The organism is Saccharothrix luteola, from assembly GCF_020859565.1.
Taxonomy (GTDB): domain Bacteria; phylum Actinomycetota; class Actinomycetes; order Mycobacteriales; family Pseudonocardiaceae; genus Actinosynnema; species Actinosynnema luteola.
Genome location: NZ_JAJHUO010000006.1, coordinates 225763 through 281512 on the forward strand (window position 1 = coordinate 225763; position 55750 = coordinate 281512).

The window sequence follows — 55750 nt, forward strand, 5'->3', positions numbered from 1 at the left end:
ACCAGGCGGTCGGCCAGGTCGTCCCAGCGCCAGTTCCCGGTGACCCACTCCCGGCCCGCCGCGCCCATCTTCGCGGCCGTCCCCGGATCGGCCAGCAGCGCGGCGACGGCGTTGGCCACCTCCGCCACCTCACGCCCGTCGACCACCCGCCCCGTCACGCCGTCGCGCACGGTCTCCGGCGCACCGCCCGAACGCCCCGCCACGACCGGCAGGCCGGTGGCCGACGCCTCCAGGTACACGATCCCCAGGCCCTCGACGTCCAGCCCACGCCCACGCGTACGGCACGGCATCGCGAACACGTCACCGGCGTTGTAGTGCGCGGGCAGCTCCTCCCACGGCACCGACCCGGTCAGCACCACGTGCTCCGACACGCCGACCGACGCCGCCAGCCGCTCCAACGCCCCCCGGTACGGCCCACCGCCCACCAGCAGCAACGCCGCGCCCGGCACCTGCCGCCGGATCTCCGGCAACGCCCGCACCAGCACGTCCTGCCCCTTGCGCGGCACGAGCCGCGACACGCACACCACCACCGGCCGGTCGCCCAACCCGTACCGGGCGCGCATCTCCGCCCGCGCCGCCGCCGAAGGCGCGAACACCGACGTGTCCACCCCCGACGGCAGGTGCTCCAACGCCGCCATCGGACCGAATGCCGCCGCGAACCGCGAACGCGTGTACCTGCTCACGAACGTCACCACGTCCGCGTCCGACCCGATCCGCCGCAACGCCTGCCGCGCGCCCGGCAGCATGGACCACCCGACCTCGTGCCCGTGCGTCGACGCCAACACCCGAGAAGCGCCGGCGGCACGCAGCCGTGACGTCATCAGCGCCAACGGCGCAGCCGCCCCGAACCACACGGCGTCACAGCGCGCTCCGCGCAGGATGTCCGACGCCCGCCGCACGACGTCCGGCGTGGGCAGCATCAACGTCCCCGGATGCCGCACCACCTCGAACGGCTGCGCCGCGTCGAACTCCGGGTGCGAGCCGGACGACGACTCCCACGACGGCGCGTACACCACCAGCTCGGGCAGCCGCACGGCCAGCGCGTGCAGGTAGGCCTGGATTCCGCCGGGCCGTGGCGGGAAGTCATTGGTCACCAACAGGGTCCGACGCACGCGACCACGTTACGGGAACGACCGCCGCAGGAACTCCTGCCACCCGCGCACCAGCGCCGAGGTGTCCCCACCGGTCACCTCCAGCAGCACGCCGTCCACTTCGGACGCCCGAACCCGCGCCAGCCTCCGGTACAGCGCCACCAGCCCCGGCTCGCCGAGCGACGACGCCAGGTACAGGTTCAGCGACCACGCCTCTTGGTAGGCCAGCTCCATCCCGTCACCCCGGAAGTCGGCGTCCGACGGCAGCGAGGAGGGCAACGACTGCCGCACGCGCGCGGCCAGCAGCGGCGCGGCCTTGGCCGGCGGCACGTCGCTGCGCCGGTAGCCGACGTAGTCCGCGAACCCCTCCAGCACCCACATCGGCGCCCCGTCGACGGTCTCGCCGCGCGCGGCGACGTGCGTGATCTCGTGCCGCAGCAGCACCCGCAGCGCCAACGGCGACAACGCGCCCGCGCTGTCCGGGTTCAGCACCACCCGTTGGCCGCGGGCGGTGTGCGTGTCCGGGTCCACCCGGTCCGCCACCGCGACGCCCGCGATAGCGCCGGTGGCGAACCCGGGTCCGACCAGCGCGACCATCTCCGCCGGGCTCGCCGGGATCAGCACGGCCACCTGACGCGCCCAAGCCTGGCCCCAGACCTCGGTCACGGCCGTGACGGCGCCGTCCAGCTCCGCCAGCACCCGTGCGGCGAGCACCTCGCCGCCGGGGTGGCTCAACACTAACCCGCCGGCACCCGCGAGCACGTGGCTCGGCCCGAAGTCCCACGGCCCGCGCCACGTGCGCTTGCCCAGCGGCTCCAGCGCGGTGTCGGAGTTGAGGTACCAGCGGCCGTCGCGCCGGGTGAACAGGTACGCCATGCCCTGGCTGCTCGGCTCCACGTCCACGCCGCGGAGCCGGTACGACAGCCGCACGTCCGGCGCCCACACCTCGTCGGCGGCGGGCAGGTCGAGCGTGGTGACGTCGGTGCCCGTGACATCAGCCTGGCCCTCGGTGTCGGATACCAAGTCGGCAACGTACTCCCACTCCGCCAACGGCACGGAGGAGAGGTTGCGGAACAGGTCGCGCTGCCGTTGCCGGAACCCGGCGTCGGCGAGGGGGTCGAGGTCCGCGGTGAACGCCGTCTCGTCCCGGTCCAGCACGGCCCGCGCGCGCCGTTCGAGCAGCGCCCGCACGGCGTCCGCACGCGAGGTGGCGGCGGACGCGGGCGGGGCGGACGGGGTCGCCGGGAGGACGGCCGTGACCAGTCCGGCGAGGAACGTCACGGCCACCAACGCGGCCAGCACACCCCGAAAACGGCTCACGAGCCTCCAAAGTCAACGGCAGGGCCACCCCCTCGAGGATGGCCCTGCCGGACGACGACTGTCAGCCCGCGATGCGCCGCATCGCGTAGATGCTGCCGGGGTTCTCCAGCGGCACCACCTTGACCGGGACGCCGTCGGTGGACGCGTGCACGACCCGCGCGTTGTCCACCGCCATGCCCACGTGGTTGCCGCCGTTGTAGATGATCAGGTCGCCCGCCTGGACCTCGCTGCGGCTGACGGGTCGCCCGGCGCCCGCCTGGCCACCGGAGGTGCGCGGGATCGTCACGCCGGCGTACGCGTACGCCTTCGAGGTCAGGCCGGAGCAGTCCCAGAGGTCCGGGCCGGTCGCGCCGTACCGGTACATGTCGCCCTGCTGGTCCAGCGCGAACTGCAGCGCCACACCCGCCGCGCCCGCGGGCACGTTGGTCGCGGTGACCCTCGGACCCGTGTTGGTCAGCGTGCTGCGCTCCTGCGAGGTCAGCCGGGCCAACTGGTCCTTGACCACGGTGATCTGGCCCTGCAGGTCGGTCTGCCGCTTCTTGATGTCGTCGGCGATCTTGACCGCCTCGTCGGTCGCGGTCTGCGCGCGGGACTGGGCGTCCGCCGCCTTCTGCCGCGCGTCCTCGGCCGCGTCGACCGCGCCGGAGAGCCGTTCGAGGGACTCGTTGTTGTCCGACGCGAGCACGCCGAGCGCGGACATGCGGTTCAGGAAGTCCTGCTGGGAGTCGGACACCAGCAGCGCCGACAGCTGGTTGAACCGGGCGCCCTCGAACGACGCCTCCGTCAGCTTGTCGACCTGGACCCGGAAGGTCTCCTCGTCCGTCCGCGCCTGCTCGCCCGCCTGGGTCGCCTGCGCCAGGTCGGCGTTGGCCTTGTCCAGCTCGGCCTGGTTGGCGTTGCGCTGCTCTTCGGCGCGCAGGAGCTCTTCGTTGAGCTTGGTGGCCTGCTCGGCCAGCTCGTTGTACTTCTTCAGCGCCTCGGAGGCGTTCGCGGGGGTGTTCGGCTGGGCTCCGGCGGGTACGGGCAGGACGCCCACCGCGGCAGCGGCCACCGCCGTGGCCGCCATCGCCCCGCGCAGGCCGCGCTTGAGTCGTTGCGACGCCACAGTCGCGTGTGTCTCCTTCGTCTGATCCCGCCTGCCGGCCGGGCGCATGGCGCAACCCGACGCACCTCTGGTGAGAGATCTCCGGCTCGGCTCCCCGACAGGCCGATTCGGCGGTGAACCCGCGTCGCGGCCCAGGATGGACCACTGCTCGCCGCGAGATCTCGGCTAGGTTACGAAAAGTGAGGTCCGGCGTCCACTAGCGGGGCAAGGAAATCACGTCGAGTTCACCTTTATTCCCAAACGGCCTAGCTGTGACCTGGTCGTGTGACCGCTGGTGGTGTTAAAAACACGATCTGTGTCACACCCGGCCCAGGCGCGCCAGCAACACGGCGGACGGCACCGGGTGCGCGCCACGCCGCCGGACGGAATCAGCCACCGCCCGGTCGGACGTCACCACGACCACCGGACGGCCCTCGGGCTCGGCGGTCACCAACGCCCGGATCACGTCGTCGGCCAGCACACCGGGATCGCTGAACAGCACCCGCACCCCGCGCGGCGCGGACGTCGGCACGGCCACCACACCCGCGCCGTCGAACACCAACGTCACCTCCGCGCCGGTGCGCGCCGCCAGCACTGCCAGCTGGTGCACCAACCGGTCCCGCTGGTCCGACAGCGACAGCTCCGGGTAGCCCGTCTTGGTCACGTTGTAGCCGTCCACGATCAAGTGCACGGCGGGCAGCGCCAGCAACCGGTCCAGCGCCGCCGGGTCCTCCACCCGGCCGACCGCGCCCTGCGCCGCGCTGGCGCCGCGCACGAGGTCCGCCGGCCGCGGGCCCGCGCCGCCGAGGGCCAGTTCCCGGCGCAGGCCGTTCACCGCGCCGTCGAGCGTCTCGACCAGCAGGGCCAGCCGCACCTCGTCGGCCTGGCGGGCCTCCTTGGCCGACTGGCGCGCCACCTCCGCGTCCGACTCGGCCCGCTGGGCCTTGGCGCGCTCGTGCTCGGCGCGTTCGCGTTCGCGGTCCCGTTCGGCGGTCAACCGGCGCAGCGCGGCCTCGGCCTCCGCGCGCACCCGGTCCGCCTCGGCCGACGACGATTCGGCCCGGTCCTTGGCCTCGCGCAACCGCACGCCCTGCTCGCGCAACCGTTTGCGCAGCCGTTCCAGCTCGGCCTCGGACGCCTCGCGGATCTTGTCGACCGCGCCGCCCGCCTCGGCCCGTTCCGCCTTGAGCCGCTCCAGCTCCACTTCGAGCCGCTCGGCCCGCTGCACGGCCAGGTCGCGCTCGGAGCGCAGCGCCGCGTCCGCCACGCGCCTGCCGACCAGCTCGATGAAGTGGGACGCGACCTCCTCGCCCTGCAGGATCGCCGCCGCGCCGGCCGCCACCGGGTCGGGCGACGTCACCTCCAGCGCCGCCGGCCGGTTGCGCCGCAGCCACTCGACGACGGCGGCCCGGAAGTTCGCCGACGACTTCAGGCCGCCGACGAGCACCGGCGCGCCCAGCCGGGCCCGCTTGGTCGGAGCGAACCGGGCGACCGCGCGCAGGGACTGCGGGATGTCGACCTTCGCCAAGTCCCCCAACGCATCCGCGCTCAGCTCCGCGAGCCGCGCGCGCAGGGGCTCGGGCAGCGCGGACCAGTCCACAGTGGACTCGACGGCCTGGTTCGGTTCCAGGTCGTCCGCGCCTGCCGGCGGCTCGATCGGGTCTTGCACCCGTACAGGCTAGCTGTGTCGTGTTGCGCCGCTGTGCACGATCGCCGCCGCTCCGCGCCCGGTTGTCCGGCGGTGGTCGCCGCGGTGGCCCGTCGGCTGCCGAGCAGCGGCGATCAACACTGTCGGTGGGTACGGCTACGGTGCGCCGCGATGACTACTCAGCTCACGTTCGACGAACTGGGCACACCGCTGCGCGAGACCACGTTCGTCGTGTTCGACCTGGAGACCACCGGCGGCCGTGCGGACGGTGACGCGATCACCGAGATCGGTGCGGTGAAGGTGCGCGGCGGGCGGGTGATCGGCGAGTTCGGCACCCTCGTCGACCCCGAGCGGGGCATTCCGCCGCAGGTCGTGGCCCTGACCGGGATCACGCAGGTGATGGTGACCGGCGCGCCGAAGCTGACCACGGTGCTGCCCGCGTTCCTCGAGTTCGCCGCCGGGGCGGTCCTGGTCGCGCACAACTCCGGCTTCGACGTGGGGTTCATCAAGGCCGCTTGCGCCCGGCACGGGTACACGTGGCCCAAGCCGACCGTCGTGTGCACGGTGAAGCTGGCCCGCCGGGTGCTCAGCCGGGACGAGGCGCCGAGCTGCCGGCTGTCGGCGTTGGCCCAGCTGTTCGGGCTGTCCGTGCAGCCGAACCACCGCGCGCTGGTCGACGCCCGCGCGACCGTCGAGGTGCTGCACCACCTGCTGGAGCGGGTCGGGTCGGTCGGCGTGCACTCGCTGGAGGAGCTGGTCGCCTACCTGCCCGAGGTGACGCCCGCGCAGCGGCGCAAGCGGACGCTCGCGTCCCACCTGCCGTCCACCCCGGGCGTCTACCTGTTCCGCGGGCCGTCGGAGGAGGTGCTGTACGTCGGCACGGCGTCCGACCTGCGGCGGCGGGTGCGGCAGTACTTCACCGCCAGCGAGGGGCGCAAGCGGCTGCGGGAGATGGTGTCGCTGGCCGTGCGGGTGGACGCGGTGGAGTGCGCGCACTCGTTGGAGGCCGAGGTGCGGGAGCTGCGGCTGCTGACCGCGCACAAGCCCGCTTACAACCGGCGTTCCAAGAACCAGGCGCAGGCGTGGTGGCTCGTGCTGACGGACGAGGCTTTTCCGCGCCTCTCCGTGGTCCGCACGCCGCGTGAGGGTGCGCTCGGCCCGTTCCGGTCCCGGCGGCTCGCCGAGACTGCGATGGAGGCGGTGCTGGAGGCCGTGCCGCTGCGGGCGTGCTCGATCCGGATCCCGGCGCGCAACGCGTCCGCCACGCCGTGCGCGCTGTTCGAGCTGGGCCGGTGCAAGGCGCCGTGCGCGGGACGTCAGTCGGTGGACGACTACTCCCCCGCCGCGACGGCGTTCCGCCGGCTGGTCGGCGGGGCGGATGTCACGCCGTTGCGGGAGCTGACCGCGCAGATCGACGCGCTCGCCCATGCGCACCGGTTCGAGGACGCCGCCACCCGCCGTGACCGGATGTCGTCGTTGGTGCGCTCGTTGGACCGGGCGCAGCGGCTCGCGGGGCTGGCGGCGTTGCCGGAGGTGGTCGCCGCGCGGCCCGACGGGTCCGGCGGGTGGGAGTTCGCCGTGGTGCGGCACGGGCGGTTGGCGTCGGCCGGGGTGGCGCGGCGCGGCACGCGGCCGATGCCGGTGGTCGACGCGCTGGTGGCGTCGGCGGAGACGGTGATCCCGGGCGAGGGCCCGCTGTTCGGCGCGCCGGCCGAGGAGGTCGGCGTGGTCCTGCGGTGGATCGACCGGCCGGGGACGCGGCTCGTCTACTGCGAGCGCCCGTGGACGTCGCCCGCGTTCGCAGCCGGCGCGTGGCGGGAGTGGGTGGCACGCGCCGAGGCCGGTCGCGACCAGTACCGGATGGCGGGCCACTAGCATGTGGTCGGTCGATACCCCGACGACTTGTGGAGGACCGCTGTGATCACCGCGATCGTGCTGATCCAGGCCGCCGCCGAGACCATTCCGGACGCGGCGCAGGCGATCGCCGACATCGAGGGCGTCACCGAGGTCTACTCGTGCGCCGGCGACGTCGACCTGATCGCTCTGGTCAAGGTCGCCCGGCACGAGGACCTGGCCGACCTGGTGCCCGGCCACATCTCCAAGGTGCCCGGCGTGCTGAACACGGACACCCACATCTCGTTCCGGTCGTACTCGAAGCGTGACACGGACGCGGCGTTCGCCATCGGTCTCGAAGACGCCTGATCGGCCCGAAGTCCGCAAGCGTCGAAGGCGTTGCGACATCAAGGCGTTGAAGGCTTAAAAGCCTTAAAAGCATGTCCTCGCCGGACGGGCAGATCAGCAGGATGACGGGGAATGCGGTCATGCTCCGGGTCCGTCGTTGGTCCGGGTTCCGTGTCATCCCACCGACCTCCCTCCGGGCTACCACACGTATCAAGGGGGGCGACAACAGTGGACGCCGACAGGCATCGGTGAACAGCGCCCCCCTTGACACGCGCGGTAGGGCAAAGCCAGGTCGGCGGGATGACACGAACCCCTCGTTCGGGAAAGCGAAAGCCGGCACCCAGCCCATAGCCACGCCGCTCCACACCACCCGCGCCGGGCCCGCCGCTCCCGTCCACTGACAGGTTCTTCCCGAAAAGAAGGGCTTCGTGTCATCCCGCCGACCTGGCAAAGCCCTACCGCACGTGTCAAGGGGGCACTTTCCACCCCAACAGGAACGATGGGATGGAATCGCCCCCTTGACGCGTGTGGTAGCCCGGAGGGAGGTCGGTGGGATGACACGAAACCCGGACCAACAACGGACCCGCAGCATCCAGCGGTAGTTGGGGTCATCCTGCTGATCTGCCCGTCCGGCGAGGACATGCTTTTAAGCTCTTAAGTTTTTGAACTACTCCCCAACCACCCACCAAGCACACCGAAATCGGCATCCGTCAGCCCCAGCCGTGGATCGACCCGGTGCAACAGGGCACGACTCGGGTGGTTCACCGCGACCCACGCCCGGTCCACGTCGGTGAGCTCGTCGTCCACCCACGCGAACGGCCGCCCCGCAGCCCAAGAGACGAGCGCACGCGTCTTCCAGTGCAGCCCGGCCCGCTCGTCCAGCTCATCGACCTCGGACGGCTCCGGCCACGCCACCACCGCGAGCCGACCCAAGCCGAGCCGACCCAAGCCGAGCCGAGGCGCGACGGACTCGTTGGCGTCTTCCATCCACGTCGTCGCCCACACCAGCTCGCACGGCAGCGCGGCCAACCGGGGCCCGAGCCCGGGGTCGACCCGGCTCAGCAACGGATTGGCGCCGGCGGCAACCGTCCCGTAGGTCGGGTACCCGCCACCGCCGAACGGGATCAGCGGCCCGTCCACGTCGAGGAAGAGCAAAGGACGCTGGTCAGGACCGGCCACCGGACAACTCCCCGCACGCGAAAGGGTCCCGCACCGGAACAGGTGCGGGACCCTTTCTCCACACGATCAGCCCCTCGGACGAGCGCTCGCGCCGATGCGCGGGCCAGTCCCCGGGTGGATCAGTCCTCCGGCTGGGACGGCTTCCCGGCCAGTTCGCCCGCCGGCTTGTTCTCGGCGGACAGGGCGTCCGCCGAGACACCGCGCTCGGCCCGCGCACGGGCCACGGCGGCGGTCTCCTCCGGCGGGTCCGGGGTCAGGAAGCTGCCCGGCACCGGGTGACCGGCCGAGCCCAGCTTGTTCATCTTCTTCGGCACCGACGCGCCCTGGTAGGCCAGCGGCAGGGGGTGGCCGTGGTCGTCGACCGGGCCGAGCGGCTGGTGGACCTCGATGAACTCGCCGTGCGGCAGGCGCTTGATGATGCCCGTCTCGACACCGTGCTCCAGCACCTCGCGGTCCGCGCGCTGCAAGCCGATGCAGATGCGGTACGTGATGAAGTACGCCAGCGGCGGGACGAGGAGCATGCCGATGCGGCCCATCCACGTCATCGCGTTCAGCGAGATGTCGAACTTCATCGCGATGATGTCGTTGCCGCCCGAGAGCAGCAGCACCATGAAGTACGAGATCGCCATGACGCCGAGCGACGTCCGGACCGGCACGTCACGCGGGCGCTGCAGCAGGTTGTGGTGCGCGTAGTCCTTGGTCATCTTGCGCTCGATCCACGGGTACACCGCCGCGAGACCGGTCAGCAGCGGCAGGCCGAGCATGAACGGCAGGAACGGCGCGGGCACCGTGTAGTTGCCCAGGTACAGCTCCCACGCGGGCCACAGGCGGATCAAGCCGTCGGTCCAGCCCATGTACCAGTCGGGCTGCACGCCCGCCGACACCTGAGCCGCGTTGTACGGGCCGAAGTTCCAGATCGGGTTGATCTGGAAGATGCCGCCCATGATCGCCGTGACGGCCACGACCACGGCGAAGAACCCGCCGCCCTTGGCCGCGAACACCGGCATGATGCGCACGCCGACGACGTTGGTCTCCTTGCGGCCCACGCCCGGGAACTGCGTGTGCTTCTGGTACCAGACCACGCCGAGGTGCACCGCGATCAGCGCCAGGATGATGCCCGGGATGACCAGGATGTGCAGCGTGTAGAGCCGCGGGATGATCTCCGTGCCCGGGAACTCGCCGCCGAACGCCAGCCAGTTGATCCACGTGCCGACCACCGGGAACGAGATCAGCAGCGCCGCCATCACCCGCAGGCCGGTGCCGGAGAGCAGGTCGTCGGGCAGCGAGTAGCCGAGGAAGCCCTCGATCGCGCCCAGCATGAACAGCACGATGCCGATGACCCAGTTGATCTCACGCGGGCGGCGGAACGCGCCGGTGAAGAAGATCCGGAACATGTGCACGACGATCGCGCCCATGAACAGCAGCGCGGCCCAGTGGTGGACCTGGCGGACGAACAGACCGCCGCGCACCTCGAACGAGATGTGCAGGGTCGATTCGAACGCCCGGGACATCTCGATGCCCTGGAGGTTCACGAAGCTGCCGTTGTAGACGACCTCCTCCATGGAGGGGTCGAAGAACAGCGCCAGGTAGGTGCCCGACAGCAGCAGGACGATGAAGCTGTACAGCGCGATCTCGCCGAGCAGGAACGACCAGTGCGTCGGGAAGACCTTGTTCAACTGCTTCCGCATGCCGGAAGCCATGTGGAACCGGTCATCGGCCCACTTGGCGGCGCCACCCGCCACGCGGGCGCCCGCGCCCTGCCGCTTCGTCGGCGTGGTGATGCCACTCATGACTTACGCTCCCAGAACGCCGGACCCACGGCCTCGATGAAGTCGCCGCGGGCAATCAAGTATCCGTCCTCGTCAACCGTGATCGGAAGCTGCGGCAGGGCACGGGTCGCCGGACCGAACCGGGGCTTGGCGTAGTGGAAGACGTCGAACTGCGACTGGTGGCAGGGGCACAGGAGCAGGCCGGTCTGCTGCTCGTACAGCGAAGTGGGGCACCCGAGGTGGGTGCAGATCTTCGAGTACGCGTAGAAGTCGCCGTAGTTGAAGTCCTCCTGGCCCGCGCGCTTGGTCACGGCCTGGCCGGGGCGCAGGCGGATGAGCATGACCGGGCTGTCGGCCCGCTTCAGCGCGTGCACCAGGGCTTCTTCGTCGTCGCGCTCCGACTCGCGGAACGGGAACACCGTTTCGAAACCACCGGCTTCGAGGTCTTCCGGACGCACCAGCGCGACGTCGTGGAAGTTGCCCGTGTGCCGGCGCAGGTAGACCTTCTCGCCGTTCTCGGACTTCCACGCGGTGTGCCAGAGCGAGTCCTTCGAGTCGCTGTGCGCCCACGGGTTCTTGATCAGACCGCCGAGCGGCACGGCCAGCACGCCGAGGCCGAACACCCCGGCGCCGAGGCCCGCGGTGCGCTTGATGAGCGAACGGCGACCGATCGTGGAGCGCTCGCCGGCGTCGGCCAGCTGGGCCACGATCGTGGCCTTGTCCACCTCGGGCGACCCGCCGTCGTGGCGCCGCTGGACGGACAGCTCCTCGGGGATGAACTTCTTCGTGTACAGCAGCGCGCCGACGCCGAGGCCGAGGATCGACAGGCCCAGCGTGAAACCGATGACCGGCGTGTAGAGGCTGTACAGGATGTGGTCGTTCGTGTGCGGAGCCTCGTACTTCCACGGCCACCAGATGAACGCCACGAGGAACGCGATGCCGGCGAGCGCGGCGATGGTGAACCAGAGGGCCACCAGTCGCTCGGCGCGCTTCTCCGCGCGCGTGCCCTTGACCGGCCAGCGGTCCTCGTAGTGGACGATCTCGACACCGTCCATGGCCGCACCGAGCTTGACCAGCTCGTCCCGGCTCATCCCGGCGAGTTCCGCCTCGTCGGGCAGCTCGTTCGGCTTCACGCCGCTCATGCCTTGGCTCCGATCCAGAGGGTCACGCCGATGAGTGCGGCGATACCCACGATGAACGCGATCAGACCCTCCGATACCGGCCCGAGGCCGCCGAGGGGGGCGCCGCCGGGGTTGTTGTTCCCGTCGGTCACCGACTTGATGTAAGCGATGATGTCCTTCTTCTCCTCCGGCGTGAGCTGCCGGTCGGAGAACTTCGGCATGTTCTGCGGGCCCGTGAGCATCGCGGTGTACAGCTGCTCCTCGGTCACGCCGTCGAGCTCGGGCGCGAACTTGCCGGACGACAGCGCCCCGCCGCGGCCGGTGAAGTTGTGGCACGCCGAGCAGTTGAGCCGGAACAGCTCGCCGCCGCGGGCCGGGTCGTCGCCGCGCAGCGCCTCGCCGCGCTCAGCGGGGGTCTGCGGGCCGCCGCCGCGGGACTGGATGAACGCGCCGATGGCGTCCACCTCCTCCGGCGTGAACTTGGCCGGCTTGCGCTGCGCCTGCGCCTCCTGGCGGGCCATCGGCATGCGACCGGAGGACACCTGGAAGTACACGGCCGCCTCGCCCACGCCGATCAGGCTGGGTCCGCGGTCCTCGACGCCGTCGAGGTTGTCGCCGTGGCAGGTGATGCAGGTGTTGTTGTAGAGCTGCTCGCCCAGTCGCACCTGCGCCGGGTCGTCCTGCGCCTGCGCGGTCTGCGGCTGCGGCGCGAGGGCGCTGAACAGGAAGCCCGCGGCCAGCAGCGCGAAGCCCAGCGCGAGCAGGCCCGAGATCCGCCTGCGCAGCTTCGTGCCGCGCTTCCGGGCCCGTGTGGTGTTGGTGGTCATGTGTGCGGCAACCCTTGCTGGTGTGAGTTCGGGGTTCGAGCTGGTCAGGGCACGATGTAGATGATGGCGAACAAGCCGATCCAGACGACGTCGACGAAGTGCCAGTAGTACGACACGACGATCGCGGAGGTCGCCTGCGCGGGCGTGAACTTGCTCAGCTTCGTGCGGACCAGCAGGTAGCCGAACGCGATCAGGCCACCGATCACGTGCAGGCCGTGGAAGCCGGTCGTCAGGTAGAAGACGGTGCCGTAGGCCGAGGCCGGGATCGTCGTGCCCTCGCTCACGAGGGTGACGTACTCACCGGCCTGGCCGGCGACGAAGATCGCGCCCATGATCAGCGTCACGATGTACCAGCGGCGCAGACCGAACACGTCACCCCGCTCGGCGGCGAACACGCCCCACTGGCAGGTGAACGAGGACGCCACCAGGATGATCGTGAAGAACAGTGCGTAAGGCACGTTCAAGTGGGTCGGTGCTGGTGGCCAGTGCCCTTCGTTCTGGGCCTTCACCGTGAAGAACATGGCGAAGAGCCCGGCGAAGAACATGAGCTCACTGGACAGCCAGACGATCGTGCCGACGCTGACCATGTTCGGGCGGTTCAGCGAGTGCACGCGCTGGCCGATTGAGGGCGCTGCCGTTGTCACACGACGCATTATTGCTTGCAGGTTTTCGTCCCGCCCATCGGGTCCGGGGCACGTATGCAGGTCATCTGGGTCACACGCACGGTGAGGACGGTCATGGGGTTGTTGAGCCGGTGGCGTGATCGACGCGCGCGACGGGGTGTACCCCCACTGGAGATCGATTCACCCGGTCTGGCCGTGGTGGTGGAGGCGTTCGACGTCGCGGAGGCCGACTCGGCGGCGCTGGCCAGGTCGCCGCGGTGGCGCGCGGACGAGCCCGCGGTGCTGCGCCACCACCTCGAACTGCCGCCTGACCAGGTAGAACGCGCGCGTGAGCTGCTCACGCCGGACGGGTGGGTGCTCCGCCGCGAAGATCGCTGGCACGCGTTGCGGGTGCAGCGGCTGGACGCGTTGCGCTGCGCGCAGGAGCGGGCCCGGATGGCGAGCCTGGCCCAGCGGCTCGGCGGCGACTGGATCGGGTGGGACGCACTGCAAGTCACGCACCGTCAGCCGGATAACATCTGGGTCACCTCGCACCCCGACCCGCCGGAGGATCGCGCCGATGAGCACGCAGACGACCAGGATCCTGGTGTTCAGCCACCGCCCCGAGGTGCGTGAGACGATCATCACTGCGGTGGGCCGCCGACCGGCGCCCGACCTGGGCCGCGTCGAGTACGTCGAGGTCGGCAAGATCGCCGACGTGCTGTACGAGATGGACAACGGCGGCGTCGACCTGGCGATCCTGGACGGCGAGGCGCAGCCCACCGGCGGCATGGGCCTGTCCCGGCAGCTGAAGAACGAGATCACCGACTGCCCGCCGATCGTGGTCGCGGTGCGCCGCAAGGACGACCGGTGGCTGGCGACGTGGTCGCAGGCGGACGCGGTGCTGGTGCACCCGCTCGACCCGCTGGCCGCCGCCGAGACCGTGGCCGAGGTGCTGCGCTCGACGGCGCTGCCCGTCGTCCGGGGCTGAGGTCGCCGTGGAGCGCACCTGGCCGTTACTGCTGAACCAGCTCGTCGACCGCGTCGACCTGTCCCAGGGCGACACGGCGTGGGCGATGGATCAGGTGATGTCCGGCGCCGCGACGCCCGCGCAGATCGCCGCGTTCGCGGTGGCGCTGCGGGCCAAGGGCGAGACCCCGGAAGAGGTCGACGGCATCGCCACGATGATGCTCCGGCACGCCCGCCGGTTCACCGTGGACGTGCGCGCGGCGGACATCGTGGGCACGGGCGGCGACAACTCCGGGTCGGTGAACATCTCGACCATGGCGGCGATCGTCGCGTCGGCCGCCGGCGTGCCGGTGGTCAAGCACGGCAACCGCGCGGCGTCGTCCAAGTGCGGCACGGCGGACGTGCTCGAAGCGCTCGGCGTGGCCATCGACCTGCCGCCGCTCGGCGTGCAGCAGACGGTGGAGGAGCTGGGCATCGGGTTCTGCTTCGCGCCGGTGTTCCACCCCGGTTTCCGGCACGCGGGCGCGCCGCGGCGCGAGATCGGCATCCCGACGTCGTTCAACCTGCTCGGCCCGCTGACCAACCCGGCGCAGCCGAAGGTCGGCCTGGTGGGGTGCGCCCGGGTGGCCTTCGCGCCGCTCATCGCGGGCGTCTTCGCCCGTCGGGGCAGCACCGTGCTGGTCGTGCGCGGTGACGACGGGATGGACGAGATCACCACGACCACCACGACGTCGGTGTGGGTGGCCGACGGCGGCGAGGTGCGGACCGACCGGATCGACCCGTCGGCGCTGGGCATCGCGCCCGCGCTGCCGGACGACCTCAAGGGCGGCGACGCCTCGGTGAACGCCGAGGTCGTGCGCGACCTGCTGGCCGGGAAGCCGGGTGCGGTGCGGGACGCGGTGCTGCTCAACGCGGCGGGCGCGCTCGCCGCGCACGGCGGGCTCTCGGGCGACCTGCACGCGGACCTCTCCGGCGCGATGGGCCGGGCCGCGGCGGCGATCGACTCCGGCGCGGCGGCGGACCTGCTGCGGCGGTGGGCGGCGCGGTCGTCGGAGCTGAAGACGTCCCTCTCGGACGGATGACCTGAGCTAGCGGGTGGACGCGTTCGAGCCGACGGGTGACCCAACGGTCGGGTGACGCCCGAGCCCTCGTCAGCGGTCCACTTGCGACGCTCGGGCACCGTAAGCGGCCGCGGCGATCCGGGCGAACGAGCGGACGAGCGGGCCTGGTTCGGCGCCCACCCAGGCCACGACGAGGCGGCTCGGCGGCAGGTCGACCAGCGGCACCGTCGTGAGCCCCTCGGGCAGCGCGTGGCCCATCGGCGCCAACCCCACCGAGCCGTTCCACAGCACGGCTTGCAGGCACTCGTGCGCGGTGCGCACGACCGGTCCCTCGCGGTGCTTCCCGCCGCTCCAGTACGCCTGCCAGACCGGGTCGGCGCCCTCCGGCAGGCGGAACCACCGCCGGTCGGCCAACTCGTCGGAGTGCACGCTCCCGCGGCCGGCCAAGGGGTCGTCCACGCGCAGGACCACGCCGATCGGATCGCTGCGCAGCACGTGCGTGACGATGCCCGTGTCGTCGAACGGCGCCCTGGTGAGGGCGACGTCGGCCAAGCCCGCGCGCAGCCCCGTGGTCGGGTCGGCGAAGTCGGCCTCGCGGATCCGGACGCGCACCCCGGGGTGGTGCGCGCGGTAGGTGGCGGCCAGCCGGGCGCCCACCTGCTCGGCGCTGTCGGCGAGGGTGCCGATCGTGATGGTCTCCGCGCCCGCCGCGGCGGCCACCCTCGTGCGGACCTGGTCGGCCCGCGCCAGCAGCGTGCGCGCCTCGTCGTAGAGCGACGCGCCCGCCGGGGTGAGGGCGACCCCTGCCGGTGAGCGGTGCAGCAGCACGTGGCCGAGGTCGGTTTCGAGCCGCTTGATGGCGCGGCTGAGCGGCGGCTGGGTCATGTGCAGCCGGGCGGCGGCCCGTCCGAAGTGGAGTTCTTCGGCGACGGCGACGAAGTAGCGCAGCTCGCGGAGGTCCATCACCGGCGACGATACCCGGGCGGTATCGGGGGTGCGGCATCGGTCTTGGACGCCTCCGCCCGGTCCGGAGTGGACTGGTCTCATGACCGGACCCACCTTCCTGCCCGACCCCGCCGTGCGGGTCGGCGACGCCCGTGAACTCGCCCGTGACCTGCTGGTGGTCCCGGACCGGGGCGTGCCGCTCGTGCCCAACATCGGCGTCATCGGCGGCTCGCACTCCGTGCTCGTGGTCGAGACCGGGTTGGGCGTGCGCAACGCGGAGGCCGTGCTGGAGTTCGCGCTCGAGCACGCCCGCGGGCGCAGGCTGTACCTGACCACGACCCACTTCCACCCTGAGCACGCGTTCGGCGCGCAGGCCTTCGCGGGCGAGGCGACCTTCCTGCTCAACCGCGACCAGGCCGACGACCTGGCGCGGAAGGGCCCCGGCTACCTGGAGATGTTCCGCGGTCTCGGCGAGTCGGTCGCCCGACGGCTCGTCGGCGTCGAACTCGTGCGGCCCGACGTCGTCTACGAGCGGGAGCACGCCCTCGACCTCGGTGGGCGGGTGGTGCAGTTGCGCGCCACGGGCCGTGCGCACAGCCGGGGCGACCAGGTCGTCCGGGTGCCGGACGCGGACGTGCTGTTCACCGGCGACCTGGTGGAAGCGGGGCAGTTCGCGATCTTCCCGTGGTTCCCCCCGCACGACACCGACGTGTCGGGCACCCGCTGGCTCGCGGTGGTGGAACGCCTCGCCGCGACCGGCGCGCGCACCGTCGTGCCCGGTCACGGCGAGGTCGGCGATGCGCGGCTGCTCGCCGACGTCCGCGACTACCTCACGCTGCTGCGCGACGAGACGTGGGCGCGCCGCGGTTCGGCGATGGGCGAAGAGGCGATCGCCGCGGAGGTCGAGGCGCTGATGGTCGAACGGCACCCGGAGTGGGTCGGTCGCGAGTGGATCGGGAAGGGCGTCGGCTGCCTGTGCGCCGAGCACCCCGCGTGAACGGCCGCGCCAGAGATTGCGGCCACCTTTTCACCGCCGCGCAACCGGGGCCGGTCATGCTGTCCACATGCTCTACACGGTGATGAAACGAGTGGTGGCGCCCACGGCGCGGCTGGTCTACCGGCCGAGGGTCGAAGGGCTGGAGAACGTGCCCGCCGACGGTCCGGTGATCCTCGCGCCGAACCACTTGTCGTTCATCGACAGCGTCGTCATCCCGATGGTGGTGCCGCGTCGCGTCTCGTTCCTCGCCAAGGCCGAGTACTTCGAGGGCAAGGGCGTGAAGGGCGCCCTGTCGCGCTACTTCTTCGGCTCCCTCGGCCACGTGCCCGTGCGCCGGGGCGTCGGCCGGGCCGCCAGGGCGTCGCTGGACACCGCCAAGGACATCCTCGACCACGGTGGCGCGTTCGCCATCTACCCCGAGGGCACGCGCTCGCTGGACGGCCGCCTGCACCGCGGTCGCACCGGCGTGGCCCGGATGGCGCTGGAGTCCGGCGCGCCGGTCGTCCCGGTCGGGATCATCGGCACCGACCAGGTGCAGCCGGTCGACCGCAGGCTGCCCCGCGTCCGACCGATCACCGTCCGGTTCGGCGAGCCGCTGCGCTTCGACCGCTACGCGGGCATGCAGGAGTCGCTGCCGGTGCTGCGCTCGATCACCGACGAGATCGTCTACCGCATCCTGGAACTGTCCGAACAGGAGTACGTGGACAGCTACCAGAGCTCGAACGCCGCGGCCTGACGGCCCGGACACGACGAAGGGGCCCACCTCGCGAGGTGGGCCCCTTCGTCGACGTCGGGCTCAGTCGTGGCTGGGACCGGTGTGGTACTCGAACACCAGGCCGCCGACGGCGATCAGCACGAGCACCACGGCGATCACCAGCAGCCAGATGTGCCAGAACGCGAGCGCGACACCCGCCGTCGCGGCAGCCGCCGCGAGGCCGATCGGCCAGTAGCTGCCGGGGCTGAAGAAGCCCAGCTCACCGGCGCCGTCGCTGACCTCGGCGTCCGCGTTGTCCTCGGGCCGCACCTCGATGCGCCGGGCGACGAACCGGAAGTAGGTGCCGACGATCAGCGCCAACCCGCCGGTCAGCGCGAGCGCCACCGTGCCGGTCGGCTCGACGAAACCGGTGTCCGCCCAGGTCCAGTAGCCGTACACGACGGCCATCAGGAACGAGAACGCCATCACCAAGTCAAAAATGCGGGCTTCGACCTTCATCGCAGCGTCCTCCTACTTCCCACCGTCGGACGCCTCGCGGACAGTCCGGTCGGTGTCGAAGGGCTTGGTCGTCACGGCGTACGGCGTGCACAGCTCACCGCAGTTCAGCTCGGTCAGCGCCTCGGCGGCGCCGTACGGCTGCCCGGTGTCCGGGTTCGTCTCCTGCCGCAGCTGCATGTACCGGTCGAAGTCGCCCGGCTCCAGCGCCCTGACCTCGAAGTTCATCACGGCGTGGTAGACGCCGCACAGCTCGGCGCAGCGACCGACGAACGACCCGGTCCGGTCGATCTGGTCGATCTGGAACGCGTTGTCCTGGTTGTTCTTCTCCGGCTCGGGGAAGACGTCCCGCTTGAAGTGGAACTCCGGCACGTAGAACGAGTGGATGACGTCGGTCGACCGCAGGTTGAAGCGGATCGACTTGCCCTGCGGCACCACCAGGAGCGGGATCTCGCCGGACGTGCCGACGGTGCTCACGGGCAGGTCCGCGGACTCGGTCTTGTACTGGGGGTACTGGAACTCCCAGTTCCACTGGAACGCGATCACGTCGACCGTGACGTCGGGCGTCTTGGACTTGTCGGTGACGTAGTTCTGCGTCACCGCCGTGAAGTAGAACAGCACCGCGACGATGATCGTCGGCACGACCAGCAGCACGAGCTCCAGCGGCAGGTTGTAGGCGACCTGGCGGGGCAGCTCCTCGCTCTTCTTGCGGTGGAACGCGACCGACCAGAGGATCAGGCCCCACACGATCACGCCGACCGCGAGAGCCGCGACGACCGACCAGGTCCACAGCTCGCGCATCGCCTCGGCCTGCGGCGTCACGGCCACCGGCCAGCCGAAGCGCAGCACCTCTTCCGTGGAGCAACCCGTGGCCCCGACGCCGACCAGGCCGACCAGCCCGCCGACCTTCGCCAGCCGGGCTGCCCTGGTGCCCTCCTTCAGGCCCACTGCTCGCCGCCTCCTCAGTCGCCCTCAACGTCAACAAGCTCGCAGGCAGGGGCGTGATGACGCCCATGCCGGATCATGCGGGAGCGTAGCTCAGCACCTGGGCCGTCACCCGTCGGGGGCTGCCCCCTTGGAGTGCAGTTTCGGTCACACACCGGCCCCCCGGCATACTGGAGTCTTCTCCACACGACACGAAGGGTGTTTACGGCGTGTGCGGCCTGGTAGGACTGGTTTGCCCTGGCGAGAACGAGGCCGAGCGGGCGCGCTCGGCGGTGGCGGGGGCACTGCGCTGCATGCGCCACCGCGGCCCCGACGAGAGCGCCACCTGGCAGGGCGGTGAGGTCGTCTTCGGCTTCAACCGCCTGTCCATCATCGACATCGAGCACTCGCACCAACCCCTGCACTGGGGTCCGCACGACCAGCAGGGTCGGTACGCGATCCTGTTCAACGGCGAGATCTACAACTACGTGGAGCTGCGCGCGGAGCTGACCAAGCAGTTCGGCGCCGTGTTCGCCACCGACGGCGACACCGAGACGATCGTGGCCGCCTACCACTACTGGGGCCCGGCCGCCGTGGCCAGGCTGCGCGGCATGTTCGCGTTCCTGATCTGGGACAAGGCGCGCCGGGTGGTCTTCGGCGCGCGCGACCCGTTCGGCATCAAGCCGCTGTACTACGCGGCCGGTCCGGGCGGCGTGGCGTTCTCCAGCGAGAAGAAGTCGGTGCTGGAGCTCGCGCCGACGATCGGCATCCGCCCGAAGGTGGACGAGAAGGCGCTGCAGCACTACCTGATCCTGCAGTACGTGCCGGAGCCGGAGTCGCTGCAGAGCGAGGTCCACCGCATCGAGTCCGGCACGTCGTTCACGCTCACGCCGGGCGGCAAGCCCGTGGTCGAGCGGTACTTCCCGGCCACGTTCCGGCCGCGCGCGGTGCGCGGAGAGGCGGACGAGAACCGGCTGTACGACGAGATCACCGAGGCGTTGCGCGACTCGGTGGCCAAGCACATGCGCGCGGACGTGACGGTCGGCTCGTTCCTGTCCGGCGGCATCGACTCGACCGTGGTCGCGGCGCTGGCCAAGGAGCACAACCCGGACCTGATCACGTTCACCACGGGGTTCGAGCGGCAGGGCTACTCCGAGATCGACGTGGCCGCCGAGTCGGCCGCCGCGATCGGGGTCAAGCACGTGGTCCGGGCGGTGACGGCGCAGGAGATGATGGACGCCCTGCCGCTGATCACGTGGTACCTGGACGACCCGGTGGCCGACCCGGCGCTGGTGCCGCTGTGGTTCATCGCCCGCGAGGCGCGCGAGCACGTGAAGGTCGTGCTGTCGGGCGAGGGCGCGGACGAGCTGTTCGGCGGCTACACGATCTACCGCGAGCCGCTGTCGCTGGCGCCGTTCGAGAAGGTGCCGGGCGCGTTGCGCAAGGCCATGGGCAAGGTGTCCACGAAGATCCCGCAGGGCGTGCGCGGCAAGGACCTGCTGCGGCGCGGGGCGCTCACGTTGGAGGAGCGCTACTACGGCAACGCGCGGATCTTCATGGACGACCAGATCCAGCAGGTGCTGCGCACCTACGACCCCGGCGTGTCGCACAAGGACGTGACGGCGCACGTGTACCGGGAGTCGGAGGGCTGGGACCCGGTGACGCGGATGCAGCACGTGGACCTGTTCACGTGGCTGCGCGGCGACATCCTGGTCAAGGCCGACAAGATGACGATGGCGAACTCGCTCGAGCTGCGGGTGCCGTTCCTGGACCCCGAGGTGTTCCGGATCGCGTCGCAGGTGCCGTCGGAGCTGAAACTGACCAAGGAGACGACCAAGCACGCGTTGCGCCGGGCGATCCGCGACATCGTGCCCGCGCACGTGCTCAACCGGCGCAAGCTGGGCTTCCCGGTGCCGATCCGGCACTGGCTGAAGGACGAGATGCACGACTGGGCGGTGGAGACCGTGCGCCAGTCGCAGACCGACCAGTACCTCGACAAGGGCGCGGTGCTGCGGATCATCGAGGAGCACCGGTCGGGGGTCGCGGACCACAGCAGGCGGATCTGGGCGCTGCTGGTGTTCATGATCTGGCACGGGATCTTCGTGGAGGGCCGGATCCGCCCGGTCGTCCCCGAGCCGCACTACCCCGTCAAGCTCTAGCCCTCACGGTGAAGGCCCCCGGCGCGCGTGTGCCGGGGGCCTTCGCGCGTGGTCTCAGCCGGCCTTCTCCACCGGTTCGAACTCGCACGTCGCGCCGGTCTTCTCCGCCATGATCCGGGTGACGTCGTCGACCAGCCTGGCCAGGTGCTCCTTGGTGCGGACCAGTTGCCCGATGCGGCCTTCGACGGACGCCAGCTCGTCGTTGAGCATGCGCAGCAGCGGCACGCAGCCCGCCTCGTCCTCGGGCAGCTGCACGTCCTGGTCGAACGCGTGCGCGAGCACCAGCTTGGCCAGGCGCACGTTCAGGCCGGAGTTGATGAGGCAGCGGACGCTGCGGACGCGTTCCACGTCGGACTCGTCGTAGACGCGGTAGCGGGAATCCGTGCGCTGGGGCGTGAGCAGGCCCTGTTGGTCGTAGTAGCGCAGCATGCGCACCGTGGCGCCGGTCTTCTCCGCGAGCTCGCCGATCAGCACTTATTCCCACCCCTGTCCAGAAGAGCGCTTGATCACGCAACCTTGACCCTGACGTCAGTGTCACACTTTAGCGTCGTTCCCGTGATCGCCTTCATCCTGATGCTCAGCGCGTTCGCGGTGGGCACCTCCGAGTTCATCATCGTCGGCGTGCTGCCCGAGGTGGCCGCCGACCTCGGCGTCGACGTGCCGACCGCGGGCCTCCTGGTGACCGCCTACGCCATCTCGGTCGCCCTGGGCGGTCCGGTGCTCACCGTGCTCACCGGGCGCATCGCGCGTCGCAAGCTCCTGATCTCCGTCATGGCGCTGGCCCTGGTGGCTTCCCTCGGCAGCGCCCTGGCCGACGACTACACCCTGCTCATGGCGGCGCGCATGGTGGCCGCGCTCGCGCAGGGCCTGTTCTTCGCGGTGGCGTCGCAGATCGCCATCGCCGCCGTGCCGCCGGAGAAGCAGACCGCGGCCATCGCCAAGGTCGTCAACGGTGTCGCGCTGTCCACCATCCTCGGCATCCCGCTCGGCACGCTGATCGGGCAGAACTACGGCTGGCGGGCGTCGTTCGTGCTGGTCAGCGCGTTGACCGCGATCGGGCTCGTCGGGGTCGTGCTCGGCACGCCGAAGGTCGCGCACCAGCCGGACCCCGGCGTGCGCGCCAGCCTGTTCGCGTTCGGCAGGCGGACCGTGCTGCTGGGGCTGGCCACCACGATCCTGTCGTTCACCGGCCTGATCACGGCGTTCACGTACGTCGCGCCGGCGTTGCGCGAGGTGAGCGGTTTCGAGCCGGGTTGGGTGACCGGCGTGCTGCTCGTGTACGGCCTGGGGACGCTCGTCGGCAGCACGCTGGCGGGCAAGGTGGCGCCGGACCGGATCGCCCGCGTGCTGCCGGTCCCGTTGGCCGTGCTCGGCGTGATGCTGCTGGCGCAGGGGCTGATGCTGGAGAGCAAGGTGGCGGCCGTGGTGAGCGTGTTCGTGCTGGGCGCGAGCGCGTTCACGGCGGGTCCGCTGATCCACACCTACCTGATGGGGCAGGCGGGTTCGGCGGCCGGGCTGGTCGCCTCGGTGAACATCTCCGCGTTCAACGTGGCCGCGGCGCTCGGCCCGATGCTCGGCGGCGTGGTGCTGACCAGCGGGCTCGGCCTGCGGTGGGTCGGGACCGTCGGCGGCGTGTCGACCGTCCTGGGCGTGGGGGTGGCCCTGGTGGTCGGCAAGCTGACCGCCCCGGCAACGTCCACGCCCACCACACCACTGGCCGCGCACGTGTGAGTCGGCCCTACCGGGCGGTACTACCGCCCGGTAGGGCTTCTGTCAAGTCTTCGGCACGCATACGGTCGCTGGTGTGAGGAACACCGAGGCGGACACGTTGGCCGAGCTGATCGAGGACTGCACCGAGCTGCCGCGCGAGCTGCGCGGCGAGGAGGCCAGGCCCCACCCCGAGCCCGGGTCCGCGACGCCGTGGCGGGTGGACGACGCCAACTACGCCCAGGTCGCCGACCTGGACGCCTACGTCTGAGACCCGCGCGGTCCGGACGTCCGCCCGGCGCGGTCCTCGATCGGGTCGGCCTTGAACTCGTCACGCCCGGGCAGCGGGTGGCGTGGTTCGCGGTCGCCCGCGCCGCCCGCGTCCGGGTACTCCTCGAAATCGATCACGACCGGCGTGCCGCGGCGCACCCGGTGACCGGCGGTCGGGTCCTGCGCGGTGACGATCCACGTTCCCGGCCAGGTCAGCGCGCCCAGCGGCGGGCCGTCCACGTCACGCGAGGTCACCACCACGCCCGCGTCGTGGCCGGTCTTCCGGGCCTGCGGGACGGTCAAGCCGACTAAATGCGGCACCTCGGTATCCGTCATGAACGCCAGCGTCCCACCCGGCGCAACGGAAAAGGCCCCCGCCGTGGCGAGGGCCCTTCCGTGAACCGCGGTCCAGCGGGTCGATCAGTGGAACGAGTCGCCGCAGGCGCACGAACCGCCGGCGTTCGGGTTGTCGATGGTGAAACCCTGCTTCTCGATCGTGTCGACGAAGTCGATCACGGCACCCTCGACGTACGGCGCGCTCATGCGGTCGACGGCCACCTTCATGCCGCCGAAGTCGCGCAGCGCGTCACCGTCGAGCGTGCGCTCGTCGAAGAACAGCTGGTAACGCAGCCCCGCGCAACCACCGGGCTGGACGGCGATGCGCAGGTGCATGTCGTCGCGCCCCTCCTGGTCCAGCAGCGCCTTCGCCTTCACGGCAGCCGCGTCGGTCAGCGTCACGCCGTGGGTGGGCGGGGCGTCAGGAGTCGAGGTGACTGCGTCCTGAGCGGTCGTCATGGCTCTCCCTCAGAGGTCCTTTGCGGGCATCTATCTCCGGGCAACACGGGAAGTACCCGCTTTGTTCCTACCCCCATGGTCGCACAGACGTCACGGCCGGGGGTGTGACCACTGCCTCGCCACGCGGGCGGCGAGGTCGGCCAGCGTCCCGCGCGGGTCCGCCAGGCTGCGCTGGACCGACCCGGCGTGCTCGGCCACCGCGTACGACTCCTGCACGCCCACCGCCGCTGCCTCCCGCCTGCCCACCGTGACCTGGCCCGCGAGCACCACGCAGGGCACGCCGCGCTCGGCCGCGCCACCGGCGACGGCGGTCACCAGCTTCCCGCGCAGCGACTGCCAGTCGAAGCTCCCCTCACCGGTCACGGCCAGGTCGGCGTGGTCCAGCGCTTCATCCAACCGGGTGAGTTCCCTGACCATTCCCGCGCCGGACGCCACCTCGGCCCCGAGCGCCATCAGCGCGGCCCCGAGGCCACCCGCCGCACCCGCGCCGGGCCGGTCGCGGACCTCGGCCAGCTCGTCCATCGCGGCCAGCCGCGCCTCGAGCCGTGCCACCGCTTCGGGTGACGCGCCCTTCTGCGGGCCGAACGTGCGCGCGGCGCCGTGCGGGCCCAGCAGCGGGTTTTCCACGTCGGCGGCGGCGACCAGCCGGGCGGTGACGGCACGGACGGTCTCGCGCAGCCCCGCGCCGCCGTCGGTCGTCCCCGAGCCGCCGAGGCCGACCACGATCGTGTGCACGAGGGCGTCACCGGCCGCGTTGACCAGCTCGCCGACGCCCCTCCCTGGTGGTGGCGGTCTCGGCGGCCCGCGCGCGCTCGTCGACGGGGACGAGGTGCAGGCCACAGGCCTGGGCGGACTCGACGTACGCGGTCCCGTCGTGCTCCAGCCACCTCGCCTCGACGGGCGCGCCGAGCGGTCCGGTGACGGTCGTCGTGTGGAGCGTGCCGCCCAGCGCGGCGTGCAGGACGTCCACGAAACCGGGCCCGCCGTCGGCCAGCGGGCGCAGGTGGAGCTCGTCGTCGGGAGCGGTGCGGCGCCAGCCCTCGGCCACGGCCTCGGCGACCTCACGCGCGGTCAGCGTTCCGCCGAAGCAGTCCGGCGCAATAACAACTCGCACCTCGCGAACAGTACTTATCGGGGCATCTCCTACTCTGGTGCGGTGAGGTTCCTGCGCCGCAACGCCGACGAAACCGCCGAGACCACCACCGAGGACGCTCCCGCGGAGGTGAACCCGGCCGATCCGTCGCGCACGCCAGGCAAGGGGCGGCCCACGCCGAAGCGACGCGAGGCCGAGGGCAAGCGACGCGGTCCGGTGCCGCCGCCGCCCCGCACGCAGCGGGAGGCGTTGAAGCGGGCGCGCGGGAACAAGGTGTCCAAGGAGGAGCGCCGCGCGGCGGCGGCCGAGCGCCGGCAGCGGATGATGGCGGGCGAGGACAAGTACCTCCTGCCCCGCGACCGCGGCCCGGTGAAGGCCTACATCCGCGACGTGGTCGACTCGCGGCGCAACCTCATGGGCCTGTTCATGCCGCTGGCCATCCTGGTGTTCGTCGCGCTGCTCGTGCCGATGCCCGCCGTCCAGCAGTACGCGACGCTGCTGACCACGTTCATGCTGCTGGCGATGATCGTCGAGGGCTTCGTGCTCGGCCGGATGGTGAACCGGCGGGTGCGGCTGAAGTTCCCCAACGACACCACCCGCGGCCTGTCCATCGGCTGGTACTCGTTCATCCGGGCCAGCCAGCTGCGGCGCCTGCGCGTGCCCAAGCCGAGGGTGAGCCCCGGCGACAAGGTTTGACCTGCGCCGAAGACCGCACCGGCCCTCGCCACGACCCGCGGCGGGGGCCGGTCGCCGTTCTCCACGCCGAGTTCATTAGCAACCCGAACGACCCGGTACTAGGCTTGGCCGCATGGAGTTCCGACGCCTCGGCCGCAGTGGCCTGAACATCAGCGAGATCTCGTACGGCAACTGGCTCACCCACGGTTCCCAGGTCGAGGAGGACCAGGCGACGGCCTGCGTCCGGGCCGCGCTCGACGCGGGCATCACCACGTTCGACACCGCCGACGTCTACGCCAACACCAAGGCGGAGTCGGTGCTGGGCCGCGCGCTGACCGGTCAGCGCCGCGAGTCGCTGGAGATCTTCACCAAGGTCTTCTGGCCGACCGGCCCCGGCGGCCCGAACGACAAGGGCCTCGGCCGCAAGCACATCATGGAGTCGATCAACGGCTCGCTGAAGCGGTTGCAGACCGACTACGTCGACCTCTACCAGGCGCACCGGTACGACAAGTCCGTGCCGCTGGAGGAGACGATGCTGGCCTTCGCGGACGTCGTCCGCTCGGGCAAGGCCCTCTACATCGGCGTGTCCGAGTGGAACGCCGACCAGATCGCCCGCGGCGCGGCGCTCGCGCGTGAGCTGAACGTGCCGTTCATCTCGAACCAGCCGCAGTACTCGATGCTGTGGCGCGTGATCGAGTCGCAGGTCGTGCCGACCTCGGAGCGCGAGGGCATCAGCCAGATCGTGTGGTCGCCCATCGCCCAGGGCGTGCTGACCGGCAAGTACCTGCCGGGGCAGCCGGTGCCGGAGGGCTCGCGGGCGACCGACGAGAACGGGTCGAAGTTCATCCAGCGCTTCCTGCGCGACGAGGTGCTGACCAAGGTCCAGCAGCTCAAGCCGCTGGCCGACGAGGCGGGCCTGTCCCTGGCCCAGCTCGCCGTCGCGTGGACCCTGCAGAACCCGAACGTGGCCAGCGCGATCATCGGCGCGTCCCGCCCGGAGCAGGTGCACGAGAACGTCAAGGCCGCCGGCGTGAAGCTGGAGGACGAGCTGCTGAAGAAGATCGACGACGTGCTCGAGGGCGTCGTCGAGTCCGACCCGCGGTTCACCGTCACCCCCTGACGCGCGTCACCCCGCGAAGCCCCGCTCGGACCACCCGGGCGGGGCTTCCCCGTGCGCCGCGGCACGACGGCCGGCCGCAACGATGAGCCCGACCAGGACGCCGGTCACTCGGCCGGGGCGAGGGACATCGGGCCGTAGACCTCGGATTCGCTGCGCAGCAACGTCACCTGGGCGACACCCGCCTCCCGCAGCTCGACCCACGCGGTGGAGAACCAGTCCTCGGCGGCGTTCTGGTCGGGGAAGGCGACCACCGGGCCGTCGATCTCGCGTCCGTGATCGTCCTGGTACCGCCACCGGTACTCCATGACGGGCCTCCTCACGATGAGCCGTGCGGGTAACGTTCCCGGTCAGGCTATGTCCTCCTGTAACGGTTGGAGTGCGGTGTGACGCGTCGGACACTGGTGCTGGGCGGCGCGCGTTCGGGCAAGTCCGCGCACGCCGAGGGCCTGCTCACCGAGGACGTGGTGACCTACGTCGCCACCGCCCGCCGCTACCCCGACGACGCCGACTGGGAGCTGCGGATCGCCCAGCACGTGGCCCGCCGTCCCACCACGTGGACGACGGTGGAAGCGCCCGCGCCGAGCGACCTGATCGCCCTGCTCACGGCCACCAGCGAGGCCGACCCGCCGATCCTGGTGGACGACGTCGCCACCTGGCTCAACGGCGTGCTGGACGACGCCGGCGCCTGGGAGGGCCACGGCATGGGCACGGTCGACCAGGAGTGCTCGGCACTGGTCCACGCCGTCGCCACCACGCGCGCCCGTTTGGTCCTCGTCTCGGCGGAGGTCGGCCTCGGCGTCGTGCCCAGCACGCACTCTGGCAGGCTCTTCCGCGATCACCTCGGTTCGCTCAACGCGCGGCTGGCCGAGGTGTGCGACGAGGTGCTGCTGGTCGTCGCCGGAATCCCACTGCGACTGCGCGAACCCGGAGGTAGTCGGTGACCATCGAGTTCCCGTCCGTCGAGCCGCCCAGCGCGGACGTGCGCACCAAGGCGTCGGCCAGGCACGCCGTGCTCACCAAGCCCGTCGGCTCGCTGGGCAGGCTGGAGGAGCTCGGCGCCTGGGTGGCCGCCTGCCAGGGCGAATGCCCGCCCAAGCCCTTCACCCGCCCCCGCGTGGTCGTCTTCGCGGGCGACCACGGCATCGCGCGGCACGGCGTCTCGGCCTACCCGCCCGAGGTCACCGGCCAGATGGTCGCGAACTTCCTGGCCGGCGGCGCGGCGGTGAACGTCCTGGCCAACGTCGCGGGCGCGACCGTCCGCGTGGTCGACCTGGCCGTCGACTCCGAGACCGCCGTCGGCGACTTCAAGGTCCGCCGCGGCTCCGGCTCCATCGACCGCGAGGACGCCCTGACCCTCGACGAGGCCGAGCGAGCCGTCGAGATCGGCCGCAAGCTCGTGGACGACGAGGTCGACGGCGGCGCGGACCTGCTCATCGCCGGCGACATGGGCATCGGCAACACCACCCCCGCCGCCGTCCTCATCGCCGCCCTCACCGGCTCCGAACCCGTCGCCGTGGTGGGCCGGGGAACCGGCATCGACGACCAAGGCTGGATGCGCAAGACGGCCGCGATCCGGGACGCCCTCCGCCGCGCCCGCCCGGTGATCAACGACCCGGTGGCCCTGCTCGCCGCCTCCTCCGGCGCGGACATCGCCGCCATCGCGGGCTTCCTCGCCCAAGCCGCGGTCCGCAAGACCCCCGTCATCCTCGACGGCGTGGTGGTCGGCGCAGCCGCCGTGGTCGCCGAGGAACTCGCACCCGGCGCCCGTGACTGGTGGGTCGCCGCCCACCGCTCCGTCGAACCGGCGCACGCCTTGGCCCTGGGCCACCTCAGCCTGGAGCCGTTGCTGGAGTTCGACATGCGCCTGGGCGAAGGCTCCGGCGCCGTCGCCGCACTCCCCCTGGTCGTGATGGCCACCCGCATCCTGGCCGAGATGGCGACGTTCGACAGCGCGGGCGTCTCCGGACCCGCCTGATGCGCCTGGCGCTGTCGTGGCTGACCGTCCTGCCCGTCCGCGTCGGCTCCAATGAGGTCGACGCGCGGGCGGCACGGCGTGCCATCGCCTTCGCCCCGTTCGTCGGCCTGCTGCTGGGCGGAGCGGCCACCGCCCTCCTGCTCCTACCGCTACCCGACCTCGTCGCAGGCTTCCTGGTCGTCGGCTTCCTGGCCCTGGCCACCCGCGGCATGCACCTGGACGGCCTGGCCGACACCGCCGACGGCCTCGGCTGCTACGGCCCGCCCGAACGCGCCCTGGCCGTCATGAAAGACGGCGGCGCCGGCCCGTTCGCGGTAGTGGCGCTGATCGTCGTGCTCGGCGCACAAGCCGCCGCCTTCCCCACCGTCGAATGGGGAACCGTCCTCTTGGCCCTGACCACCGGCCGCGCCGCATTCATCCTCTGCTGCCGGCACGGCATCCCCGCCGCACGCCCCGAAGGCCTGGGCGCACTGGTAGCCGGCACCCAACCACTCTGGACGGCCGTCACCTGGTGGACCACCCTCGCCGCCGCGGCCTACTTCATCCACCCCTGGCAAGGCCCGCTCTCCATCGCCCTCGCCGCCACCCTGGTCACTCTACTGATCCACCACACCAGCAAGCGATTCGGCGGAATCACCGGCGACGTCCTGGGCGCCGCCTGCGAAACGGCCACCCTAACCGTCCTCGCCGTCAACTCGCTCAACTGACCAAACCGACTCCGAATACCCGCAGAGGCCCGATTTTACATGGGGTTCGGGTGCTTTAGGCTGGTCGAAGCCGGGCAGGCCTGGCGGACGCTTTTCCCGCCAGGCCTGCCCGGCTTTGGCCTGCCTGGAGTGCCCGTAAGGGGCCCCATGTCAAATCGAGCCGGCCTCAACCATCGAGCCACTCTCTCAACTCGACCCGCACCCGACCGCAGCCCTCAGTTGATCTTCACCATCCACCCGTGCGGATCAGCCACCAGCCCCTGCTGAATCCCCGTCAAGTGGTTGCGCAACTTCATCGTCACATCACCAGTCCGACCACCGGAAACCGAAAACTCCCCCTCCGCGTGCTTCACGTGCCCCACCGGCGTGATCACCGCCGCCGTCCCGCACGCGAACACCTCGGTCAACTCACCGGACTCGGCCTTCTTCTCCCACTCCTCGGTGGAGATCCGCCGCTCCTCCACCGCGTGACCGAAATCAGCGGCCAACCGAAGCAACGAGTCGCGCGTGATCCCGGGCAACAACGCACCGGACAGCTCCGGCGTCACCACCCGCGCGCCCTCCCCCGCGCCGAGGACGAAGAACAGGTTCATCCCGCCCATCTCCTCGACCCACCGCCGCTCCACCGCGTCGAGCCACACGACCTGGTCGCACCCCTGCTCGGCGGCCTGCGCCTGCGCCACCAACGACGCCGCGTAGTTGCCCGCGAACTTGGCCGCACCGGTCCCGCCGGGCGCCGCGCGCACGTACTCCGTCGACAACCACACCGTCACCGGCTTCAGCCCACCGGCGAAGTACGACCCGGCGGGCGACGCGATGAGCACGTACACGTACTCCGTCGCCGGCCGCACGCCCAGGCCCTTCTCCGTCGAGAACATGAACGGTCGCAGGTACAGCGACTCCTCGGGGATCGCGGGCACCCACCGCTCGTCCACGGCCAGCAGCTCCCGGATCGACTCCAGGAACAGCTCGTCGGGCAGCTCGGGCATCGCCAACCGGCGGGCCGACGCGCGGAAGCGCTCGGCGTTGGCCGAGGGGCGGAAGGACGCGATCGACCCGTCGGGCTGGCGGTACGCCTTGAGCCCTTCGAAGATCGCCTGGCCGTAGTGCAGCACCATGGCCGCCGGGTCCAGCTCCAGCGAGTGGTAGGGCTCGACGACGGCGTCGTGCCAGCCCTGCTCCTGGTTCCAGCGGATCGTCACCATGTGGTCGGTGAAGTGCTGCCCGAAGCCCGGCTTGGCAAGTACCTCCGCAACGCGCTCCGGGGTCGCCGGCTGCGGGTTGGGGGTCCGGGTGAAAGGCAACGCGGTCGTCATGACAGCACGATAGCCGCCACTTCTACGTCAGAAAATCGCTGTCCCGACGCTCGGACATCCGACCATCCAAAAGTGCTCAACCCACCGCCTGCCGCACGCGACCCAGCGCGAGCAACCCGGTACCCAGCGCGAGCCCCACCCCGGTGATCACCAACGCCCCGGCGGGCGCGCTCATCGCCAGCAGCACCGACAGCCCCAACCCCAGGCACGCCGTGCGCATCGGCCAGGTCCGGTCCTCCTGCAGCAACACGCGCGCCGACGCGTTCGTGAAGCCGTAGTAGAACGCCGTGCCGCACGCGCCGACCGCCAACGCCGTGGCCGGCGGCAACGCCACCACCGCGCCGACCGCGAGCGCCGCGCCCACCACGTCCAACGGCCAGCCCGCCCGGATCGCCGGCAGGTCACCCGTCTCGGTCAACCCGACCAGCGTCCGCCGCGCCGACCCCAGCACGAAGAACAGCGACGACACCGCCGCCACCGCCGCACCGACCGCGAGCACGGGCAGCAGCCACTGCCCGTCGGCCACGATCAACGCGTCCCGCAGCGGCGCGGGCGACCACGCCAACCGCGCCGACCCGAGCTGCCGCAGCACCGCCGCGCCGACCGCGCCGCCGACCAGCAGCACCACACCGATCGCCACCGGCACCGCGAAGTGCAGCACCCGCGCGGAGAACTGCCGGTCACCGCGCCCGGGAGCGGTGACGCGCTCGAACCCGACGAACACCGCGAACAACAACAGCGACGCGCCCATCACCCCGTCGAACCCGCCCGCGACGGGCACGTCCCCGAGCCCGAAGGGGTTCTCCGGCGGCGCGACCGAGAAGCACACCAACGCCACCAGCACCAGCACGCCGAGCACGACCGCCACCGCCGCCACGCTCAACCCGGTGCTCCACCGAACCCCGGCCGCACCCAGCGCGGCCGTCACCACGATCAACCCCACGGCCGCCGCCACCCGGTGCTCCGGGACCACGTACTCGGCGAACATCCCGGCCAACGCCGCCGCCATCCCGGCTCTGCCGACCAGGTGCGCGCTGGCGCCGATGCGCGCCGGCCAAGGACCGAGCTGGTTGCGGATGTAGGCGTACCCACCGGGTGCGTCCGGATACGCCCGGTGCTGATCGGCGGTCGAGAACGCGCAGCACAACGCGGTCACCGCGGCTAAAACAAGACCGGGGAGGAACCACGGACCCGCCACGGCCGCGGCGGGGGCGAAACCGGTGAAGACACCGGCGCCCAGCGTCGCGCCAAGAGCGAGCGCCACGGCCCCGGCACGGGGCGTGATCGTCACCGGTACACGGTCCCATATCGACCAGGTGACGACTAACGCCCGCACGGCTGACCCCCGTTCGTGTTAATTGTTACTCCTTGCGATCGAAGGTGCGGCGCTCATGAGTGTGAACGGGACCTTTAGCATTCGTCCCGATCCACCCCATCCCGCCGCACGACCAGAAAGTGCCGGGAGGACCCCGTCAAGGAGCCGCAGTGACCGCGCCCAAGCTGGCCATCACCGACAGTGACCCGAGCAGCACCACCGCCGACGCCGTTGTGGTGGGCACAGTCCAGGGACCGGACGGTCTCGCCCTCGCGGCCGGGTCGGAGGCGGTGAACGCCGCGTTCGACGGCACGCTGCTGGACGTGCTCGACTCCGTCGGCGCGAGCGGCAAGGCCGACGAGGTCGTCACCGTGCCGACGCTCGGCAAGCTCGCCGCCCGCGTCCTGCTCGCCGTCGGCCTGGGCAAGCCCGCCGACGACGGCTCGGTCACCGAGGACCAGGTGCGCCGCGCGTCCGGTGCCGCGGCCCGCGCGCTGTCCGGCCGCAAGCGCGCCGTCACCACGCTGTCCTCCCTGCACCTCGGCCCCGCGGTCGAGGGCACCGTGATGGGCGCGTACTCGTTCACCGAGTACAAGTCGAACAAGGGCGAGGGCCCGGTCGCGCGCGTCGACCTCGTCGCGCCCGCCGAGGGCAACATCCGGGCGCACCGCGCGACCCTCAAGGCGTCCACCGCGATCGCCGAGGCCGTCACCGCGACCCGCGACTTCGTCAACACCCCGCCGAACGACCTGTTCCCGGCGTCGTTCGCGGACCGCGCCGCCGCCCTGGCCAAGGCCGAGGGGCTCGAGGTCGAGGTCCTCGACGAGAAGGCGCTGCGCAAGCAGGGCTTCGGCGGCATCCTCGGCGTCGGCGGCGGCTCCAGCCGTCCCCCGCGCCTGGTGCGCATCACCTACCGCGGCCCGAAGGCGGGCAAGAAGGTCGCGCTGGTCGGCAAGGGCATCACCTTCGACACCGGCGGCATCTCGATCAAGCCCGCCGCCGGCATGGACGAGATGACCTCGGACATGGGCGGCGCGGCGGCCGTGATCGCCACCGTCGTGCTGGCCGCGAAGCTGAAGTACCCGCTGGAGGTCACCGCCTGGGCGCCGATGGCCGAGAACATGCCGTCGGGCACCGCCTACCGGCCCGGCGACGTGCTGACCATGTACGGCGGCAAGACCGTCGAGGTGCTCAACACCGACGCCGAGGGCAGGCTGATCCTGTCCGACGCGATCGTGCGCGCCTGCGAGGACGCGCCCGACTACCTGATCGAGACGTCCACGCTGACCGGCGCGCAGGTCGTGTCGCTCGGCAAGCGGACCGCCGGCGTCATGGGCACCGAGGACTTCCGCGACCGCGTGGCCGCGATCGGGCGCGCGGTCGGCGAGCAGGCGTGGGCCATGCCGCTGCCGGACGAGCTGCGCGGCGACCTCGACTCGAAGGTGGCCGACATCGCGAACGTGGCCGGGCACCGGTTCGGCGGCATGCTCGCCGCGGGCGTGTTCCTGCGCGAGTTCGTGGCCGAGGGCGTGACCTGGGCGCACATCGACGTGGCCGGTCCGTCGTTCCACACCGGCGGCCCGTACGGGTACACCACCAAGGGCGGCACCGGCGTCCCGGTGCGCACCATGGCGGCGGTGCTGGCCGACATCGCGGCGAACGGGTAGGCGCTTCCCGTCCCGGCCCTCCCGCCTCAGCTCGCCGAACCGTTCCTCAGTTCGCCACGCTGATCGCTCTGCGCACGGTCCCCGGGTCGGCCAGGCACCGCAACACCAGCGATGCCAGGTCGGCCCGGGACACCCGCACGCCCCCGCGCACGTTCGTGTCCACCGCGGTCCGGAACGCGTCCGTGCGCGGCCCGTCGGTCAGCTGCGGCGGGCGGACGATCGTCCACTCCAGACCGCTCGCGCGCACGACGTCCTCCATCCGCGCCATGTCACCCCACGGGTGCTTGAGCACGCGGCGCAGGATCGGCTTGACCAGGTAACGGCTGAACGGGTCGTCGCCGTCGGTCACCATGCCGCTGTTGCTGACCACGAGCAGCCGGCGCGCGTCGTGCATCCTCATCGCCGTGATCACCGACTTGGTGCTGTCGGTCTGCACGGACGTCGGCTCGCGCACCGCGCGCGTGCCGATCGCCGAGACGACGGCGTCCGCGCCGGCCACGTGCGGCCCGATCGAGTCGGGGTCCATCACGGCGGCCACGGTGTCGCGACCGTTGCGCGTGCGCACGATGGCGGTGACCTCGTGGCCCGCCTCCCTGGCCAGCTCCACGATCTTCGTGCCGGTGCCGCCACTGGCTCCCAGAACGGTGATCCTCATGCTTCACCTCGCGTGGTTGGTGAGTGCTCACTAACCTCTAGGATAACCACATGACCACACGCGACCGCATGCTCGACGCGGCGGCCCACGTCATGCGCACCAAGGGGCTCGCGCGGGCGACCACCAAGGAGATCGCCAAGGCGGCGGGATTCTCGGAAGCGGCGCTGTACAAGCACTTCGCGGACAAGACCGAGCTGTTCCTGGCCGTGCTGCGGGAACGCGCGCCGAGCGACCTGGCCGGACGGCTGGCCGGGTTGGAGGCCGGGCGCGGCGACGTGCGGGAGGCGTTGGGCGACATCGCGCGGGCCGCGATCGCGTTCTACGTCGAGACGTTCCCGATCGCCGCGTCGATCTTCTCCGAGCCGGCGTTGCTGGCGGCGCACCGGGAGGCGTTGAAGGCCCACGGGGTGGGGCCGGGGACCGTGCCGGAGACGCTTGCCCGGTACTTGGCGGCGGAGCGCGCGCTGGGGCGGTTGCCGGCGGGGGTCGACCCCGGTTCAGCGGCGGACCTGCTGCTGGGCGCGTGCCACTACCAGGCGTTCCTCGGGTTCTTCTCCGAACGCCCGGTGGACGTGGACGCGCTGGTCAGGACGTTGTGGGACGGGATCGGCCAAGCCTGAACGGCGACTGGTCACGGCCGGCGCGACCGGTCACGCCCCCTGGTTCTTCCGCCGCGAGTACTCGCGCATCCGCTTCGGGTAGCCGACGATGCCCGCGTCGTAGATCGGGATCTCCAGCTTCTTGGCCAACCGCTTGGCGCCTTCCGTGCCGTCGATCCGGCGCCGCGTCCACTCGCCGTCGTGCGCCACGAGCACGACGGTGGTCTCCGTCACGGTCGTCTTCGGCTCGACGTAGGCCTCGACGCCCCGGCGCGCGGCAGCCCACTGCTCCAGGTGGCCGGTGTCCGTGGACGTGGCCGATCGCAGCACCCCCGGGCGCTGCTTCCTGCGAAAACGGTCGAACAGCCCCACCGGGCCACCTCCTGCAAGGACCTCTGGCGACCATGGTGCCGGCGCCGGTGTGAAGGTGGGGGCAAATCACCCGAAGACCGACACCGCGTCGCGGGCGTTCGCGCGGTAGTGACAAGATGGCAACTACACGCGCGCACCCGCGCGGAGTAAGGCATCAAGCTCTCCAGGGAGAACCCGTGACCGACACGTCCGCCGACCTTGTGATCCTCGGTGGCGGCTCGGGCGGCTACGCCTGCGCGTTCCGCGCGGCCGAGCTCGGCCTGTCCGTCATCCTGGTCGAGAAGGACAAGCTGGGGGGCACGTGCCTGCACCGCGGCTGCATCCCGACCAAGGCGCTGCTGCACGCGGCGGAGGTCGCGGACAACGCGCGCGAGGGTGACCAGTTCGGCGTGAAGTCCTCCCTGGAGGGCATCGACATCGCGGGCGTCAACTCCTACAAGGACGGCGTGGTCAGCCGGCTCTACAAAGGTCTCCAGGGCCTGGTCAAGGCCAACAAGGTGACCATGGTCGAGGGCGAGGGCAGGTTCGTCGGCCCGAACACCGTCGAGGTGGACGGTCAGCGCTACACCGGCAAGAACGTGGTCCTGGCGACTGGTTCGTACGCGCGCAGCCTGCCCGGTCTGGAGATCGGCGGCCGGGTCATCACCAGCGACCAGGCGCTCACCCTGGACTTCATCCCGGAGAAGGTCGTCGTGCTCGGCGGCGGCGTGATCGGCGTCGAGTTCGCCAGCGTGTGGGCCTCCTTCGGCGCGGACGTGACCATCGTCGAGGCGCTGCCCCGCCTGGTGCCGGCCGAGGACGAGTACGCGTCCAAGCAGCTGGAGCGCGCGTTCCGCCGGCGCGGCATCAAGTTCAAGACCGGCGTGAAGTTCACCGGCGCCACCCAGAGCGAGTCGGGCGTGTCGGTCACGCTCGAGTCCGGCGACGTGCTGGACGCCGACCTGCTGCTGGTGGCCGTCGGCCGCGGCCCCACCACGGCGGGCCTCGGTTACGAGGAAGCCGGCGTCACGGTCGAGCGCGGCTTCGTGATCACCGACGAGCGGCTGCGCACCAGCGTGCCGGGCGTCTACGCCGTCGGCGACATCGTGCCCGGCCTGCAGCTCGCGCACCGCGGCTTCCAGCAGGGCATCTTCGTCGCCGAGGACATCGCCGGGCAGAACCCCAAGGTCATCGACGAGGCGGGCATCCCGCGCGTCACCTACTGCAAGCCCGAGGTCGCCTCGGTCGGCCTCTCCGAGGCGGCGGCCAAGGAGAAGTACGGTTCCGTCGAGACGTTCGTCTACGACCTCGCGGGCAACGGCAAGAGCCAGATCCTGAAGACCGCCGGCGGTGTCAAGCTCGTCAAGGCGCCCGACGGCCCGGTGGTCGGTGTCACCATGGTCGGTGAGCGGGTCGGCGAGCTGATCGGTGAGGCCCAGCTCATCTACAGCTGGGAGGCCTACCCCGACGACGTGGCTCCGCTGATCCACGCCCACCCGACCCAGACAGAAGCCCTCGGCGAGGCTTTCCTCGCCTTGGCCGGCAAGCCGCTGCACGTGCACGGCTGACCGTCGCACCCCAGTCAGCCGATCCCCGACCCACGCACGAGGAGTCAGCGAACGATGGCCTTCTCCGTCCAAATGCCCGCACTCGGCGAGAGCGTCACCGAGGGCACGGTCACCCGCTGGTTGAAGCAGGAGGGTGACCGCGTCGAGGTCGACGAGCCCTTGCTGGAGGTGTCGACCGACAAGGTCGACACCGAGATCCCGTCGCCCGCGGCGGGTGTGCTCCAGAAGATCGTCGCCCAGGAGGACGAGACCGTCGAGGTCGGCGCCGAGCTCGCCGTCATCGGCGACGGCTCGGAGCCCGGGGCCTCGTCCTCGTCCGACTCGTCCGCCGGTGAAGCCGCCGCGCCGGCCGAGGAGGCGCAGCCCGAGCCGCAGTCCGCGCCCGAGCCCGAGCCTCAGTCCGCGCCTCAGGAGGAGGCCACACCGGCACCGGCGTCGTCCGGTGGCTCGGCCGAGGGCACCCCCGTGACCATGCCCGCGTTGGGCGAGAGCGTCACCGAGGGCACCGTGACCCGCTGGCTCAAGGCCGTCGGCGACTCGGTCGAGGTCGACGAGCCGCTGCTGGAGGTGTCGACGGACAAGGTCGACACCGAGATCCCGTCGCCGGTGGCGGGCACCCTGCTGGAGATCACCGCCGGCGAGGACGAGACCGTCGAGGTCGGCGGTCAGCTCGCGGTGGTCGGCTCGGGTTCGCCCGCCGCGCAGGAAGCGCCCAAGCCCGCTCCGGCGCCTGCTCAGGAGGCCCCGAAGCAGGAAGCGCCGAAGCAGGAGGCCCCGGCTCCCCAACCGGAAGCCCCGAAGCAGGAGGCCCCCGCGCCCAAGCAGGAGGCACCGGCTCCGAAGCAGGAAGCCCCGGCCGAGGAATCCGCCAACGGCGCGCCCTACGTGACGCCACTGGTGCGCAAGCTCGCGTCGGAGAACGGCATCGACCTCGCCACGCTCAAGGGCACCGGCGTCGGCGGCCGGATCCGCAAGCAGGACGTGCTGGCGGCGGTCGAGGCCAAGAAGGCGCCGAAGCAGGAAGCGCCCAAGCCCGCCGCGTCCGCCCCCGCCCAGCGGGTCGCCTCCGCGCCGGCGGACACCAGCGGCAAGCGCGGCACGGTGCAGAAGCTGCCCCGGCTGCGGCAGATCGTCGCCCAGCGCACGCGTGAGTCGCTGCAGGTCTCGGCGCAGCTGACCCAGGTGTTCGAGGTGGACGTCACCAAGATCGCCCGGCTGCGGAACAAGGCCAAGGCCGCGTTCGAGCAGCGCGAGGGCACGAAGCTGACGTTCCTGCCGTTCTTCGCCAAGGCGGCGGTCGAGGCGCTCAAGCAGCACCCGGTGCTGAACGCGTCGATCGACGAGGAGAAGAAGGAGATCGTCTACCACGGTGCCGAGCACCTGGGTATCGCGATCGACACCGAGCGCGGCCTGCTGAACGCGGTCATCGCGAACGCCGGCGACCTGAACCTGGCCGGCCTGTCGCACAAGATCGCCGACCTGGCGGCGCGGGCGCGGGGCAACAAGCTCACGCCCGACGAGCTGACCGGCGGCACGTTCTCGCTGACCAACCTGGGCAGCAACGGCGCGCTGTTCGACACGCCGATCATCCAGCAGCCGCAGGTCGGCATCCTGGGTGTCGGCGTGGTCAAGAAGCGCCCGGTGGTGATCACGGACGAGAACGGCGACGACACGATCGCCATCCGGTCCATGGCGTACCTGGCGCTGACGTACGACCACCGACTGGTCGACGGCGCCGACGCGGGTCGGTTCCTCACGACGGTGAAGAACCGGCTGGAAGAAGGTTCGTTCGAGGCCGACCTGGGCCTGTAGCACCACCCGCCGGATCAAGCCGAGGGCCGCTCCCCGTTCACCGGGAGCGGCCCTCGGCCTGTTCCGGCGTGCGTCGTGAGCACGACCTCGCCGGACGCGCGGCGCTGCCCTAGAACCGCAAGCCGAGCCTGAGCAGGGACTCCGGTCGACGCCAGGCGAACCACGAGCCGGTCACCCCGACGGCGAAACCCAGCGCCGCGCCCGAGGCCAGCAGCACGAGCGTCAGCGAGTCCTCGCCGTCGAGGGCGATGTCGCCGGTCGGGCTCTCCGGCGAGTAGCGGACGGTGACGGACTGGCCGACCCCCAGCCGGTCGTGCTTCGAGCACATCGCCACCGAGCGCGAGCGCCCTTCCGGTGTCGAGTAGGACATCCGGTACCTGTGGCAGTTCCGGTGGCCGCCGGGCAGTTCCGATTCCACCGTGGCCTGGGCTCGGAGGTCGTTCGCGCGATCTGCCGCTCCCACGCCGAGCAGCAACAGCACCGCTGCGCCGAGGATGGTGAAGACACCGAAGAACGCCCGGAGGAAGGGCACGTGCTTCCGGCGCATCCTGATGGAGTAGTCCCAGGAATCGGGGAAATCGGCGTTCTCGTGCCTCACCACGGGTTCAGCATGACATTTCGCGGCCGGGCGACAGGGGACTTCGGCCGAAGGCGGCGACGAGGGCGTGGCGGGGGTGACACGTTCGCCGCTGTGCAACCGGGGGCCGGCTGCGAGACGATCAAGGCATGCGTGTTGTCATCGCGGGATCGTCGGGCTTGATCGGCAGCAGTCTCGTTGCCGCGTTGCGCGGCGCCGGCCACGACGTCCTGCGGTTGGTTCGGCGGCGGCCGTCGGGGCCCGACGAGCGCGGTTGGGACCCGCCTGCCGGGCGGATCGACGGTGGCGCGTTGGACGGCGTGGACGCGGTGGTCAACCTGTGCGGCGCGGGGGTGGCGGACAAGCGGTGGAGTGACGCGCGCAAGCAGGTGCTGCTGGACAGCCGCACGGTGCCGACCGAGGTGTTGGCGGCGGCGGTGGCGGAGCACGGGGTTCCGGTGCTGGTCAACTCCAGTGCGATCGGGTACTACGGCGACACCGGTGACGAGGTCGTCGACGAGACCTGCCCGTCGGGCACGGGGTTCTTGGCGGGGTTGTGCCGGCAGTGGGAGGCCGCGACCGCGCCCGCGGACGAGCACGCGCGGGTGGTGAGGATGCGCACCGGGTTGGTCATCAGTCCGGCGGGCGGGCTGTTCGGGAAGATCAAGCCGTTGTTCACGTTCTTCCTGGGTGGGCGGCTCGGTGACGGGCGGCAGTACATGCCGTGGATCTCGTTGGACGACGCGGTCGCGGCCATCCGGTTCGTGGTCGAGCACGACGTCTCGGGGCCGGTGAACATCACCGCGCCCAGTCCGGTCACGAACGCGGAGTTCACCCGGACGGTGGGGCACGCGCTGCGCCGGCCGACGCCGTGGGTCGCGCCGGCGTTCGCGTTGAAGGCCGTGCTGGGCGAGGTCGCCGAAGAGGGTCTGCTCGCCGGTCAGAGGGCTGTGCCGCGGGTGCTGGAACAGCGCGGGTTCCGGTTCCTGCACCCCGCCCTCGGTGCGGCCGTGGCGGCGGCCGTCGAGAGGTGATGGGCGCGCTGATCGGCGTCGTGCTGGCACTGGCCTCGATGGTGCTGGGCGTCACCGTCCGGGAGGAGCCGCCCGCGTTGGACGAAGGGCTGCACCGGGCGGCGGTGGGGCTGGGGCCGGGGTTCGAGCACGCGTCGGTGGTGGTCAGCTTCGTGCTCAGCCCGGGGTTGGCGACGATCGCGTTGATCTCGTTGGGGTTGCGGGCGTTCCTGGCGAAGGACCCGTTGTTGGCGCGCTGCGCGGTGCTGCTGGCCGCGTGCTGGTCGACGCTGTTCGCCCGGTACGCCTACCAGCGGGTTCGGCCGATCGAGTTCCCGAAGTGGGCTTACCCGAGTGGGCACGTCACGGCGGTCACGGCGGTCGCGTTCACGGGTGTCGTGCTGTGCGCGTGGTTGGCCCGCCGGCACTTGAAGCCGGCCGTGGCGCTGGGGTGCACGGCCGTGGCGTTGACGGCGGCCAGTCGGGTCGTGTTGGAGATGCACTGGTTCACCGACACGGTCGGCGCGGTGCTGGCCGTGGTCGGGGTGGGTCTCGTGGTCGCCCACGCCCTGAAGCTGGTGCCCGTGGGCGTAATGTCGAGACGTGAGCAGTCCTGACCTTTCCTGCCGCACCTCGACGGACCCGATCGAGGTGCGCGAGCTGGGCACCATCGACTACCTGGCCGCGTGGGACCTGCAACGGGAGCTCGCCGAGGCGCGCGCGAACGGCGCGATCGGCGACACGATGTTGCTGCTGGAGCACCCACCCGTCTACACGTGCGGGCGGCGCACCGAGCCCGAGGAGCGACCCGAGGGCGGTGACGTCCCGGTCATCGACGTGGACCGGGGCGGGAAGATCACGTGGCACGGGCCGGGCCAGTTGGTGGGCTACCCGATCGTGGGGTTGGCCGAGCCGTTGGACGTCGTGCAGTACGTCCGGCGGTTGGAGCAGGCGTTGATCCACGTGTGCGACCGGCTCGGCGTGCGCACGGGTCGGGTCGAGGGCCGTAGCGGTGTGTGGGTCCCGGCCGATGACAGGGGTGTGGAGCGCAAGGTCGCGGCGATCGGGATCCGGGTGCAGCGCGGCGTCACCATGCACGGGTTCGAGATCAACTGCGACGCGGACCTGGCCGCGTTCGGGGACATCATCCCGTGCGGCATCCGGGACGCCGGGGTGGCGTCGTTGTCGCGGGAGCTGGGGCGGGACGTGACGGTGGCCGAGGTGCTGCCGCTGGCGCGTGAGGCGGTCGTCGACGCGTTGAACGGCGACCTGCCGGTGACCGATCGGACGTTGGTCCGCGCGCAGCCGGTGGCGGCCGGGGTGACGTTCGCCGTTCAGGCGGGCTGACAGGGCGGGCCTTCCTCTCTAGTATTCCGGAATTACGGACTACCGGAGGGAGATTCGTCGTGCTCCTGACTCGACGACACCTGTTCCGAGCGTGCGGGGTGGCCGGCGCCGCCACGCTGCTGCCCACGACCGGCGCGAACGCGGCCCCGGACGACTGGCTCGGCTGGTTCCGCGCCAACCGGCAGCACGTGGCCGTGGCGCTGGACGACGGGAACGGTGGCCGGATCGCGCACCGGGCCCACGAGCGGCAGCCGTTGGCGTCGGCGGTGAAGGTCGTGCACCTGGCCGCGTACGCGAAGGGCGTCGAGCGCGGGCTGGTCAGGCCGGACGAGAAGGTGCGCGTCGGGGACTGGGAGCAGTACTACCTGGGCTTGGACGGTGGCGCGCACCAGGCGGCGCTGCGGGCGTTGGACATCCCGTTCTCGAACGGCGTCACGGCCGACGACCCGCAGCGGTTCGTGCGGCTCGACGAGCTGGTCGGGGCGATGATCCGGCACAGCGACAACGCCGCCACCGATGTCGTGCGCCACCGGGTGGGCGAAGGGCTGATCCGCGCCACCGCGGCGCAGTGGCCCAAGCTGGAGGTGCCGGAGATCCTGGCCGAGTGGCTGCACTTCGTGCTCGGCCGGCGGGTGGGCGTCCAGCAGTACCTGCGCGATCCGCGGCTGCGGTTGGAGGTGCTCGGGAAGTTCCCGGACGTCCCGAAGACCTACGAGGCGCAACGTGCCTGGGCGAGGGGCACGTGGACGGGCACGGCGGCGGCGGTCGAGCGGGCCCATCGGGCGTCGGCCTCCGTGCCGCTGGCCCGCGGGCACCTCGAACGCGGGAACCCGGTGCCGCCGGGTGTGGTGGGCGTCGGGTTCAAGGGCGGGTCGCTGCCGGGGATCGTCACGGTCGGCTTCAGCGTCCGGTGGGAGGACGGCCGCGTCGGCAGTGCGGCGGTGTTGACCAGGGAGGTCGACGAGGCCTGGTTCGCGCGGTCGGGAGAGCTGGTGCGGTTGGTCCGCACGGCCCTGGTGGAGCCCGACGTCCTGCGGGAATTCCAGGTGAGCCTCTCGTAGGATCACCGCGATGGACTTGGTGCAGCGACTTGCCGAGCTGGAACGACGCGTGGCCGCGTTGGAGGGCGACGCGCGGCAGGCGCTCCCGTCACCGGACGAGGACGGCGGCGCGTTCGGCTACGGCGGGCAGGTCGCGGTGGGCGACGGCCAGGTCTCGTGGCGGATCGACGTGACGCCGGAGCGCGCGCTGTCCCTGCCCGACCGGCCCCGGATCGAGGTGCTGTCCGCGTTGGCGCACCCGGCGCGGGTGGAGATCGTGCGCGCCCTGCTCGCGCGCGGCGGCCGGCCCGCGACGGCGTTGCAGGAGGCGGCCGGGCTGGGGTCGACCGGGCAGCTCTACCACCACTTGAAGGCGTTGACGGCGTCCGGCGTGGTGGAGCAGGACAAGCGCGGGAGCTACCGGCTGCGGCCGGCCGCCGTCGTGCCCGTGCTCGTCCTGCTCACCGCCGCCTCGGACGTCGCCGGTCAGCTGCGCAGCTGAGGCGCGACGGCCTCCGCGATCAACTCCACGTGGTCGAGGTCGTCCAGGTCGAGGACCTGGAGGTAGGCCCGGCTGACGCCGGTCTTCTCGCGCCACGCGCCGAGCTTGTCGACGACCTCGTCCGGCGTGCCGGCCAGGCCGTTCTGCCGCAGTTCGTCGACGTCGCGGCCGATGACGGCGGCCCGGCGGGCGACCTCGGCCTCGTCACGCCCCACGCACACCACCAGGGCCGCGGAACGGGTGATCTCCGCCGGGTCGCGGCCGATCTCCGCGCACGCCGCGTCCACGCGCGCCAGCACCTCGACGGCGTTGTCCACGGGCTGGAACGGCAGGTTGAACTCGTCGGCGAACTTCGCCGCGAGCGCGGGCGTGCGCTTGCGGCCCGTGCCGCCGACCAGCACCGGGATCCGGCCCACGGGCTTGGGCAGCGCGGGCGAGTCCGCCAGGGTGTAGTGCTTGCCGTCGAAGTCGTAGGTCTGGCCGACGGGCGTGTTCCAGAGGCCGGTGATGATCTCCAGCTGCTCCTCGTACCGCTCGAAGCGCTCGCGGGTGGCGGGGAACGGCAGGCCGTACGCGGTGTGCTCGGCCTCGAACCAGCCCGCCCCGAGGCCGAACTCGATCCGGCCGCCGGACATCTGGTCCACCTGCGCCACGGAGATGGCCAGCGGGCCGGGGTGGCGGAAGGTGGCCGCGGTCACCAGCGTGCCCAGTCGGATCGTCTTGGTCTCGCGGGCGAGGCCGGCGAGCGTGATCCAGGCGTCGGTCGGGCCGGGCAGGCCGTCGACGCCACCCATCTTGAGGTAGTGGTCGGAGCGGAAGAACGCGCCGTAGCCGGCGGCCTCGGCGGTGCGCGCCACCGCCAGCAGCTGGTCGTAGGAGGCGCCTTGCTGGGGCTCGGTGAAGATGCGGAGTTCCACCCCGTCGACGCTAGTCGGCCGTGCCGGAGGGCCGCGATCCGAGCGTCTTCACCGGCGACGTGACCGTGATCGCTTCTCCTCGACCGGAGCGGGCGCGGGCACTTCCCGGACGCGCAGCCCCTCGACGACGCGGACGATGGTGCGTTCCACCTCCGCGCTGGCCTTGCGCGGGTCCGAGGCTCCGGCGATGGTGCTGGCGCCGGCCGAGAGCGCGCCGAAGAGCAGGCGGCTCATGGTTTCCACCGGGAGCTGCTCCAGCTCGCCGGACGTGACCAAGACCTCGATCGTGGAGCGCAGCAGGCCGTAGCTGAAGTGCTCCTCGGCCTCGCGCCAGCGCTCCCAGCCCATCACCACGGGCGCCTCGTGGATCACGATGCGCTGGTAGGCGGGCTCCAGGCAGACCCGGACGTACGCGCGCAGGCCCGCGATGGCGGTCTCCCACGGGTCGCCGGGAGCGCTGACGATCTCGCCGAGCTTCTCGATGAACTTGGTCTCCACCGAGTCGAACGCGGCCTCGAACAACGCCTGCTTGCCGCTGAAGTGGTGGTAGAGCGCGCCCTTGGTGAGGCGTGCCCGTTTCGCCACCTCGTCCAGCGAAGTGCCTGCGTAACCACGTTTGGTGAACAGCTCCACGGCACTGTCCACGAGGGCCTGCCTCGTCGACTCGGAGTAGTCCAACCGCCTCGACCGCACTGTCACCACGTTCACAACCGTACGACATACCGGCGGTACGTACTCGTGGTATGTTCGCCTCATCGGCCATACCGACGGTATGCGACAGACCTGAGGTATGACGCCGGTCACCACGAGAGGAGGGCGTGATCATGGGTTGGTCCGACTTCTACCGACGACGCGACGCTCTGGACGCCGTGCTCCGCGCCGCGGCGGGGGATCCCGCGGCGCCCCTGGCGTTCGACCGCGACCTGTTCGCCACCGAGGACGACCTGCTCCTGGCGTTGCACCACCGCTGGCTGCAGCAGCTCACCGGACGGCTCGGCGCGGCGCTGGAGGACAGCGACGACGACCGGGTCGAGACCGTCGCCCGCACGTGGCGCGCGCTGGCCGCCGAGCAGCCGGTGCTGCGCGCGGTGCTGGACGCGCACCTGACGTCCGCCGAGGCGATCGAGCGCGAGCAGCGGATGCTGGCCCTGACCGCGGGCCTGGCGGAGCTGTCCGAGCCGAGCGCGGAGATCGCCCGCGTCGGCGCGGCGTTCACGAGCCTGGTCCGCACGCGACCGGCCATCGTGGCGGGCAGGCACCGCAGGCTCGCCAAGAGCGCCTGACGACCTGGTAGGTGTTGAGCATGCCGAAGTGGATCGCCCGGAAGTGGGACACCGCGGACATCCCGGACCAGGACGGGCGCACCGCGCTGGTCACCGGGGCCAACTCGGGCCTCGGCCTGCGCACCGCCGAGGTGCTGGCGGGCAAGGGCGCGCACGTGCTGCTGGCCTGCCGGTCGCCCGAACGCGGGCGACGGGCGCTGGAGCGCGTGCTCGCCACCGGCGGCAAGGCCGAGCTGGTGCCGTTGGACCTGGCCGACCTGTCCTCGGTCCGCACGGCCGCGGCGCTGGTGCGCGAGCGCACCGGTGACGCGCTGGACGTGCTGGTCAACAACGCGGGCGTGATGGCGGTGCCGCTGGGGCGCACCGCCGACGGCTTCGAGCGCCAGTTCGGCACCAACCACCTCGGCCACGCCGCGCTGACGTGGCTGCTGATGCCCGCGTTGCGCACGCGGCCGGGTGCGCGGGTGGTCACCGTGTCCAGCCTGGCGCACCAGGCGGGCCGGCTCGACCTGGCCGACCCGAACTACGAGGTGCGCCGGTACACGTCGTGGGGCGCCTACGGGCAGTCCAAGCTGGCGAACCTGCTGTTCACCAGGGAGCTGGACCGGCGCACCCGGGCGGCGGGCGCGGACGTGACGTCCGTCGCGGCCCACCCCGGCATCACCGCGACCGAGCTGAGCGGCAACATGGCGCGGGCCCAGGGCAACCCGCTGCTCGGCCTCGGGGCCAAGATCAGCGACTTCTTCTCGCAATCGGTCGAGGTGGGGGCGTTGCCGCAGCTCTACGCGGCGACGTCGCCGGACGTCGAGCCGGGCGGCTACTACGGGCCCGACGGGTTCCGGGGCATGCGCGGCCACCCGGCGCCGGCGGGGTCGACGACGGCCGCCCGCGACGACCTCGCGGCCAGCCGGTTGTGGGACTTGACGGCCGAGCTCACGGGCGTCGCGCCCGACCCCTCGTGACGTAGGGTTGAAGTCGTGACCGTCGTACCTGAAGGTCGGAAGCTGCTGCGGCTGGAAGTCCGCAACAGCCAAACGCCCATCGAGAAGAAGCCCTCGTGGATCAAGACCAAGGCGAAGATGGGCCCCGAGTACCGGGAGCTCAAGGGCCTGGTCAAACGCGAGGGCCTGCACACGGTGTGCGAAGAGGCCGGTTGTCCCAACATCTACGAGTGCTGGGAAGACCGGGAGGCCACCTTCCTGATCGGTGGCGAGCAGTGCACCCGTCGCTGCGACTTCTGCCAAATCGACACCGGCAAGCCCGCCGACCTCGACCGCGACGAACCGCGGCGGGTGGCGGAGTCGGTGCAGGCCATGGGTCTGCGCTACTCGACCGTGACCGGCGTGGCGCGTGACGACCTGGCCGACGGCGGCGCGTGGCTGTACGCGGAGACCGTCCGCCAGATCCACGAGATGAACCCGGGCACCGGCGTCGAGCTGCTGATCCCGGACTTCAACGCGGTGCCCGAGCAGCTGGCCGAGGTGTTCTCGTCGCGGCCCGAGGTGCTGGCGCACAACCTGGAGACCGTGCCGCGGATCTTCAAGCGCATCCGGCCCGCGTTCCGCTACGAGCGGTCGCTCGAGGTCATCACCGCGGCCCGCGAGGCCGGTCTGGTGACGAAGTCCAACCTGATCCTGGGCATGGGCGAGACGCCGGACGAGGTCACCGAGGCGTTGAGCGACCTGCACGACGCGGGCTGCGAGATCATCACCATCACGCAGTACCTGCGCCCCTCGCCCCGGCACCACCCCGTGGAGCGGTGGGTGAAGCCGGAGGAGTTCGTGACGCACAAGGAGACCGCCGAGGGCATCGGGTTCTCCGGTGTCATGGCCGGTCCCCTGGTCCGCTCGTCCTACCGCGCCGGCCGGCTGTACGCGCAGGCCGTGCAGAAGCGCGGCGACGTGCTGCCGGAGAACCTGCGCCACCTGCTCGAGGCAGGCGGCGCGGCGCAGGAGATCACCTCACTGTTGTCGGCTCGCTGACCACCACGCCGTCCAGCGCCCGGACGTAGTCGGATCCGAACGCGCTGGACGGCGTGTGCGCGCCGGGGGTCGTGCCGGCGAGGCGTTGGACGGCCTTGATCACCGAGTCGGCGGTGAGGTCGTAGGCGTTCGGCCCGGTGAGCGCGGCCCGGACCCGGTGGCCGTCGTCGTCCCAGACCTCGCCGAACACCTCGCAGCGGGTCTTGGCCCTGGTCGGGCCGCTCGGGCCGCCGATGCGCCTGGCCAGCGCCCTCCCGAGCCGTTGGGCCACGTCGGTGCGCAGCAGCGGTGCGGTGAGCGGCTGGAGCTTGCCCAGCACGCCCGGGATCGTGGTGAACGTCGTGATGTTCGGGATGCCGGTGGACCGGTAGGCCGTGCTCACGTCGCCCCACGGGATGGCGCCGACCTCCCGCGGCCGGTCGCGGAAGTGCGCCGTGCGGCGACGGTGGCCGAGCCGGACGCCGCGGATCTCGCCGCCCACCCGCGCCCGTCCCCCACCGCCCGAGCCTTCGACGGCGGTCAGGGCCGTGCCCGTGCTGGCGCCGCCCTGGACCACGAACGCGAGGTCGAGGTGCGTGGCCGTGGGCAGGGCGTCGTGCAGCATCGCGGCGAGGCAGTCGGTGGGGACGACGTCGAACCCGGCGCCGGGCAGCAGCACCACGCCGGCCCGCTTCGCGTCCTCGTCACGCCGGCTGACGGCCTCGAACACGTCGATCTCGCCGGTGATGTCGACGTAGTGCGTCTTCGTTGCGAGGCAGGCGTCCACCATCGGCCCCGAGGTCGACGAGAACGGCCCGGCGCAGTGGGCGACCGCCTCCACGTCCTGGAGCGCGTCCGCCGCGTCGTGCAAGTCGAAGACCCGGTGCTCCAGCCCCAGCCGTTCGGCGAGGGGCCGCACCTTCGCCGCGTCACGCCCGGCCAGCACCGGCCGCAACCCTCGTCGCACGGCCAGTTCCGCGACCAGCGTGCCGGTGAACCCGTAAGCGCCGTAAACCATCCACGTCATGCGCTAGAAGCTACTCGCAGGTAGCTAAGCCGACGACCGGCGGCGCACCACGACGCTCCCGACCACCAGCAACGCGCCCACCACGCAGACGGGCGCGGCCCACGCCAACCGCTCCAACCTCAACCGCCCGCAGATCTCGACGAACGCCGCACCCTCCGCCTCGACCGCGACCCGGTCGAACCCCATGCCCACGCTGTTGCCGCAGGCGACGGTGAGGCCGGACGGCGAGTCGGTGGACAGGGGCAGCAGCATGATCAGCAACCCGGCCAGGAAGAACGCAACACCGACCACCGCGGTGACGGCCCTGGGCGACATGCGAAGAAGTTACGTCTTCGCCACGTCCGCGCATAGGGGGATGCCACATTGGGGGACCTGGTTAGCAGCCCCTAATGGGCCATCCGGCCTACCCGGGGCGAGCGGATACCTCCGTGCGCCGAACGGTCCGGAGAGCCGCCGGTCCGATCAGCCGAACCATTCGCGACGAGGATATTTTCAGCGAATCTTCAGCACACGACCACAGCCGTAAAACGATAATCACACCATCGAGTGACTTGTTTTCCCCCGGCACCACCCAATACGCCCAATCCCGCACCTGCGGGTGCATCTCCGCACCTCATCGGCCGCGCCGAGCGGTCCCACCGCTGAACTCAGACCGCTTGCCGCTCGCCGATCGCCTTCCCCATTCCACCCGTCCAGGGGTCACGGTCAATGCACCTCCGCCGCCACGAAGGAGTTCGGACTGCCGTGAACAGCGTTGAAGATCGCACCCTGCTGACCGCCTTGGAACGTCGCCTGGCCGCCGCGCTGGGCGGTAGCACCCGATTCGGCCGCCTCGCCCTGCGCTGGCCCGCCGCGGCGGCGCGAAGAGCCGACACCACGGTCGCGTTCCGCACCAACGACGTCGGCGGCTACGGCCCGATCCCGCTCGACCGGACCCTGGACGTCACCACCATCACCACCCGCTTCGCCCGGATCCCCGAGTTCGCCAGGACCGACGAGCTGAAGCAGTCCCGCCTGATCCCCTGCGCCGACCACGAGCGCGAACAGCTGCTCACCGCACCGATCCCGATGGACCACTGGATCACCTTCGAGACCGCGATCGGCGAGCACACCTACCACCTGCGCGAGGGCCGTTGGCACGAGACCACCCGCCGCAGGACCTGACCGGCGGTCGCCGAGGCGTCACCCCGACACGTCTTCGACCTGGTCCGCGACCGGTTGCCGAGTGGTCGGCGAGGTGAGCAGGAGCAGCGCGTCGTGCGAAGGACTGCCGGGTTCGGCGGTCAGCACCATCAGGCGCTGCCCGGAGCCGTCGGGGCTGGCCCAGGTGTCGCAGTCCAGGGTGAGGTCACCCACCAGCCGGTGCCGGTAGTGCTTGGTGCCGTAGCTCGCGTCGTTGACGTGGTGCTCGGCCCACCAGGCGCCGAAGTCGGCGTCCTCGACGGACAGCTCGCCGACGAGCCGGGCGCGCTCGGGGTCGTCGGGGTGGGACGCGACCTCCATGCGCAGCGCGGCGACGGCTTCCCGCGCGTCGTGCGCCCAGTCCCGGTGCAGCTCGCGGACCACCGGGTCGGTGAACAGCAGCCGCAGGTAGTTGCGCCGGTCCGGCGGGATGGCGGCGAAGTCGGTGAAGAGCGCCGCCGCGGCGGGGTTCCAGGCCAGGACGTCCAGGCGTTCGCCGAGGACGAGCGCCGGTGTCCGGGTGAGCTGGTCGAGCAGGCGTCGCATGGCGGGCCGCGGCTGGTGGACGGGTGGTCGGCGGCGGGGACGCGCATCGGTCCGGCCGGCCAGCTCGTAGAGGTACTTCTGCTGGTCGTCGTCCAGGCGCAGGGCACGGGCCAGGGTGGCGAGCACGGGCGCGGAGGCCCGGACGCGGCCCTGTTCCAGCCGGGTGTAGTAGTCCACGCTGATGGCGGCGAGCCGGGCCACCTCCTCGCGGCGCAGTCCGGTGACCTTGCGGGCGGACCCCGGCTCGGGGAGGCCGCACACCTCCGGCGTCAGGTGGGACCGGCGGGCCTTGAGGAAGGCTCCCAGCGCCTTCGAGTCGGGGGCGGAACTCATGGCACCAGTGTCGTGCCGCCGGGTCGATCGAGGGACGTGAGGGGGAAGGTTCTTGCCCAGGCAGGAACCTGTCTCTCCCGCGATCGCGTGAGCTGGGGCAACGTGGGTCGTGCGCCCGACAGGGCTCCGATTCCCCGCCACGTCGCAGGAGAGTTCACCCATGGCCAGGACCACCGTCAGCTTCGACAGCGCCGGCATCCCGCTCGCCGGTCACCTCTACACCCCCGACACGCCGGCGTCGGGCCCGCGGCCGGCGCTCGTGGTCGGCCACCCCGGCACCGGCGTGAAGGAGCAGGCCTCCGGCACGTACGCGAGGCTGATGGCGGAGCGCGGTTTCGTCACGCTCGCCTTCGACGCCGCCCACCAGGGCGAGTCCGGTGGCCTGCCCCGCGGCCTGGAGGACCCGGCCCAGCGCGTGGAGGACTTCAAGGCCGCCGTCTCCTACCTCACCACCCGCGCCGACGTCGACGCCGACCGCATCGGCCTGCTGGGCATCTGCGCCTCCGGCGGCTACTCCCTCTCCGCCGCCGGGGGCGACCACCGCGTCAAGGCCGTCGCCACCGTCTGCGGCGTCGACGTCGCACGCCAGTTCCGCCTCGGCGCCGACGGCACCCAGGACCCGGCCGTGTTCCAGAGCCTGCTCTCGGCCGCCGCCCAAGCCCGGACCACTGCCGCGCGCGGCGACGACCCGGGCGTGATGACCATGTTCCCGCAGACCGCCGAACAGTCGGGCGCGCTCGGCGGCGAGCACGGCATCGAGGGCTTCGAGTACTACTGCACCTCTCGCGGCGAGCACGAGCGCTCCGCGAAGTTCCTCACCTGGCCCAGCGTCGACAAGCTCGCCTTCTTCGACGCCTTCCACGCCGTGCCCCTCATCGCGCCTCGGCCACTGCTCCAGATCGTCGGTACCCGGGCCGTCACGTCCTGGATGGCCGTCGAGGTCCACCAGCGTGCGACGGGCCCCAAGGAGCTCTACTGGATCGAGGGCGCGAGCCACGTCGACCTGTACGACCAGAAGCAGCACATCGACCCGGCCGTCGACAAGCTGGCCGACTTCTACACCGCCCACCTCACCGACGCCTGACCGCGTCACGGCTCGCGCTTGCCGGTCTTCGTGGTCAGGTGGGAGTCGACACGGCCGATGCCGGGCGCGTCCTCGAGCCGCTCGGTGACCGGCGCCGGCGGCAGCTCGGCGGACCATCCCGGCACGCGATGCCGGCGGGCGTCGGCGATGCTGTGGGCGTGGAGTACGTGTCCAGAGTGCCGCGACCGCCGCTGGACGGGCTGATCGACGACCTCTACTACCTGGAGGGCACGCCGCCGTACGCCCGGCTGACGTTGCCGCCGATGCCCGCGGCGTTGCTCATCGTCAACCTCGGGGCGCCGTTCCGCATCCGCGCCGGCACCGACATCGAGACGACGGAGTACGCCGACGGCTGCGTGGTCACCACGCCCACCCGCGCGGTGGAGTTCAGCTACCCACTCCCGACCCGATCCGTCGGCGTGCACCTCAAGCCGTGGGGGCTGGCGCCGTTCCTGCCGATGCCCGCGGCCGAGCTGCGCGACCGGCCGGTGACGGTGGAGCAGGTCTGGGGCCGGCCCGCCGTTGCCGAGCTGCGAGACCGGCTGGCCGCGGCGGACGGACCGCACGAGATGCTGACGCTGCTCGAGGAAGAGCTGGTGCGACGGCTGTGCGAGACCACCGGCCTGGGGCTGGTCCGCCACACGAGCAGCGTCATCGCGGCGGCCGGCGGGGCGGTGGCGATCGGCGACCTGAGCGTGGCAGCCGGTGTCAGCGGCACTCATCTGGCACAGCGGTTCAAGGAGCTCATCGGCGTCACGCCGAAGCGGCTGGCCCGCACCTACCGCTTCGCCGCCACCGTGTTCGCGATCGACCCCGCCGGACCGATCGACTGGGGCGACCTCGCCGGTGGCGCGGGCTACTTCGACCAGGCCCACTTCGGCCACGAGTTCCGGGCGTTCACCGGGCTCACGCCGACCCGGTACGTCGAAGTACGGCGGCGGTTCCTGCGCGAACACCCCGGCCACGCGCTGGACGGCTGGCCGCTGCCGGTCGATTGATTTCCTACAAGACCGACAGCTCACCGAACGTTAACGTGGCCGCACCCCGAACAGAGGAGCTCTCCATTGGGCAAGGTAGTGATGTATGCCTCGGTGTCGGTCGACGGTTTCATCTCGGACGAGAACGACCAGCCCGGACCGCTGTTCGACTGGTTGACCAACGGTGACGTCCCGTTGGACGAAAGTGGCTTCTTGAAGGTGTCGCAGGCGTCCTACGACTACACCCGGCCGTACTGGGACCGGATCGGGACGACGATCGCCGGCCGCCACGTCTTCGACCTGACCGACGGCTGGGACGGGAAGCCCCCGGCCGGGATCGACCACGTGGTCGTCGTGACGCACCGGCCGCCGCCCGAGGGCTGGGACCCCGAGGCGCCGTTCCACTTCGTCGACGGCGTCGAGGCAGCCGTGGCCAAGGCGCAGGAACTCGCGGGCGACCGCATCGTCGAGATCGCCGCCGGTGACGTCGGTGGCCAGGCGCTTGCCGCGGGCCTGGTCGACGAGGTGCGCATGGACGTCGCGCCCGTCGTGCTCGGATCCGGCAAGCGCTACTTCGGCTCGGTCGACGCGCAGCACCTGCTGGAAGACCCTGACGTGGTGATCCAGGGCAACCGGGTGCTTCACGTTCGCTATCGGGTGCGCCGTTGACGGTCGCCGCCGTCGCGATCTTGCCATCTGGCCAGTTGGCCTATTTGCGGTGATGGCACTGGCGGACGACTCCTGGTCCGCCGCCAAGCCGACGCCGGTCTTCCCGAAAATGCCACTCGCCTACTTCCGCGTTCGGCCGTCGATGCCCTAGGTAGTGCTGAGCGATCACGCGAGAGTGCTCGATCCGAGGCCGCTGATCTCACCGGAGGAGACGGGCAACGCGCTGATGGTCGGCGACGATCTGGCCGACCTCGTCCACGCCGGGATCAGCTCGAAGTCGGCCGGAGCACGACGGGTGCACGTGGTCCGGCTGGACGGAGGGCCGAAGCACGCGACCTGACCACAGCGCGGCTCTCAGGGCGAAGCGAAGGCGCGCCGTCGCTGAAGCGAAGCCCGCCGGCATGGGGACCAGGGGCGAGGAGCCCCGGCGGGGTCCGGGGGCGGGGCCCACCGGGCGGGGTCCGGGGATCGCACCCCCAGGGGGCACAGTGGGCGCGGCAGGATTCGAACCTGCGACCGCTCGGGTGTAAACCGAGTGCTCTTCCGCTGAGCTACGCGCCCCCGAAGCGCCGGCCGGCTCGCGGCCGGCGCCGGACGGTATCAGGACAAGGCTGCCACGGCCTTCTTCCACGCCTCCTGGTCGCGCGCCTCACCGGGGGCGTTCACCTCGGCGTAGCGGACCACGCCGGCGGTGTCGATGAGGAACGTGCCGCGGTTCGCCAGGCCCGCCTGCTCGTTGAACACGCCGTAGGCCTGGGCCACCTGCCCGTGCGGCCAGAAGTCCGACAGCAGCGGGAACTGGTAGCCCTCTTGGGCCGCCCACGCCTTCAAGCTGAACGGCGTGTCCACCGACACACCGATGACCTGCACGTTCTCGTCCTCGTACGCGGCCAGCTCGTCGCGCACCTGGCACAGCTCGCCGGTGCAGATTCCGCTGAACGCGAACGGGTAGAACACCAGCAGCACGTTGCGCTCGCCTCGGAACGAGGACAGCGTCACGGGCTGCTTGTTGTAGTCGTTGAGCGTGAAGTCAGGTGCCTGCGCGCCGACCTCGACCATGCAACCCTCCACGGAAACCGGGCAACCCGAAGAACGGGCTCCACCCGATCGGGGAGCCCGCCGTCGAGCCTAGGGCATGACCGGCGGTCGGCGTGCCCGGTCGCGGTCAGCGCTTCGTCTTGGCCGACTTCGGCGCGACGAGCCTGATCGCGGACCAGTCACCGCTCGCCGGGATGTTGGAGGTCTGGGCGAGCCCCGCGGTGGACACGGCCTCGGCGATGTCACTCGGCTCGACGTGACCGGCACGACCTGTCTTGGGCGTCAACACCCAGATCACGCCGTCGTCGGACAGGGCGGTGGTGGCGTTGATCAAGGCGTCGGCGAGGTCGCCGTCCTCCTCGCGCCACCACAGCAGGACCACGTCCATGACCTCGTCGGAGTCCTCATCGAGCAGATCACCGCCCACCCGCTCCTCGATCGCGGCACGGAGGTCGTCGTCGACGTCCTCGTCCCAGCCGATCTCCTGGACCACGCTGCCCGGTTCGATCCCGAGCCTGTCGGCGACACCGATCTTGCCGGCGTCTTCCGCGGCGACCACGGCTTCCACTCCTCCAAGTACACAAGAGCGGCAGTCGGGTACGACTGCCGCGCGATGTCACTACCAGTCGCGGCTAGCGAACACTGTCAGCCCCACCACGCGCAACCGTAACGGCCAAGACACGCCGCATCGGGTACCCCCGAGTGAGGTGCCGGAACGGCATGAGGCACGCTCTGCACACCTCCTATTCGCGCGCGCGAGAGAAACGATCCAGAGTTACTCACCGGTAGAGGTGACGGGACCGTGACTGTCGGGCGACGATGGAGTTGAGAAGACACCGGAACGAGGAGATCCCTTGGCCCCGCAGAACCCCCCCGAGCGGGTACGCGTCATCCGTGACGGTCTGGCCGCCCACCTCCCCGACATCGACCCGGAGGAGACCGCGGAGTGGCTGGAGTCGTTCGACGCCGCGCTCAAGGGCGGCGGGCAGCAGCGCGCCCGCTACCTGATGCTGCGGCTGCTCGAGCGGGCCAGGGAGAGCCACGTCGGCGTCCCGTCGCTGACCAGCACGGATTACGTGAACACCATCCCCACCGAGCGCGAGCCGTGGTTCCCGGGCGACGAGGAGGTGGAGCGCCGCTACCGGGCCTGGATCCGGTGGAACGCGGCGATGACCGTGCACCGCGCGCAGCGGCCCGGCGTCGGCGTCGGCGGTCACATCTCGACCTACGCGTCGTCGGCGAGCCTCTACGAAGTCGGCTTCAACCACTTCTTCCGGGGCAAGGACCACCCCGGCGGCGGTGACCACGTGTTCGTGCAGGGCCACGCCTCTCCCGGCGTGTACGCCCGAGCGTTCCTCGAAGGCCGGCTGTCCGCCGAGCAGCTCGACGGCTTCCGCCAGGAGTTCTCGCACGCGGGACCGGGCGGCGGCCTGCCGTCGTACCCGCACCCGCGGCTGATGCCGGACTTCTGGGAGTTCCCCACTGTGTCCATGGGCCTCGGCCCGATGAACGCGATCTACCAGGCGCGGTTCAACCGCTACC

General features: G+C 71.3%; 62 protein-coding genes, 1 tRNA gene and 1 pseudogene (2 of these 64 running past the window's edge). 33 read left to right on the forward strand and 31 right to left on the reverse strand.

What is annotated here, in order from left to right:
- The 4 genes from LNK82_RS10505 to LNK82_RS10520 form a co-directional block, all read right to left on the reverse strand.
- Positions 1-1112 carry the 5' portion of a glycosyltransferase family 4 protein gene (locus LNK82_RS10505; RefSeq protein ID WP_230566743.1) on the reverse strand. Its footprint begins 19 nt before the window's first position, so the window shows 1112 of its 1131 coding nt (coding positions 1-1112); it begins with the start codon at positions 1110-1112; its stop codon lies off the left edge, out of view.
- A 9-nt stretch (positions 1113-1121) separates the two neighbouring features.
- Positions 1122-2411: a hypothetical protein gene (locus LNK82_RS10510; protein ID WP_230566744.1), complete on the reverse strand. Its 1290-nt coding sequence runs from the start codon at positions 2409-2411 to the stop codon at positions 1122-1124.
- Between the two features lie 61 nt (positions 2412-2472).
- Positions 2473-3516 carry a C40 family peptidase gene (locus LNK82_RS10515; protein ID WP_230566745.1) on the reverse strand — a complete coding sequence of 348 codons (1044 nt, stop codon included), beginning with the start codon at positions 3514-3516 and terminating at the stop codon, positions 2473-2475.
- Positions 3517-3814: 298 nt separating this feature from the next.
- Positions 3815-5164 carry an NYN domain-containing protein gene (locus LNK82_RS10520; RefSeq protein ID WP_372470455.1) on the reverse strand — a complete coding sequence of 450 codons (1350 nt, stop codon included), beginning with the start codon at positions 5162-5164 and terminating at the stop codon, positions 3815-3817.
- A gap of 150 nt (positions 5165-5314) precedes the next feature.
- Here LNK82_RS10520 and LNK82_RS10525 point away from each other — a divergent pair, with 150 nt between their 5' ends.
- Positions 5315-7018, forward strand: coding sequence for a DEDD exonuclease domain-containing protein (locus tag LNK82_RS10525; protein WP_230566746.1), 1704 nt, complete (start codon positions 5315-5317; stop codon positions 7016-7018).
- 42 nt (positions 7019-7060) lie between these two features.
- Complete coding sequence (locus LNK82_RS10530) at positions 7061-7345, forward strand: Lrp/AsnC family transcriptional regulator (RefSeq protein ID WP_053718754.1); 285 nt, start codon at positions 7061-7063, stop codon at positions 7343-7345.
- A 633-nt stretch (positions 7346-7978) separates the two neighbouring features.
- Here LNK82_RS10530 and LNK82_RS10535 read toward each other — a convergent pair.
- The 5 genes from LNK82_RS10535 to ctaE form a co-directional block, all read right to left on the reverse strand.
- Entirely contained in the window at positions 7979-8503 is a 525-nt protein-coding gene (locus LNK82_RS10535; RefSeq protein ID WP_230566747.1) for an HAD domain-containing protein, read from the reverse strand.
- 119 nt (positions 8504-8622) lie between these two features.
- Positions 8623-10293 (reverse strand): cytochrome bc1 complex cytochrome b subunit, encoded by a 1671-nt coding sequence (qcrB, locus tag LNK82_RS10540; protein ID WP_308257191.1) that lies wholly within the window; start codon positions 10291-10293, stop codon positions 8623-8625.
- Positions 10290-11414: a cytochrome bc1 complex Rieske iron-sulfur subunit gene (gene qcrA, locus LNK82_RS10545; protein WP_230566748.1), complete on the reverse strand. Its 1125-nt coding sequence runs from the start codon at positions 11412-11414 to the stop codon at positions 10290-10292. The genes qcrB and qcrA overlap by 4 nt, the downstream gene beginning before the upstream one ends.
- Entirely contained in the window at positions 11411-12220 is an 810-nt protein-coding gene (gene qcrC, locus LNK82_RS10550; protein ID WP_230566749.1) for a cytochrome bc1 complex diheme cytochrome c subunit, read from the reverse strand. Before qcrC ends, qcrA begins: the two co-directional genes overlap by 4 nt.
- A gap of 44 nt (positions 12221-12264) precedes the next feature.
- Positions 12265-12873, reverse strand: a complete 609-nt coding sequence (ctaE, locus tag LNK82_RS10555) for an aa3-type cytochrome oxidase subunit III (RefSeq protein WP_082404045.1) — start codon at positions 12871-12873, stop codon at positions 12265-12267.
- A gap of 84 nt (positions 12874-12957) precedes the next feature.
- Between ctaE and LNK82_RS10560 the strand changes: the two are divergent.
- The 3 genes and pseudogenes from LNK82_RS10560 to trpD all read left to right on the forward strand — a co-directional run.
- Positions 12958-13335: pseudogene (locus LNK82_RS10560) on the forward strand (hypothetical protein); the annotation flags it as partial.
- A gap of 67 nt (positions 13336-13402) precedes the next feature.
- Positions 13403-13813: a hypothetical protein gene (locus tag LNK82_RS10565; protein ID WP_230566750.1), complete on the forward strand. Its 411-nt coding sequence runs from the start codon at positions 13403-13405 to the stop codon at positions 13811-13813.
- A 7-nt stretch (positions 13814-13820) separates the two neighbouring features.
- Positions 13821-14873, forward strand: coding sequence for an anthranilate phosphoribosyltransferase (trpD, locus tag LNK82_RS10570; RefSeq protein ID WP_230566751.1), 1053 nt, complete (start codon positions 13821-13823; stop codon positions 14871-14873).
- Positions 14874-14942: 69 nt separating this feature from the next.
- Here trpD and LNK82_RS10575 read toward each other — a convergent pair whose 3' ends face one another.
- Positions 14943-15815: a LysR family transcriptional regulator gene (locus LNK82_RS10575; protein ID WP_230566752.1), complete on the reverse strand. Its 873-nt coding sequence runs from the start codon at positions 15813-15815 to the stop codon at positions 14943-14945.
- A gap of 82 nt (positions 15816-15897) precedes the next feature.
- On the opposite strand from LNK82_RS10575, the gene LNK82_RS10580 reads away from it, so the two are divergent.
- Both LNK82_RS10580 and LNK82_RS10585 read left to right on the forward strand, forming a co-directional pair.
- Positions 15898-16794 carry an MBL fold metallo-hydrolase gene (locus LNK82_RS10580; RefSeq protein WP_230566753.1) on the forward strand — a complete coding sequence of 299 codons (897 nt, stop codon included), beginning with the start codon at positions 15898-15900 and terminating at the stop codon, positions 16792-16794.
- Positions 16795-16861: 67 nt separating this feature from the next.
- Positions 16862-17530 (forward strand): lysophospholipid acyltransferase family protein, encoded by a 669-nt coding sequence (locus LNK82_RS10585; RefSeq protein ID WP_230566754.1) that lies wholly within the window; start codon positions 16862-16864, stop codon positions 17528-17530.
- A gap of 60 nt (positions 17531-17590) precedes the next feature.
- Here LNK82_RS10585 and LNK82_RS10590 read toward each other — a convergent pair whose 3' ends face one another.
- Together LNK82_RS10590 and ctaC are read right to left on the reverse strand one after the other, a co-directional pair.
- Positions 17591-18007, reverse strand: coding sequence for a cytochrome c oxidase subunit 4 (locus LNK82_RS10590; protein WP_230566755.1), 417 nt, complete (start codon positions 18005-18007; stop codon positions 17591-17593).
- Positions 18008-18019: 12 nt separating this feature from the next.
- Entirely contained in the window at positions 18020-18952 is a 933-nt protein-coding gene (gene ctaC, locus LNK82_RS10595) for an aa3-type cytochrome oxidase subunit II (RefSeq protein WP_230566756.1), read from the reverse strand.
- 206 nt (positions 18953-19158) lie between these two features.
- Between ctaC and asnB the strand changes: the two genes are divergently transcribed.
- Positions 19159-21087, forward strand: a complete 1929-nt coding sequence (gene asnB, locus LNK82_RS10600; protein ID WP_230566757.1) for an asparagine synthase (glutamine-hydrolyzing) — start codon at positions 19159-19161, stop codon at positions 21085-21087.
- Positions 21088-21141: 54 nt separating this feature from the next.
- Here asnB and LNK82_RS10605 read toward each other — a convergent pair whose 3' ends face one another.
- Positions 21142-21561, reverse strand: a complete 420-nt coding sequence (locus LNK82_RS10605; RefSeq protein WP_230566758.1) for a MerR family transcriptional regulator — start codon at positions 21559-21561, stop codon at positions 21142-21144.
- Positions 21562-21642: 81 nt separating this feature from the next.
- Between LNK82_RS10605 and LNK82_RS10610 the strand changes: the two genes are divergently transcribed.
- Together LNK82_RS10610 and LNK82_RS10615 are read left to right on the forward strand one after the other, a co-directional pair.
- The gene (locus LNK82_RS10610) at positions 21643-22818 is read left to right on the forward strand and encodes an MFS transporter (RefSeq protein WP_230566759.1); all 1176 of its coding nucleotides are present in this window, start codon (positions 21643-21645) and stop codon (positions 22816-22818) included.
- A gap of 73 nt (positions 22819-22891) precedes the next feature.
- A complete protein-coding gene (locus LNK82_RS10615; RefSeq protein ID WP_230566760.1) occupies positions 22892-23065 on the forward strand; it encodes a hypothetical protein in 174 nt (57 codons plus the stop codon).
- On the opposite strand, the gene LNK82_RS10620 is transcribed toward LNK82_RS10615, so the two are convergent.
- From LNK82_RS10620 to LNK82_RS46670, 4 genes are all read right to left on the reverse strand, one after another.
- On the reverse strand, positions 23056-23400 hold the full coding sequence (locus LNK82_RS10620; protein ID WP_230566761.1) for a PASTA domain-containing protein: 345 nt from the start codon (positions 23398-23400) through the stop codon (positions 23056-23058). The two genes, LNK82_RS10615 and LNK82_RS10620, sit on opposite strands and share 10 nt — an antisense overlap.
- Positions 23401-23484: 84 nt before the next feature.
- Positions 23485-23859, reverse strand: coding sequence for a HesB/IscA family protein (locus LNK82_RS10625; RefSeq protein WP_073886506.1), 375 nt, complete (start codon positions 23857-23859; stop codon positions 23485-23487).
- Positions 23860-23949: 90 nt separating this feature from the next.
- Positions 23950-24594, reverse strand: coding sequence for a glycerate kinase (locus LNK82_RS10630; protein WP_308257192.1), 645 nt, complete (start codon positions 24592-24594; stop codon positions 23950-23952).
- Positions 24595-24601: 7 nt separating this feature from the next.
- Complete coding sequence (locus LNK82_RS46670; protein WP_308257193.1) at positions 24602-24973, reverse strand: glycerate kinase; 372 nt, start codon at positions 24971-24973, stop codon at positions 24602-24604.
- A gap of 42 nt (positions 24974-25015) precedes the next feature.
- Between LNK82_RS46670 and LNK82_RS10635 the strand changes: the two genes are divergently transcribed.
- Positions 25016-25648 carry a DUF3043 domain-containing protein gene (locus LNK82_RS10635; RefSeq protein WP_230566762.1) on the forward strand — a complete coding sequence of 211 codons (633 nt, stop codon included), beginning with the start codon at positions 25016-25018 and terminating at the stop codon, positions 25646-25648.
- 112 nt (positions 25649-25760) lie between these two features.
- Complete coding sequence (locus LNK82_RS10640) at positions 25761-26747, forward strand: aldo/keto reductase family protein (RefSeq protein WP_230566763.1); 987 nt, start codon at positions 25761-25763, stop codon at positions 26745-26747.
- 104 nt (positions 26748-26851) lie between these two features.
- Here the strand turns inward: LNK82_RS10640 and LNK82_RS10645 are convergent, their stop codons facing one another.
- The gene (locus tag LNK82_RS10645) at positions 26852-27052 is read right to left on the reverse strand and encodes a hypothetical protein (protein ID WP_230566764.1); all 201 of its coding nucleotides are present in this window, start codon (positions 27050-27052) and stop codon (positions 26852-26854) included.
- A 78-nt stretch (positions 27053-27130) separates the two neighbouring features.
- On the opposite strand from LNK82_RS10645, the gene cobU reads away from it, so the two are divergent.
- From cobU to LNK82_RS10660, 3 genes are read left to right on the forward strand one after another with little or no spacing between them, the layout of a single operon-like run.
- Positions 27131-27688 carry a bifunctional adenosylcobinamide kinase/adenosylcobinamide-phosphate guanylyltransferase gene (gene cobU / locus LNK82_RS10650; protein WP_230566765.1) on the forward strand — a complete coding sequence of 186 codons (558 nt, stop codon included), beginning with the start codon at positions 27131-27133 and terminating at the stop codon, positions 27686-27688.
- Positions 27685-28722, forward strand: a complete 1038-nt coding sequence (gene cobT / locus LNK82_RS10655) for a nicotinate-nucleotide--dimethylbenzimidazole phosphoribosyltransferase (RefSeq protein WP_230566766.1) — start codon at positions 27685-27687, stop codon at positions 28720-28722. Before cobU ends, cobT begins: the two co-directional genes overlap by 4 nt.
- The gene (locus LNK82_RS10660; protein ID WP_230566767.1) at positions 28722-29429 is read left to right on the forward strand and encodes an adenosylcobinamide-GDP ribazoletransferase; all 708 of its coding nucleotides are present in this window, start codon (positions 28722-28724) and stop codon (positions 29427-29429) included. The genes cobT and LNK82_RS10660 overlap by 1 nt, the downstream gene beginning before the upstream one ends.
- A gap of 215 nt (positions 29430-29644) precedes the next feature.
- Here the strand turns inward: LNK82_RS10660 and LNK82_RS10665 are convergent, their stop codons facing one another.
- Together LNK82_RS10665 and LNK82_RS10670 are read right to left on the reverse strand one after the other, a co-directional pair.
- Positions 29645-30745, reverse strand: coding sequence for a branched-chain amino acid aminotransferase (locus tag LNK82_RS10665; protein ID WP_230566768.1), 1101 nt, complete (start codon positions 30743-30745; stop codon positions 29645-29647).
- A gap of 76 nt (positions 30746-30821) precedes the next feature.
- The gene (locus tag LNK82_RS10670; protein ID WP_230566769.1) at positions 30822-32036 is read right to left on the reverse strand and encodes an amino acid permease; all 1215 of its coding nucleotides are present in this window, start codon (positions 32034-32036) and stop codon (positions 30822-30824) included.
- Between the two features lie 194 nt (positions 32037-32230).
- Here LNK82_RS10670 and LNK82_RS10675 point away from each other — a divergent pair, with 194 nt between their 5' ends.
- A complete protein-coding gene (locus LNK82_RS10675) occupies positions 32231-33727 on the forward strand; it encodes a leucyl aminopeptidase (protein ID WP_230566770.1) in 1497 nt (498 codons plus the stop codon).
- 46 nt (positions 33728-33773) lie between these two features.
- On the opposite strand, the gene LNK82_RS10680 is transcribed toward LNK82_RS10675, so the two are convergent.
- Positions 33774-34382 (reverse strand): NAD(P)-dependent oxidoreductase, encoded by a 609-nt coding sequence (locus LNK82_RS10680; RefSeq protein WP_230566771.1) that lies wholly within the window; start codon positions 34380-34382, stop codon positions 33774-33776.
- Positions 34383-34432: 50 nt separating this feature from the next.
- Between LNK82_RS10680 and LNK82_RS10685 the strand changes: the two genes are divergently transcribed.
- Entirely contained in the window at positions 34433-35002 is a 570-nt protein-coding gene (locus LNK82_RS10685; RefSeq protein WP_230566772.1) for a TetR/AcrR family transcriptional regulator, read from the forward strand.
- Positions 35003-35032: 30 nt separating this feature from the next.
- Here LNK82_RS10685 and LNK82_RS10690 read toward each other — a convergent pair whose 3' ends face one another.
- Positions 35033-35353: an oxidoreductase gene (locus LNK82_RS10690; protein ID WP_230566773.1), complete on the reverse strand. Its 321-nt coding sequence runs from the start codon at positions 35351-35353 to the stop codon at positions 35033-35035.
- A 176-nt stretch (positions 35354-35529) separates the two neighbouring features.
- Here LNK82_RS10690 and lpdA point away from each other — a divergent pair, with 176 nt between their 5' ends.
- Complete coding sequence (lpdA, locus tag LNK82_RS10695; protein ID WP_230566774.1) at positions 35530-36900, forward strand: dihydrolipoyl dehydrogenase; 1371 nt, start codon at positions 35530-35532, stop codon at positions 36898-36900.
- A 54-nt stretch (positions 36901-36954) separates the two neighbouring features.
- On the forward strand, positions 36955-38712 hold the full coding sequence (gene sucB, locus LNK82_RS10700) for a 2-oxoglutarate dehydrogenase, E2 component, dihydrolipoamide succinyltransferase (RefSeq protein ID WP_230566775.1): 1758 nt from the start codon (positions 36955-36957) through the stop codon (positions 38710-38712).
- Between the two features lie 109 nt (positions 38713-38821).
- On the opposite strand, the gene LNK82_RS10705 is transcribed toward sucB, so the two are convergent.
- On the reverse strand, positions 38822-39313 hold the full coding sequence (locus tag LNK82_RS10705) for a DUF3592 domain-containing protein (protein WP_230566776.1): 492 nt from the start codon (positions 39311-39313) through the stop codon (positions 38822-38824).
- A gap of 125 nt (positions 39314-39438) precedes the next feature.
- On the opposite strand from LNK82_RS10705, the gene LNK82_RS10710 reads away from it, so the two are divergent.
- The 5 genes from LNK82_RS10710 to LNK82_RS10730 are packed head-to-tail and all read left to right on the forward strand — an operon-like array spanning position 39439 to position 43191.
- Positions 39439-40323, forward strand: coding sequence for a TIGR01777 family oxidoreductase (locus LNK82_RS10710; RefSeq protein WP_230566777.1), 885 nt, complete (start codon positions 39439-39441; stop codon positions 40321-40323).
- Entirely contained in the window at positions 40323-40919 is a 597-nt protein-coding gene (locus LNK82_RS10715; protein ID WP_230566778.1) for a phosphatase PAP2 family protein, read from the forward strand. The genes LNK82_RS10710 and LNK82_RS10715 overlap by 1 nt, the downstream gene beginning before the upstream one ends.
- Positions 40906-41649 carry a lipoyl(octanoyl) transferase LipB gene (lipB, locus tag LNK82_RS10720; RefSeq protein ID WP_230566779.1) on the forward strand — a complete coding sequence of 248 codons (744 nt, stop codon included), beginning with the start codon at positions 40906-40908 and terminating at the stop codon, positions 41647-41649. Before LNK82_RS10715 ends, lipB begins: the two co-directional genes overlap by 14 nt.
- 59 nt (positions 41650-41708) lie before the next feature.
- The gene (locus LNK82_RS10725) at positions 41709-42710 is read left to right on the forward strand and encodes a serine hydrolase (RefSeq protein WP_230566780.1); all 1002 of its coding nucleotides are present in this window, start codon (positions 41709-41711) and stop codon (positions 42708-42710) included.
- A 10-nt stretch (positions 42711-42720) separates the two neighbouring features.
- Positions 42721-43191, forward strand: a complete 471-nt coding sequence (locus LNK82_RS10730; RefSeq protein ID WP_230566781.1) for an ArsR/SmtB family transcription factor — start codon at positions 42721-42723, stop codon at positions 43189-43191.
- On the opposite strand, the gene LNK82_RS10735 is transcribed toward LNK82_RS10730, so the two are convergent.
- Both LNK82_RS10735 and LNK82_RS10740 read right to left on the reverse strand, forming a co-directional pair.
- Entirely contained in the window at positions 43176-44108 is a 933-nt protein-coding gene (locus LNK82_RS10735; protein WP_230566782.1) for an LLM class F420-dependent oxidoreductase, read from the reverse strand. The two genes, LNK82_RS10730 and LNK82_RS10735, sit on opposite strands and share 16 nt — an antisense overlap.
- A gap of 48 nt (positions 44109-44156) precedes the next feature.
- The gene (locus LNK82_RS10740; protein WP_230566881.1) at positions 44157-44801 is read right to left on the reverse strand and encodes a TetR/AcrR family transcriptional regulator; all 645 of its coding nucleotides are present in this window, start codon (positions 44799-44801) and stop codon (positions 44157-44159) included.
- Between the two features lie 131 nt (positions 44802-44932).
- On the opposite strand from LNK82_RS10740, the gene LNK82_RS10745 reads away from it, so the two are divergent.
- The 3 genes from LNK82_RS10745 to lipA are packed head-to-tail and all read left to right on the forward strand — an operon-like array spanning position 44933 to position 47373.
- Complete coding sequence (locus tag LNK82_RS10745) at positions 44933-45391, forward strand: hypothetical protein (protein ID WP_230566783.1); 459 nt, start codon at positions 44933-44935, stop codon at positions 45389-45391.
- 20 nt (positions 45392-45411) lie between these two features.
- Complete coding sequence (locus tag LNK82_RS10750; protein WP_230566784.1) at positions 45412-46353, forward strand: oxidoreductase; 942 nt, start codon at positions 45412-45414, stop codon at positions 46351-46353.
- 15 nt (positions 46354-46368) lie between these two features.
- Positions 46369-47373: a lipoyl synthase gene (gene lipA / locus LNK82_RS10755; protein WP_230566785.1), complete on the forward strand. Its 1005-nt coding sequence runs from the start codon at positions 46369-46371 to the stop codon at positions 47371-47373.
- Here the strand turns inward: lipA and LNK82_RS10760 are convergent.
- Both LNK82_RS10760 and LNK82_RS10765 read right to left on the reverse strand, forming a co-directional pair.
- A complete protein-coding gene (locus LNK82_RS10760) occupies positions 47348-48379 on the reverse strand; it encodes a saccharopine dehydrogenase family protein (RefSeq protein WP_230566786.1) in 1032 nt (343 codons plus the stop codon). The two genes, lipA and LNK82_RS10760, sit on opposite strands and share 26 nt — an antisense overlap.
- Before the next feature lie 24 nt (positions 48380-48403).
- Positions 48404-48694: a hypothetical protein gene (locus LNK82_RS10765; RefSeq protein ID WP_230566787.1), complete on the reverse strand. Its 291-nt coding sequence runs from the start codon at positions 48692-48694 to the stop codon at positions 48404-48406.
- 429 nt (positions 48695-49123) lie between these two features.
- On the opposite strand from LNK82_RS10765, the gene LNK82_RS10770 reads away from it, so the two are divergent.
- A complete protein-coding gene (locus tag LNK82_RS10770; RefSeq protein ID WP_230566788.1) occupies positions 49124-49543 on the forward strand; it encodes a TIGR04141 family sporadically distributed protein in 420 nt (139 codons plus the stop codon).
- Positions 49544-49561: 18 nt separating this feature from the next.
- Here the strand turns inward: LNK82_RS10770 and LNK82_RS10775 are convergent, their stop codons facing one another.
- On the reverse strand, positions 49562-50440 hold the full coding sequence (locus LNK82_RS10775) for a helix-turn-helix domain-containing protein (protein WP_230566789.1): 879 nt from the start codon (positions 50438-50440) through the stop codon (positions 49562-49564).
- Between the two features lie 160 nt (positions 50441-50600).
- Here LNK82_RS10775 and LNK82_RS10780 point away from each other — a divergent pair, with 160 nt between their 5' ends.
- The 4 genes from LNK82_RS10780 (at position 50601) to LNK82_RS10795 (ending at position 53510) form a co-directional block, all read left to right on the forward strand.
- The gene (locus tag LNK82_RS10780) at positions 50601-51524 is read left to right on the forward strand and encodes an alpha/beta hydrolase (protein ID WP_230566790.1); all 924 of its coding nucleotides are present in this window, start codon (positions 50601-50603) and stop codon (positions 51522-51524) included.
- 176 nt (positions 51525-51700) lie between these two features.
- Positions 51701-52522, forward strand: coding sequence for a helix-turn-helix domain-containing protein (locus tag LNK82_RS10785; RefSeq protein WP_230566882.1), 822 nt, complete (start codon positions 51701-51703; stop codon positions 52520-52522).
- A gap of 66 nt (positions 52523-52588) precedes the next feature.
- On the forward strand, positions 52589-53170 hold the full coding sequence (locus tag LNK82_RS10790) for a dihydrofolate reductase family protein (protein WP_230566791.1): 582 nt from the start codon (positions 52589-52591) through the stop codon (positions 53168-53170).
- A 175-nt stretch (positions 53171-53345) separates the two neighbouring features.
- Positions 53346-53510 (forward strand): hypothetical protein, encoded by a 165-nt coding sequence (locus LNK82_RS10795; RefSeq protein WP_230566792.1) that lies wholly within the window; start codon positions 53346-53348, stop codon positions 53508-53510.
- Positions 53511-53659: 149 nt separating this feature from the next.
- Here LNK82_RS10795 and LNK82_RS10800 read toward each other — a convergent pair.
- The 3 genes from LNK82_RS10800 to LNK82_RS10810 form a co-directional block, all read right to left on the reverse strand.
- Positions 53660-53731: transfer RNA gene (locus LNK82_RS10800), tRNA-Val, on the reverse strand.
- 39 nt (positions 53732-53770) lie between these two features.
- Positions 53771-54229, reverse strand: a complete 459-nt coding sequence (locus tag LNK82_RS10805) for a peroxiredoxin (RefSeq protein WP_230566793.1) — start codon at positions 54227-54229, stop codon at positions 53771-53773.
- 106 nt (positions 54230-54335) lie between these two features.
- On the reverse strand, positions 54336-54767 hold the full coding sequence (locus LNK82_RS10810; RefSeq protein WP_230566794.1) for a DUF3052 domain-containing protein: 432 nt from the start codon (positions 54765-54767) through the stop codon (positions 54336-54338).
- 295 nt (positions 54768-55062) lie between these two features.
- Here LNK82_RS10810 and aceE point away from each other — a divergent pair, with 295 nt between their 5' ends.
- Positions 55063-55750, forward strand: partial view of a pyruvate dehydrogenase (acetyl-transferring), homodimeric type gene (aceE, locus tag LNK82_RS10815; RefSeq protein WP_230566795.1) — the start only. It continues 2063 nt past the right edge of the window; the window shows 688 of its 2751 coding nt (coding positions 1-688); its start codon is at positions 55063-55065; its stop codon lies off the right edge, out of view.

Coding starts and splice junctions, on each gene's coding strand:
- LNK82_RS10525 (WP_230566746.1), top strand. CDS start 5,315: ATGACTACTCAGCTCACGTTCGACGAACTGGGCACACCGCTGCGCGAG.
- qcrB (WP_308257191.1), bottom strand. CDS start 10,293: ATGAGTGGCATCACCACGCCGACGAAGCGGCAGGGCGCGGGCGCCCGC.
- qcrA (WP_230566748.1), bottom strand. CDS start 11,414: ATGAGCGGCGTGAAGCCGAACGAGCTGCCCGACGAGGCGGAACTCGCC.
- qcrC (WP_230566749.1), bottom strand. CDS start 12,220: ATGACCACCAACACCACACGGGCCCGGAAGCGCGGCACGAAGCTGCGC.
- ctaE (WP_082404045.1), bottom strand. CDS start 12,873: ATGCGTCGTGTGACAACGGCAGCGCCCTCAATCGGCCAGCGCGTGCAC.
- LNK82_RS10565 (WP_230566750.1), top strand. CDS start 13,403: ATGAGCACGCAGACGACCAGGATCCTGGTGTTCAGCCACCGCCCCGAG.
- LNK82_RS10575 (WP_230566752.1), bottom strand. CDS start 15,815: ATGGACCTCCGCGAGCTGCGCTACTTCGTCGCCGTCGCCGAAGAACTC.
- LNK82_RS10580 (WP_230566753.1), top strand. CDS start 15,898: ATGACCGGACCCACCTTCCTGCCCGACCCCGCCGTGCGGGTCGGCGAC.
- LNK82_RS10585 (WP_230566754.1), top strand. CDS start 16,862: ATGCTCTACACGGTGATGAAACGAGTGGTGGCGCCCACGGCGCGGCTG.
- LNK82_RS10590 (WP_230566755.1), bottom strand. CDS start 18,007: ATGAAGGTCGAAGCCCGCATTTTTGACTTGGTGATGGCGTTCTCGTTC.
- LNK82_RS10620 (WP_230566761.1), bottom strand. CDS start 23,400: ATGACGGATACCGAGGTGCCGCATTTAGTCGGCTTGACCGTCCCGCAG.
- LNK82_RS10625 (WP_073886506.1), bottom strand. CDS start 23,859: ATGACGACCGCTCAGGACGCAGTCACCTCGACTCCTGACGCCCCGCCC.
- LNK82_RS10640 (WP_230566763.1), top strand. CDS start 25,761: ATGGAGTTCCGACGCCTCGGCCGCAGTGGCCTGAACATCAGCGAGATC.
- LNK82_RS10645 (WP_230566764.1), bottom strand. CDS start 27,052: ATGGAGTACCGGTGGCGGTACCAGGACGATCACGGACGCGAGATCGAC.
- LNK82_RS10660 (WP_230566767.1), top strand. CDS start 28,722: ATGCGCCTGGCGCTGTCGTGGCTGACCGTCCTGCCCGTCCGCGTCGGC.
- LNK82_RS10665 (WP_230566768.1), bottom strand. CDS start 30,745: ATGACGACCGCGTTGCCTTTCACCCGGACCCCCAACCCGCAGCCGGCG.
- LNK82_RS10680 (WP_230566771.1), bottom strand. CDS start 34,382: ATGAGGATCACCGTTCTGGGAGCCAGTGGCGGCACCGGCACGAAGATC.
- LNK82_RS10685 (WP_230566772.1), top strand. CDS start 34,433: ATGACCACACGCGACCGCATGCTCGACGCGGCGGCCCACGTCATGCGC.
- sucB (WP_230566775.1), top strand. CDS start 36,955: ATGGCCTTCTCCGTCCAAATGCCCGCACTCGGCGAGAGCGTCACCGAG.
- LNK82_RS10710 (WP_230566777.1), top strand. CDS start 39,439: ATGCGTGTTGTCATCGCGGGATCGTCGGGCTTGATCGGCAGCAGTCTC.
- LNK82_RS10715 (WP_230566778.1), top strand. CDS start 40,323: ATGGGCGCGCTGATCGGCGTCGTGCTGGCACTGGCCTCGATGGTGCTG.
- LNK82_RS10730 (WP_230566781.1), top strand. CDS start 42,721: ATGGACTTGGTGCAGCGACTTGCCGAGCTGGAACGACGCGTGGCCGCG.
- LNK82_RS10745 (WP_230566783.1), top strand. CDS start 44,933: ATGGGTTGGTCCGACTTCTACCGACGACGCGACGCTCTGGACGCCGTG.
- LNK82_RS10750 (WP_230566784.1), top strand. CDS start 45,412: ATGCCGAAGTGGATCGCCCGGAAGTGGGACACCGCGGACATCCCGGAC.
- LNK82_RS10760 (WP_230566786.1), bottom strand. CDS start 48,379: ATGACGTGGATGGTTTACGGCGCTTACGGGTTCACCGGCACGCTGGTC.
- LNK82_RS10765 (WP_230566787.1), bottom strand. CDS start 48,694: ATGTCGCCCAGGGCCGTCACCGCGGTGGTCGGTGTTGCGTTCTTCCTG.
- LNK82_RS10775 (WP_230566789.1), bottom strand. CDS start 50,440: ATGAGTTCCGCCCCCGACTCGAAGGCGCTGGGAGCCTTCCTCAAGGCC.
- LNK82_RS10780 (WP_230566790.1), top strand. CDS start 50,601: ATGGCCAGGACCACCGTCAGCTTCGACAGCGCCGGCATCCCGCTCGCC.
- LNK82_RS10805 (WP_230566793.1), bottom strand. CDS start 54,229: ATGGTCGAGGTCGGCGCGCAGGCACCTGACTTCACGCTCAACGACTAC.